Origin of the sequence: Actimicrobium sp. CCI2.3, from assembly GCF_035019065.1 — a bacterium.
Classification (GTDB): domain Bacteria; phylum Pseudomonadota; class Gammaproteobacteria; order Burkholderiales; family Burkholderiaceae_D; genus Actimicrobium.
In genome coordinates, this window is record NZ_JASJWR010000005.1 from 1 (window position 1) to 57,671 (window position 57,671).

Consider the following 57,671-nt stretch of genomic DNA (forward strand, 5'->3'; position numbering starts at 1 on the left):
GGTTACTTCTTTTTGGCGAAGCAAAAAGAAGTGACCGGCTGCCGGGCCGCCCCCGGCTAGGTCATGACGAAGCGCATACAGAATTAGCTACCGCAGTCGGTGCATTCGGTGCAATGCCCTTCGGTTATTGCACCGTACGGGCGGCACCCCACCAGGCCATCGCGCCCCGTCGACGATTTTTTGCGTAGGGTGCAATAACCGAAGGGCATTGCACCAAGGCCGCACTGCACATTACGCCAGCTGTTCCAACAAAAAAGCCTTCCGGACACCACTGTCCGGAAGGCTTTTTTACGGCATCAGCACCACAGCGACTTACACCACCGCACCATCCGTCTCATCTTTTTCCTTGATCGGCTTGATCAGGTCTTCACGTTTCACGCCAAGCCACATTGCCACCGCAGCAGCCACGAATACCGACGAATAGATACCGAAGCAAATACCAATCGTCAACGCCACCGCAAAATAATGCAGCGACGGGCCACCAAACAACAGCATGGCCAGCACCATCATCTGCGTCGAGCCGTGCGTGATGACGGTGCGCGAAATCGTGCTGGTGATCGCGCTGTCGATCACTTCGACCACCGTGGTCTTGCGCTGGATGCGGAAGTTTTCGCGGATACGGTCGAACACCACCACCGATTCATTGACCGAGTAGCCCAGCACCGCCAGCACTGCGGCCAGCACCGTCAACGAAAACTCCCACTGGAAGAATGCGAAGAAGCCCAGGATGATGATGACGTCATGCAGGTTGGCGATAATGGCCGAGACGGCGTATTTCCATTCGAAGCGGATCGCCAGGTAAATCATGATCCCGACAATCACCATCGCCAGCGCCGTCAAACCGTTTTGCGCCAGTTCCGCACCGACCTGCGGGCCGACGTATTCGACACGACGAAGTTCGACATCGGCATTGCGCAGTTTGAGCGCGTCGAGCACCTTGCCACTTTGCTGGGCGGTATTGACACCCGGTTGCGACGGCAAGCGAATCATCACGTCTTCGGCCCTGCCGAAACTCTGTACCTGGTTATCGGCATAACCGAGTCCCTCGACGGTCTTGCGCACCTGTTCGATATCGGCCGGGCTCTTGTAGCTCACTTCAATGAGCGTACCGCCCTTGAATTCGATCGAAAAATGCAGACCGTTATAGAACAGGAAGAACACGGCCAGCACGAAGGTGACTGCCGAGATCGCGTTGAAGACCAACGCATGCCGCATGAACGGTATGGTTTTTTTGATGCGAAATAATTCCATTACAGTTCCTTCTTTGCTGGTTCCGGCTTCCAGATCGTACCGATCGACAGGCTGGTGAGTTTTTTCTGACGGCCGTACCAGAGGTTGGCAAGGCCACGCGAGACAAACACGGAAGAAAAGATCGAGGTCAGGATACCGAGACAATGGACCACAGCAAATCCGCGGATCGGCCCGGAACCAAAGATCAGCAAAGCCAGACCGGCAATCATCGTCGTCACGTTCGAGTCAATAATGGTGGCCCAGGCGCGATCGAAGCCGATCGAAATCGCCGCTTGTGGAGAATTTCCGTTACGCAGTTCTTCGCGAATACGTTCATTGATCAGCACGTTGGCATCGATCGCCATACCAAGTGTCAATGCGATAGCAGCAATCCCCGGCAGGGTCAGTGTCGCTTGCAGTGTCGACAGCAGCGCCACCAGCAGCAACAGGTTGACCGACAGCGCGACCACGCTGAACACACCGAACAGCATGTAGTAGATCACCATGAACACGGCAATCGCAGCGAAACCGTATTTGGTCGAATTGAAACCTTTGGCGATATTCTCGGCACCCAGTTGCGGACCGATCGTGCGTTCTTCGACGAAGTCCATCGGCGCGGCCAGCGAGCCGGCACGCAACAGCAATGACAGATCGCCAGCCGCTTCAGGTGAGCCCATGCCGCTGATCTGGAAACGCGAGCCGAGTTCGTCACGAATCGTCGCCACGGTCAGGACTTCGCCCCGGCCTTTTTCAAACAGCACGATAGCCATCGATTTGCCGACCTTGCCACGGGTGGCGTCGCGCATCTTGCGACCGCCATCGCCATTGAGGTCGATGCCGACGGCAGGTTGCTGGTTCTGGTCAAAACTGGCGCTGGCGCTGGCGATGTAGTCGCCGGTGATGATGGGCTCCTTGTACAGCACGACCGGTACGCCTTTGCCGACCTTGAACAGTTCGGAATTAAACGGGATGGCAGCGGTTTCTTCGGTGCCGCGCGAGACGGTTTCATCGACCATGCGCACTTCGAGCGTAGCCTGACGACCGATGATGTCCTTGGCACGACTGACGTCCTGCACACCCGGCAACTGCACGACGATGCGGTCCGCACCCTGACGCTGGATGATCGGCTCAGCCACACCGAGTTCATTGACGCGCCGACCGAGGGTGGCGATGTTCTGGTTGACGGCATCATCCTGCGCGGTTTTCAGCGCCGCTTCCTTGAGCGTGATGATCAGCTTCGGATTGGCGGCGTCGGTGCCATCGGTGAGCAGGATGTCCGGCATTTGCGATGCGAGGATTTCCTTCGATGCATCACGCGATGCGGCATCACGGTACGCCACTTCGATTGCATTGCCGTTGCGGCTAATACCGGAGTGGCGGATATTTTTGTCACGTAACTCGGTCCGCACGCCGCTCTGCAATCCCTGCAGGCGCTTGGCGAGGACGGCACGGGTATCGACCTGCAACAGAAAATGCACACCGCCACGCAAGTCCAGTCCCAGGTACATCGGGAAGGCATGCAGGCTTTGCAGCCATTGCGGGGTGTTGTGCAGCAAGTTGAACGCAACCAGATAGGTCGGGTCCGTTGGATCGGCATTGAGTTCTTTTTCCAGCAGGGCCTTGGCCTTGAACTGGGTATCGGGATCGGTAAAGCGGGCCCGGACCGAGCCTTGCGTGCCAGTGACTTCGTAGTACAGGCCGGTCGATGGCAAGCCACCTTTTTCCAGGATGTCCTGTACGCGCGCGAGTGCGCCGGCTTCCAGCTTGAAGGTGGCCTTGCCACTGCTGATCTGTACGGCAGGGGATTCGCCAAAGAAGTTCGGCACGGTGTAGATGACGCCGAAGATCAGCGCGACACCGATGATCAGGTATTTCCAGAGAGGATAGCGATTCATGATTAGGCGTTCGAATGCGTTCGGTGATAAGCGGCAGGCGCCGAAACAGGTCGGTGCGATGACGATGCCATCGCAGGCATCGTCATCGAAAGACTTACAGCGACTTGATCGTGCCCTTTGGCAGCAGCGTCGAGACCGCGCCTTTTTGCACCAGTACTTCGGTGCCGTCGGCGATCTCGAGGGTCAGGTAGGCGTCGGTGACCTTGGTCACTTTGCCGAGGATCCCGCCGGAGGTGACGACTTCATCGCCCTTGGCCAGCGCATCCATCATTGATTTCTGTTCTTTCTGACGCTTCATTTGCGGACGAATCATCAGGAAATACAGCACGACGAACATCAGGATGATAGGCAAGAAACTGGTCAGGTTGCTGCTCATGTTGCTGCTCAGGCCGAGGCCATCCAGAGGGCTTTGCGCGTAAGCGTTGGTAATGAACAAGGTGGTCTCCAAAGGTTTCGTAAATTGAACGGCATTCTAGCATCGGCTTTGCCCGCTTCAACTGCCGCGTGCGCGCTCTGCGTGAAATAGCGCAACGAAAGAAGCGAACGTGCCCGCGTCGATCGCATCGCGCATGTCCTGCATCAGTTGCAGGTAATAGTGCAGGTTATGCACGGTATTCATCCGCGCACCGAGGATTTCGCCAGTCCGTTGCAGGTGATGCAGGTAAGCCCGCGAAAAATTGCGGCAGGCGTAGCAGCTGCAGGTCTCGTCGAGCGGACGGGTATCGTCCTTGTGCTTGGCGTTGCGGATCTTGATGTCGCCGAAACGCGTGAACAGCCAGCCATTGCGCGCATTGCGGGTCGGCATCACGCAATCGAACATGTCGATACCGTTGGCCACACCGGCGACCAGATCTTCCGGCGTACCGACGCCCATCAGGTAATGCGGCTTGTTGGCGGGGAGCTTCGGACCAACATGGGCCAGCACCCGCATCATGTCTTCTTTCGGCTCGCCGACCGACAGGCCACCGATGGCGATGCCGCCAAAATCGATCTCATTCAAGCCGGCCAGCGACTCGTCGCGCAGGTGCTCGAACATGCCACCCTGCACAATCCCGAACAAGGCATTCGGGTTTTCGCCCTCCACGAATTCGTTGTGCGAGCGCTTGGCCCAGCGCAATGACATCCGCATCGAGGCAGCCGCTTCGGCATCCGTGGCCGGACGGCCATCGATTTCGTAGGGCGTGCATTCATCGAACTGCATGACGATATCGGAGTTCAAGGCGCGCTGGATCTGCATCGAGATTTCCGGCGACAGGAACAGTTTGTCGCCATTGATCGGCGATGAAAACTTCACGCCCTCTTCGCTGATCTTGCGCATCGCGCCCAGCGAAAACACCTGAAAACCACCCGAATCCGTCAGGATCGGTTTGTCCCAGCCCATGAATTTATGCAGCCCGCCAAACTTGGCGATGACCTCGATGCCGGGCCGCAGCCACAAGTGGAAGGTGTTGCCGAGCACAACCTGGGCATTGATCTCCAGCAGTTCGAGCGGCGACATCGCCTTGACCGAACCATAGGTCCCGACCGGCATGAAGATCGGTGTCTCGATCACGCCATGGTTGAGGGTGATGCGGCCGCGTCGTGCATGGCCGTCGGTTTTTAAAAGTTTGAAATCAATCATGATCGATACAGGTAAGGAACATCGCGTCGCCGTAGCTGAAGAAGCGGTACTGCTGCGCAATCGCATGGGCATACGCGGCGCGAATCGCGGCGTAACCGGCGAAGGCAGAAACCAGCATCAGCAGGGTCGACTTGGGTAAATGGAAATTGGTGATCAGGCGCGTCACGGTCTTGAAGCGGTAACCGGGCGTGATGAACAGGCGGGTGTCGGCACTGCCGGCGACCAGTTCGCCCGTTTGCGAGGCCGACTCCAGTGCACGCAGACTGGTGGTGCCAACGGCGACCACGTCGCGACCGGCCGCACGGGTTGCCCGCACCGCATCGACGGTCGCCGCTGGCAGCGTGTACCACTCGCTGTGCATCGCATGTTCGGCCAGCACCTCGGTACGCACCGGCTGGAACGTGCCGGCACCGACGTGCAGCGTGACGAAGGCAAAATGGATGCCGTGTTCGGTCAGCTTGTCGAGCAGCGCCTGATCGAAATGCAGCCCGGCCGTGGGTGCCGCCACCGCACCCGGCGTGCGCGCGTAGACGGTCTGGTAGCGGGTTTCATCGAAGGCATCGGCAGCATGGTCGATGTAGGGCGGCAGCGGCAAGCGGCCGTGGGTCTCGATCAGCTCGAACACATCCGACGGAAAGGTCAGCGTGAAAAACTCGCCGGCGCGGGCACCCACGGTCACGTCAAACGCGTCCGCGAGGCGCACGATGCTGCCGGCCACCGGCGACTTCGACGAGCGGATCTGCGCGTGCACGGTGCGCGCATCGAGCACGCGCTCGACCAGCACTTCGACCTTGCCGCCGCTGTGCTTGTTGCCAAAAAAGCGGGCTTTCAGCACGCGGGTATCGTTAAATACCAGCAAGTCACCAGGAGTGAGCAACGCGACGAGTTCGGCGAACTGCCGGTCGACGAGTGCGTCGCCGTCGAGCTGCAACAAGCGCGAGGCGCTACGCTGGGCCAGCGGGTGTTGGGCAATCAATGATTGCGGCAAATCAAAATCAAAATCGGAAAGTGAATACATGCGTGGGATTGGTGGTGTACTGGTTACGAATCAGGGCGGGAACTGCTAAGGTTGCGGATTTGCATACTCGCAATCAACCCGCCATTTTACGCTGAGCCGACTCTCTTGACGCCTGAACTGCCCGCCGCGAAGCGAAAGCCCGCCAAGCCCACCACCACCGCCCAAAAAATCGAGAACAAACTGGCGCGACTGGGCCTGCACACCGACATGGATCTGGTGCTGCATTTGCCGATGCGCTACGAAGACGAAACCCGTATCGTGCTGATCCGCGAGGCGTCGTTCATGGGCGGCCAGTCGGTGCAGGTCGAGGGCTTGATCACGGCCTGTGAAGTCCAGTACAAGCCGCGCCGCCAGCTGGTCGTCACGCTGGCCGACGAGACCGGGCAAGTGACGCTGCGCTTTCTGAATTTTTACGGCAGCCAGCTCAAGCAAATGGCCGAGGGCAACCGGGTGCGCGCACGGGGCGAACTGCGCCACGGTTTTTTCGGACCGGAGATGGTCCATCCGCTCTACAAGATGGTGCTCGAAGGCGCGCCGCTGCCGGTCGCGCTGACGCCGGTCTATCCTAGTGGCGACGGCTTGCCGCAAACCTATTTGCGCAAGGCGATCACGAGTGCGATGGCGCGCATCAACTGGCGCGACACGCTCTCGCCAGCGTTGCTTGAAGCGCTCGACCTGATGCCGTTTGAAGCGGCGGTGCGCCTGCTGCACAACCCGCCGCCGGAAGTCGATGACAGCGCGCTCGAAGACCGCTCGCATCCGGCCTGGGTGCGGATGAAGTTCGACGAATTGCTGGCGCAGCAGTTGTCGCTCAAGCGTGCGCAGGTCGCGCGTCGCGCCAAAGGTGCGGCGCCGCTGCCGGTGATCGGCGCGCTGTCACTGGCGTTCCAACGCGTGCTGCCGTTTGCGCTGACCGGCGCGCAGCAACGCGTGCTCGACCAGATTCGCCACGACTTGCAGGCACCGTTTCCGATGCAGCGTCTGCTGCAAGGCGACGTCGGCAGCGGCAAGACCGTGGTCGCCGCGCTGGCTGCTGCGCAAGCGATTGACAGCGGCTTCCAGGCGGTACTGATGGCACCGACCGAAATCCTCGCCGACCAGCATTTCCGCAAGATCGCCGGCTGGCTGGAACCGCTCGGCATCGAGGTCGTCTGGCTGACCGGCAGCCTGAAAAAAAAGGCCAAGCTCGCTGCCAAAGAGCGTATCGAATCCGGCACCGCGCAACTGGTGATCGGCACCCATGCGTTGATTCAGGACGATGTCGTCTTCGCCCGGCTCGGGCTGGTGATCGTTGATGAGCAGCATCGCTTTGGCGTTGGCCAGCGCCTGACCTTGCGTAACAAGGGCCTCGGACTGAGCGACGGGCTCGATCCGACGCAGATCGTGCCGCATCAGCTGATGATGTCGGCGACCCCGATTCCGCGCACGCTGGCGATGACTTATTACGCTGACCTCGAAGTCTCGGTGATCGACGAACTGCCACCCGGCCGCACGCCAATCGTCACGCGCGTGATCGACCAGAACCGGCGCGACGAGGTGATCGAGCGCGTGCACGTGGCCGCGCTCGAAGGCCGCCAGGCGTACTGGGTCTGTCCGCTGATCGAAGAATCCGAAGCCCTGCAATTGCAGACCGCCACCGACACCCATGCCACCTTGTCAGCGGCCCTGCCCGACTTGCAGGTCGGCCTGGTCCACGGTCGTCTGAAGCCGCAGGAAAAACAGGCGGTGATGGACGCCTTCACCCGCGCCGAGATTCAGGTACTGGTAGCCACCACCGTCATCGAAGTCGGCGTCGACGTCCCGAACGCCTCGCTGATGGTGATCGAACATGCCGAGCGTTTTGGCTTGTCGCAGCTGCACCAGCTGCGCGGCCGGGTCGGACGCGGCAGCGCCGCCAGTGTGTGTTTGCTGCTGTATCAAAGCCCGCTGGGGCAAGTCGCCAAGCAGCGTCTTGGCACAATGCGCGAAACAACGGACGGCTTTGAAATCGCCCGACGCGACTTGCAGATTCGCGGACCGGGCGAATTTCTTGGTGCGCGGCAATCCGGGCAAGCGATGCTGCGTTTCGCCGATCTGGAGACCGACCAATGGCTGGTCGAACAGGCACGCACCGTGGCGATGGACCTGCTGCGTGACGATCCGGTGACGGTCGAAATGCATCTGGCGAGATGGCTGGGCGCGAAGGAAGAATTTCTGAAAGTGTAGTTGCGGGGAGATGTGAGAAACTATGGTGGATATTACTGAGCGGTAGTCGCTGGGATTGGCGTTGAAGTGGCTGTTGAGATTGACCTGTTGCGCATTGAGACAGTTGCCCGGTGCATTCGGTGCAATGCCCTGCGGTTATTGCACCCTACGGATTGCAGTTGAAGTTGAAGTTGAAGTTGAAGTTGAAGTTGACCTGGCCGTTGATCTTGACCTGTTCCGCATTGAGACAGCTGCCAAAAACGGTAGTCAGGCAAGGGATAAGAGGGGCGCATGTCTGAGCGAAGCGAGTTTGCGACCCTCCCCTTGACTGGCTAACGTTTTTGGGAACCCGAAGGGCAGCAGTCTCGCGGTCGCCTTTTTCTTGGTTACTTCTTTTTGGCGAAGCAAAAAGAAGTAACCGGCTGCCGGGCCGCCCCCGGCTAGGTCATGACGGAGACGCAGCCACGCAAGCAACCGCAGCAGGGAAATTGGATGGCAAGTGCTCCGAATCCGCAACCAGGGTCAGAGTAATTTTCGCGATAAAGCCTGCGAAAAAAAACTCTGACCCTGGTTGCTGCCAGCAGCGGCGCGCGGCCATCGCCAAACCTGCCGGAAGCAGGAACCAGAATCAGCTACCGCAGACAGTGCATTCGGTGCAATGCCCTGCGGTTATTGCACCCTACGATTGAACGGGCAACAGCAGCAAAGCAACTAAATAGTCCGAACTCCGTAACCCGCAAGCAGGGTCAGAGTAATTTTCGCGAACCCCCTGCGAAAAAAACTCTGACCCTGGTTGCTAGCTGCGGTGATCCACGATCACCGCAAAAACCGAACCGACCCATGACCCTCACCGAACTCAAATACATCGTCGCCGTCTCCCGCCAAAAACACTTCGGCCACGCCGCCGAATCCTGCTTCGTGGCCCAACCAACCTTATCGGTCGCCATCAAAAAGCTCGAAGACGAACTCGGCGTCATCATCTTTGAACGCGGCGGCAGCGAAATTTCGATGACACCACTGGGCGCACTCATCGTCGCCCAGGCCGAGCGCGTGCTCGAGCAAACCGCAGCGATCAAGGAAATCGCCAAGCAGAACAAGGACCCGCTGGCCGGTCCGTTCCGGCTAGGCATCATCTACACGATTGCACCGTACCTGCTGCCGCCGCTGGTCAAGACCATGATCACCACCGTGCCGCAAATGCCGCTGATCCTGCAAGAGCAATTTACCGTCAAGCTGCTGGAAATGGTGCGCCAGGGCGAACTCGACGCCGCCATCATTGCGCTGCCGTTCAACGACAGCGGCATGTCGGTCCAGGCGCTGTACGACGAACCGTTTGTCGTCGCACTGCCCGCCCATCATCCGTGGGCCAGTCGCGACCTCATCTCCTCGGAAGAACTGAAAACCGAAAACATGCTGCTGCTCGGAAGCGGCCACTGTTTCCGCGATCAGGTACTGGAAGTCTGTCCGGAGATGTCACGATTTGCGACCGGCAATGACGGGATTGCCCGCACCTTCGAGGGTTCGTCGCTGGAAACCATCCGCCACATGGTCGCCTCAGGGATCGGCATCACCGTCCTGCCGCGCGCCTCGGTCCCCGACATGCAAGCCGCCGATGGCCTGTTGCGCTACGTGCCGCTGGCACCGCCGGTGCCGTCACGCCGCGTCGTCATCGTCTGGCGCAAGAGCTTCACCCGACTGGCCGCGATCGACGCCATCCGCGCGGCGGTGCTGCGCTGCGAATTGCATGGCGTGTCGATGCTGCCGGACGCTTCTGCCGTCGACGGCTAAAACCATGAAGGAACTTATCATCCAGCGCCTCGCGCTTTACTTCCGGCTGGTCCGTCTCGACAAACCGATCGGTACCCTGCTGTTGCTGTGGCCGACGCTGTGTGCCCTGTGGCTGGCGTCCGATGGCCCACCGCACTGGTCGCTGCTGGGTATTTTTACGCTGGGGACACTGCTGATGCGCTCGGCAGGTTGCGCGATCAACGACTATGCCGACCGTGACATCGACCGCCATGTAAAGCGCACTGCCCAGCGTCCGCTGACCACCGGCAAGATCCGCTCCTGGGAGGCGCTGGTCGTCGCGCTGATACTGGTCCTGCTGTCCTTTGCCCTGATACTGCCGCTCAATCTACTGACCAGGCAACTGTCGATCGCCGCCGTACTGATCGCCGGCAGCTATCCGTACTTCAAGCGGTTTTTTGCGATCCCGCAGGCGTATCTCGGGATTGCCTTCGGCTTCGGGATACCGATGGCGTATGCCGCTGTGTTGAACACGGTACCGCCGGAAGCGTGGGTGCTGCTGATCGCCAATGTGTTCTGGGCCGTCGCCTACGACACCGAATACGCGATGGTCGACCGCGACGACGATCTGAAAATCGGCATCCGCACCTCGGCCATTACCTTTGGCCGCTATGACGTTGCCGCTGTCATGCTCTGCTACGCAGCGAGCCTGCTGCTATTCCTGGCCGTCGGCTGGGAGCAAGGCTTGCGCGGCTGGTTTGTCGGCGGTGTCGTGGTTGCTGCGGGTTGCGCGGTGTATCACTACAGGCTAATCCGCGAACGCCAGCGCGATGGCTGCTTCGCGGCATTCCGGCATAACAACTGGCTGGGCGCGGCGCTGTTTGCCGGCGTGGCGCTGGACTACCTGCTGGGCTGAGTCGACATCAGTCCACGCCCAACTCGTCACCGAGCGCCTTGCCGCGATCAGCGGCGGCTTTCATTGCAGTGATGATGGATTGCTTGACGCCGGCGCTTTCCATGCTGGTCAGTGCGGCGTAGGTCGTCCCGCCTTTGGACGTGACTTTTTCACGCAACACGGCGATCGGATCCGGCGATTGCGCCGCCAGTTGCGTGGCACCGGCAAAGGTGGACAGCGCCAGCGTCTTGCCCTGCTCTGCTGTCAGGCCGAGTTCCTGCGCAGCCTGCTGCATCGCTTCCAGAAAATAAAAGACATAGGCCGGGCCGCTGCCCGATACCGCTGTGACGGAATCAATCAGTGCTTCGTCATCGAGCCAGACTGTCGCACCCACCGCCTGCAAGACCGTATCAGCGATAGCGCGCTGTTCAGCCGAAACCCCGGCGCTGGCCACCATCCCGGTAATGCCCTGCGCAATCAGCGCCGGCGTATTTGGCATGCAGCGCACGATGGCTCCATGACCACCGAGCCAGCGCGATAAATCAGCCGAACGGATACCGGCTGCAATCGAGATCACCAGTTGATCCGTCAGGTGCGGTGCCAGCTGCAACGCCGCCTCTTTCATGTGCTGCGGCTTGACCGCCAGCAGGATCACCGCGCTGGCGGCCAGCGACGCATCCATCTGCGTCGACGTGCTGACACCGAATTGCTGCGCGAGCTTGCTCAGCGCGTCGGCATTCGGATCGACCACGTGTATGGTTGCCGCCGCGCCGAGACGCGCATGCAGTCCGCCGATCAGGGCATTGGCCATGTTGCCGCCGCCAATGAAACTCAGGGTTAATTCCGTGTGCTTGACGTCAGTGTGCATAGGTTCTTGCTCCAAAAATCGCGGAACCAACCCGCACGATGGTGGCACCTTCGGCAATCGCCGACGGCAAATCCGATGACATGCCCATCGATAGCGTATCCATCGGCAGGCCGGCCGCGCGGCATTGTTCAAATAGTGTGTGTAGCTGGCGAAATGCAGCACGCTGCTCGGCCACCACGGTGGTCGGCTCCGGAATGGCCATCAAGCCACGCAAACATAGTCGTGGCATCGCGGCAATCGCCTGCGCGACGACCAGCGCCTCGCTGGCTGGTACGCCGCTCTTGCTGGCTTCGCCGCTGATATTGACTTGCAGGCAAATGTTGAGCGGCGGCAGGTCGGCAGGTCGCTGGTCGGACAAGCGGCGCGCAATTTTCTCGCGCTCGACCGAATGCACCCAGTCGAATGACTCGGAGATCGGTCGGGTTTTATTGCTCTGGATCGGGCCAATGAAATGCCATTCGAGCTTCAGTTCAGGCTGCGCCAAGTGCACCGCCGCGATCTTGTCGAGCGCTTCCTGCAGATAATTTTCGCCGAAGGCACGTTGCCCTGCTGCGGCGGCATCCAGCACGACAGTGGCATCGAAGGTTTTCGAGACGGCCAGCAGCATCACCGCCTGTGGCGGACGGGACACGGCCAGGGCGGCGGCGGCGATGGCCGCATGGACAGCTTGCAAGTTATCGGAGATTACAGACATAATTGGTACTCAAAAGTGATGTCTAGCAGAAACTTAATTAACCAGCGCATGCATCAGTTTCAACGCCATCCGCAACCGTCTTCCGGACTGGCCAATCAGCAGGATCAAGGATTATAAATGGACATCTCCGAACTGCTTGCTTTCTCCGTCAAGAACAACGCCTCCGACCTGCACCTGTCCGCCGGTTTGCCGCCGATGATCCGGGTTCATGGCGATGTGCGGCGCATCAACTTGCCGCCGCTGGAGCACAAGGATGTGCACGGGATGATCTACGACATCATGAATGATGGGCAACGCAAGACCTACGAAGAAAAACTCGAAGTCGATTTTTCCTTTGCGATCCCTGGCCTGGCGCGTTTTCGCGTCAATGCCTTCAACCAGGATCGCGGTGCGGCGGCCGTGTTGCGGACTATTCCTTCCAAGATCCTCAGCCTCGACCAACTCAATGCACCACGCATTTTTGCAGAACTGTCGCTCAAACCACGCGGCCTGGTGCTCGTGACCGGCCCGACCGGTTCCGGCAAATCGACCACGCTCGCGGCGATGGTGAACCACGTCAATGAAAATGAATACGCCCACATCCTGACCATCGAAGACCCGATCGAATTCGTCCATGAATCCAAGAAGTGCCTGATCAACCAGCGCGAAGTCGGCCCGCACACACATAGCTTCAGCGCGGCGCTGCGTTCGGCGCTGCGGGAAGATCCGGACGTGGTGCTGGTCGGGGAGTTGCGCGATCTGGAAACCATCCGGCTGGCCTTGTCGGCAGCGGAAACCGGCCATCTGGTGTTCGGCACGCTGCATACCTCGTCGGCGGCCAAGACCATCGACCGTATCGTTGATGTCTTCCCCGGAGATGAAAAGGAAATGGTCCGGGCGATGCTGTCGGAATCGCTCCAGGCGGTGATTTCGCAAACCTTGCTCAAGACCAAAGATGGTGCCGGTCGCGTCGCCGCGCACGAAATCATGCTGGGCACGCCGGCCATCCGCAACCTGATTCGCGAATCGAAGATCGCGCAGATGTACTCGGCGATCCAGACCGGCATGAGCATGGGCATGCAAACGCTCGACCACAACCTGACCGACCTGGTGCGTCGCAACGTCATCTCGCCGCACGTGGCCCGCTCCGCTGCCAAGACACCGGAAAACTTCCCCGGCTGACCCATTTTAGCCGTGACACCGAAACGCCCACCGAGGAAGCGCCATGGAACGCGAACAAGCCACCAAATTCATGAACGACCTGCTGCGCCTGATGGTCAGCAAGAATGGTTCCGACCTGTTCATCACCACCGACTTTGCCCCTGCCTTCAAGATCGACGGCAAGGTGACGCCGGTATCGACCCAGTTACTCAGTGCGTCTCACACTGTCGAACTCGCCCGCGCCATCATGAGCGACCGGCAAGCTGCCGAATTTGAAGCGACCAAGGAATGCAATTTTGCGATCAGCCCCGGCGGACTCGGGCGCTTTCGCGTCTCGGCCTTCGTGCAGCAGCAAAAAGTTGGCATGGTCTTGCGCGTGATCTCCACTGACATCCCGACCATCGAGCAACTTGGTCTGCCGCCACAACTCAAGGACATCGTGATGACCAAGCGCGGCCTGGTCATCATGGTCGGTGCCACCGGCTCGGGCAAATCAACGACGCTGGCCGCGATGATCGGTTACCGCAACGAAAACAGTCACGGCCATATCATCACGATCGAAGACCCGGTCGAATACATCCACCCGCACCGCAACTGCATCGTCACGCAACGCGATGTCGGGCTGGACACCGACAGTTGGGGTACCGCGCTCAAGAATGCACTGCGCCAGGCACCGGACGTCATCCAGATCGGCGAAATCCGCGATCGCGAAACCATGGATCACGCGATTTCATTTGCCGAAACCGGCCACCTGTGTCTGGCCACGCTGCATGCCAACAGCGCAAACCAGGCCATCGACCGGATCATCAATTTCTTCCCTGAAGAACGCCGCCAGCAATTGCTGATGGACTTGTCGCTGAACCTGAAGGCAATGGTCTCGCAACGGCTGGTACCGCTGCGCGATACCAAGGGCCGCTGTGTGGCCGTCGAGATCATGCTCAATTCACCATTGATTTCAGACTTGATCTTCAAGGGCGAGATACATGAAATCAAAGAGATCATGAAGAAGTCGCGCGAACTGGGCATGGTGACGTTCGATCAGACGCTGTTCGACCTGTACGAAGCCGACAAGATCTCGTACGAAAACGCGCTGCGCAATGCCGACTCGGTCAATGATCTGCGCCTTGCCATCAAGTTGCGTGGCAAGGACGCCAGGGACCGCGATTTGTCTAAGGGCACCGAGCATCTCGGGATCGTCTGACGTAGGGTGCAATAACCGAAGGGCATTGCACCCTACAATTTTTGCAGCTGCAATTGAGGTGAATCGTCAAAAATCGTCGCGTGGGCAAGGCGGTATCTTGCCCACGCGACTGGCTCAATGCGCAGCCGTCAACGCCCCGTCAATCAACTCGATCCAGTGCTGTACCGGCGTATCGGTACCCGACTGCAAATGCGTCAGGCAACCAATGTTGGCCGAGACAATGGTTTGCGGTTTAGTTGCGTGCAATTTTTCCAGCTTGTTATCGCGTAACTTGTAAGCCAGCTCCGGCTGCGTCACCGAATAGGTACCGGCCGAACCACAGCACAAGTGGCTGTCGCCACACAGCTGCACATCCACGCCGATGGCCCGCAATACCCCTTCGACCTTGCCGCGAATTTGCTGGCCGTGTTGCAGCGTGCATGGCGGATGGTAGGCCACGCGCTGCGTGATTTTTCCGCGCAGCTTTTCCTGCAACTGCTCTTCAAAGGCCGGCATGATTTCACTGAGGTCGCGCGTCAGGGCGGAGATACGCGCGGCCTTGTCGGCATACATCGTGTCGTGACGCAACAAGTGGCCGTAATCCTTGACCATGCTGCCGCAACCCGACGCCGTCATCACGATCGCTTCGGCACCGGCCTCCACTAGCGGCCACCAGGCGTCGATATTGGCACGCATGTCATTGAGTCCGCCATCCTGATCATTGAGATGGAAGCGGATCGCACCACAGCAACCGGCCTTGGGCGCGATCACCAGCTGCACGCCGAGCGCATCGAGCACCCGTGCGGTCGCGGCGTTGATGTTCGGTGCCATCGACGGCTGTACGCAACCGTCGAGCAGCAGCATCTTGCGGGCATGTTCACGCATCGGCATCAGTCCACGTGCACGCGCCACGGGCACCTTGCTGCGCAAGGCCTTGGGCAACAGCGGACGCAGCAACTGACCGGTTTTCATGGCCGGCGTGAACAGCCACTTGCGCGGCAGCGATTCTTTCAGTGCGTTGCGTACCAGTTGCTGGGCGAACGGACGCGGTACCTGGGCATCGACCGCCTTGCGGCCAATTTCAAGCAGGCGACCATATTGCACGCCTGACGGACAGGTCGATTCGCAGTTGCGGCAGCTCAGGCAGCGATCCAGATGCATCTGGGTCTTGCTGGTCGGCTTGGTGCCTTCGAGGACTTGCTTGATCAGGTAAATGCGACCGCGCGGACCGTCGAGTTCGTCGCCCAGCAATTGATAGGTCGGACACGTTGCGGTACAAAAACCGCAGTGCACGCAGGCGCGCAGGATGGCATCGGCTTCGATGCCGTCAGGGGTGTTCTTGATGAAATCGGCAAGATTGGTTTGCATGAATCAGAGCTCCGAATACAGACGGCCCGGATTGAAAATACCGGCAGGGTCGAACGAGGTTTTCAGGCGGCGATGGATTGCCGCGACGGCGGGGGCCAACGGATGGAAGACGCCAACGGATTTATCGTCACCGCCGTACAGCGTGGCATGGCCACCGGCCTTGCTGGCGGCAGCGCGAATCGCGGCGGCCGGTGCGCTGGTTTGCAGCCAGCGCTGCGCCCCGCCCCATTCGATCAGCTGCGCACCCGGCAAGTCGACAGGCGGCGTGACCGAGGGAACCGACAGGCGCCACAGCGCATTGTGCTCGTCGGCAAAAAAGGTATTGCCCTGCTCGCGCAGGTCGCGCCACAGGCTATCGGGATCGCCGACAACGTCACCGCCAATGCGGATTTCAGCAGCAGCGACCGCCGCACGCGCACCGGACAGACGCACCATCAACTGGCCATCGCACCAGGCGCTGGCTGAAATCGGCAATGGTTGTCCGCCCCAGGCATTGAGTTGCTCGATCGCTTGCGCGTGACTCATTGCCAGCTGGCGCGTGGTTTCGGCATACGGCTTCGGCAAGACCTTGACCGACATTTCCAGCAACAGACCAAGCGTGCCGAGCGACCCCGCCAGCAAGCGCGAGACATCGTAACCAGCAACGTTCTTCATCACTTGCCCACCGAAATGCAGCACCTCGCCATGGCCATCCATCAGCACTGCGCCGAGCATGAAGTCACGCACCGCACCGGCCGCCGCACGGCGCGGACCGGACAAGCCGCTGGCCACCACGCCACCGAGCGTCGCGCCATCGCCGTAATACGGTGGCTCGAAGGCCAGCATCTGATTCTTCTGGTCGAGCGCCGCTTCGATCTCGGCCAGCGGCGTGCCGCAGCGCGCCGTGATGACCAGTTCGGTCGGATCGTAATCAATGATGCCGGTGTAGGCGCGGGTATCGAGCAGCGCCCCGCGCGGGGCCTGGCCATACCAGTCTTTGGTACCACCACCGCGCAATTGCAACGGCGTGCCCTGGACACCAGCGTCGAGCACGCGCTGGCGGAATTGTTCGAGTACCTGATTCATCATGTCTTTCAAAAGCGGGGCAGATCCGGAAACTTCAGCTGGCCGCGCTGCACGTGCATTTTTCCGTATTCGGCGCAGCGATGCAGGGACGGAATAGCCTTGTCCGGGTTGAGCAGGAAGGCGGTATCGAACGCGCGTTTGACCGCGAAGAACGCTTCGCGCTCCTGCGGCGAGTACTGCACGCACATCGAATCGATTTTTTCGATGCCTACGCCGTGTTCGCCGGTGATGGTGCCGCCAACTTCGACGCATAGCTCGAGGATCTCGGCACCGAAGGCTTCGGCCTGATGAAATTCACCGGGCTTGTTGGCATCGAACAGGATCAGCGGATGCAGGTTGCCATCACCGGCATGAAACACGTTGGCGCAGCGCAGGCCGTATTTGACTTCCATTGCCTCGATACGCAACAGAACCTCAGCCAGACGCTTGCGCGGGATGGTGCCGTCCATGCAGTAATAATCAGGCGAGATGCGACCGGCAGCCGGGAACGCATTTTTGCGACCGGACCAGAAACGCATGCGCTCTTCATCCGAACCGGATACCGAAATCTTGGTGGCACCGCTGGCGGTCAGGATCGCCGTCATGCGGGCGATTTCTTCCTGCACTTCTTCGGGCGTGCCATCGGATTCGCACAACAGGATCGCGGCAGCGTCAATGTCGTAACCGGCTTTGACGAACGGCTCGACCATCCGCGAGCTGGTGCGATCCATCATTTCCAGACCAGCCGGAATGATGCCGGCACCGATCACATCGGCCACCGCGTTGCCGCCTTTGACGACGTCATCGAACGACGCCATGATCACGCAGGCTTGTTGCGGTTTCGGAATCAGTCGCACCGTCACTTCGGTGACGATGCCGAGCATGCCTTCGGAGCCAATGAACACCGCCAGCAGATCGAGGCCGGGTGCATCGAGTGCGCCATTGCCCAGTTCGACGATATCGCCGTCGATGGTGACGATGCGCACGCGCATGACGTTGTGCACGGTCAGACCGTATTTGAGGCAATGCACGCCACCGGAATTTTCAGCCACGTTGCCGCCGATGGAGCAGGCAATCTGCGATGACGGATCCGGTGCGTAGTAAAGGTTATGGGGTGCAGCGGCTTCCGAGATCGCCAGATTGCGAACGCCCGGCTGGACGACGGCCGTGCGCGATACCGGATCGACCTTGATGATGCGATTGAGCTTGGCCGTTGACAGCACCAGCCCGTCGGCAATCGGCGTGGCCCCCCCCGACAAACCGGTACCGGCTCCACGCGGAACGATAGGCAGTTTCATGTCGCGGCACAATTGCAGAATCTGCACCAGTTGCGCTTCGGTGTCCGGCAAGGCCACCACCATCGGCATTTGCCGATAAGCCGCGAGGCCATCGCATTCGTAGGGGCGGACATCTTCGTCATTGAACAGCACGCAGCGCTCGGGCAAGAGCCGGCGCAGTGCGTCGACGACATCACGCTGGCGGGTAACGGTGTAGGGCAGATCGGCAATGGCATTCATGATCGGTTCCAGTGGGATGGCAGTCTTGTATCTTAACGGATCGCCGGGATTGGTGCGTTTCAAATGCTTGCGGGGTTGGGTGAAATGTTTTCAGGTGGGGTGAGCGCGAAATGGCGGACGGGTGCAAGGGCAATTTCATCACGATGATCAGCAACTGCAGCGCAATCTGGGCAAGCTGCAATCATGTTTTTTTCTTGAAAAAATAGTAGTGGTGACGATAAAAAGTGAGCTTATATAAAATTCAATTTTTCATCAGGAACCTTCTTGGCTAAGTCAACACCTATAGGTCATGGAGTAGCAGATTAAATCGACTCCGTAAATTACAGTGCAAGTAGAATCACCGACTTACTTTATATTTGCCATTCAGGAATCGATTCAATCAACACCGTCTTCGCAAGAAACAAATTTCTTATCAATTAACGTTAATAAATTCAAAGGAGAGATATCATGTCCAGCGCAATAGACTCAGTAAAAAAAGCTTTCGGTGCAGCTTTTGATTTTACAACAGCTGAGGGCATCGCATACGCTACCCAAATACTCAACTTGCAAATGGCAGCGGACGCTTATGACAAAGCAGTGCAAGCTGCAGCGTTAAAAAAATACGCCATGGAAGCTGCTCTGGACTCAATGGCTGAAAAGATGGCTTCAGCAACGTTTTCGAGAGCTGCAAAGGCAATGGACCAATACAATCAACTCTAAGGAGACGTTGAATTAATCGGCTACAAGAATTTCGGGGCCCGTTAAATCAACAATCTACCTCGTACTTGACCTTAAAAAATAAATTTAATTAGGGTTTAGTTGATTTTTTTAATGCTTTTTAAGTAGAAAAGATAATCAGGTTTTTCAACCATGCTAATGGAGTAATTATGGCAACCTCCGCTCTTCAGTACAGCGAACAGACAGCAGCACTCAACGAAAAAGCTTTAAAGGATTCGGTGGATTTCGCCCAACGATCGCAAGTGCTTACACATCAATCAGGCGAAGACGCGCTATTCCGGCTGGCGACAAATAATGCCGTGGCAAAGATAAAAGGGATGGCAAAGACACAGGAAGCGCTAAATCAATTAAGTTAATTGCAGCACTTCCTGAAGCAGGTTCGATATTGCCCAATTATCAGGCGACCGGCGCGCATCTGCCGTGCCCCTGCCACGACAGCTGAGGTGTGGGTCCGCACCGGGCGATTCGAGTAGTTGAGGTCAAGAGAAACGGCGGCTGCCAGGTCGATCGAAGTACACGATCAGAGGCCCCGGCAGGCACCATTAACAACAATTAACAACAATCAGCCGCAAGCGCCGATATTGCCGCACTGCGTGCAGCGCTCGCAACCGTCGCTTTTGATGACGGCATGGGCACCGCATTCCGAACATTTCTTGCCGACCGGCGTGAATGCCATCGTGCTGCGGGCTTCATGATCGACCGGTTCTTGCGCAAACAGGTCCAGTTCAGGCCGGGCACGCTGCGCCAGCACCTGCACCGGGATCTGGTTGGCGTCGGCGTCGAGAAAGCCGCGCTTGATCAGCATGCGCTGCAACGCGTAGCCAATCGCCGCGACTTCGGAGTCGTGGTGCATCGGGATGCGCGCGCCGTCTTCTTCCTTGATAAAGAAACCGCAGCGGATCGGGCCCTTGTCCCAGACCACTTCACGCAGGTCGGCCAGTGCCTTGGCAACCGATCCACCCGAACGTGCGGCCATCGACAGCAAGCGCATCGACGACGTGATCCATTGCTGGTCGGCGGTCTTCTGACCGGCCGGCATGAAAAATTCAAACGGCCGCTCGACCACCACCTCCTGGCCATTGACGACACCGGCGACGTTGATGAAGCTGACCGTCAAATAAACCGTCTTGCGTCCTTCGTACGTGAAGTACTCGACCTTCGAGGTGACCGATTGCAGGTCGCCTGTCGGACGGCTGTCGAACTGCTTGCGCAGCGGATCATTGTCCGGGCCGGCAGCAGCAACAGCAGCGACTTCGGGAGTAGCCGACTTGACCGACAGCACGCTGCCCAGAATCGCATTCGGGCGATACGTCGCCAGCCCCTTGAGGCCCGCTTTCCAGCCATCCATGTACAGATTGCGGAACTCGTCAAAATCATAGTCGGCCGGGACATTGACGGTCTTCGAGATCGAGGTGTCAATAAACGGCTGCACCGATTCCAGCATCTTCATGTGATCGGTGGCCGACATCGTCAGCGCCGACACGAATTGCGGTGGCAACTTGCTGTCGTCGGAGACATCGAAACCCATCTGGCGATACAGACGCCAGGCGTGGTCGGCGACTTCAAATTCCTGGATCGAACCATCCATCATGCGTTTCTTGCGGGTGTAGTTCCACGAAAATGCTGGCTCGATACCGTTCGAGGCATTGTCGCCAAAGACCAGCGTGATGGTGCCGGTAGGCGCGATCGACAACAGGTGCGAATTGCGGATACCGTAGGTGGCAATGCCTTCGCGGATATCGACCGGCAGGCGACTGACGAACGCACCGGCGAGATATTTGGTGGCGTCGAACAGCGGAAATGCGCCCTTTTCCTTGGCCAGATCGACCGAAGCACGGTACGCGGCATCGCGCATTTCTTCCGACACCTTGGCGGCGAAAGTGCGACCGGCATCGGTGTCATAGCGAATACCCAGCATCACCATCGCGCTACCCAGACCAAGGAAGCCGAGGCCGATGCGACGCTTGTTCATCGCTTCGAGGCGCTGTTCTTCCAGCGGCCATTGCGACGCATCGAGCACGTTGTCGAGGAAGCGGATGCCGGTCTGCACCAGCTGGCTGAACTTGGCGTAGTCAAAGCTGGCGCGCTCGCTAAACGGATCAGTGACGCACATCGTCAGGTTGACCGAACCCAGGTCGCAACAACCGTAGTCCGGCAGTGGCTGCTCGGCACACGGGTTGGTGGCTTCGATTTTTTCGCAGTAGTACAGGTTGTTTTCCTGATTCATGCGGTCGATGTACAGGATGCCCGGTTCGGCGAAGTCATAGGTCGACTGCATCATCAGACCCCAGATTTCCTGCGCGGCGATTTCGCGGTAGACCCACATGCCATCGTCACGCTGGAACGCGCCGGCCTGCATCAGTTCATTGCCCGGTACGGCCTTGTGGATCAGCTGGATCGTGCCGTTGCTGGCGACGGCTTGCATGAATGCGTCGGTCACGCCGACCGACAGGTTGAAGTTCGACAGGCTGCCATCACGCTTGGCGGTGATAAAGCTGAGCACATCCGGATGATCGCAATTGAGCACACCCATCTGGGCACCGCGACGGGCACCGGCCGACTCGACTGTCGAGCACGAACTGTCAAACACGCGCATGTACGAAATCGGGCCGGAGGCACGCGAGTTGGTACCCTTGACCAGCGCGCCTTCAGGACGAATTTCGGAGAAGTTGTAACCAACACCGCCACCGCGACGCATGGTTTCGGCGGCCTGGGCGATGGCCGTGTAAATGCCTGGCTTGCCGTCGCTAAAACCGGTGACCGAATCACCGACCGGCTGCACGAAGCAGTTCATCAGCGTGGCCTTGAGCGGCAAACCGGCGGCGGAATTGATCCGGCCAGCCGGCACCCAACCATTTTGCTGGGCCCACAGGAATTTAGCGGTCCATGCCTTGCGGTTCTTGGCATTGGTTTCCGGCTCGGCGATACCCTTGGCGACACGCAGGCGCAGGTCGTCGAGCGTGCGCTCGTCGCCTTTGGCGTATTTTTCGAGCATGGTATCGGTCGAAATTTCTTGCGGTGCCATCGTGGCAGCAAAGGCGGATGAATTGACGGGAGCGTTCATGTTTGTTTCCTTGGTATAGAACAAGTGTCCGTTCCGCTCGGGAACAGGCCAATCAGGATAAAGAATAGGGTAAAAGCCAGGGACTTTTTAGTGCGGTATTCGGCCAGCGTCAGGATGCTTGCGCCGAAATCAGAGACGAAGCATAAACTGTTTCCGGCCTCTTGGCTGAGGAGAGATAGCAAGTATATTCTGCTACCTGCGAGCACTTTTTACACACCAACTTTACACAAAGGCCGTCAGCAGCCAGTCGACGAACAGCGCCACCTCCGGTCGCTCGATGACCGACTTTTCGTACACACAATAATAGGCATGAGGCGGCGTGCGCAACTCGATATCGAACAGCCGCACCACCTCGCCCGTAGCGATCATCTCGGCGGCAAAATGCTGGCGCGTCAGGCCGATGCCGTGGCCATGCTTGATCGATTCGAGCAGCAGACCGAGATCATCGACGCGCAAGCCGGTGCTCGGCTCCGGCCAATCCAGTCCGGCCGCCTCGAACCACGGCTGCCATGGTTCCAGCGCCGAGCGCAGCAGGTTGGCTTTTTTGAGGTCAGCCGGCGTGGCGATGCCGCCGAGGCTGGCCAGATACGCCGGACTGGCCACCGCAAACGCCGGTTCCTCGAACAGCTTGCGGGTCACGATGTTGGTGTACTTGCCGGCGCCGAAGCGGATCTCGACATCACTTTCGGACAGACTGAGGTCGTACAGTGGCACCGACAGAAACAGCTCGACGGCGATGTGCGGATGGAGGCGGGTGAATTGCGCCAGTTGCGGCACCAGCAGGTAGCGTGCGAAGGTCGGCGGCACCGTAATTTTCAGGCGCGGCTGGGCCGGCACACCGCGATGCGGCATCGGAAAATCATTGAGCGCTTGCAAGGCCGAGCGCACCACATCGAGATAACGCCGGCCGAAGTCGGACAACGCCACACTGCGGCTATCGCGAATGAACAGGCGTTCGCCGACAAACTCCTCGAGCAGCCGGATCCGGTGTGACAACGCCGAGGGCGTGATGCAGAGTTCCTCGGCAGCCAGTGCAAAAGAGAGAAAACGGGCGGCGGCTTCAAACGCCGACAACGCATGAACCGGGGGAAGTCGTGAGGCCATTACTTTTCTTGAGAGCTTTTCTTGAGAAGGAAGGTGGTGCCAGTGCCCGGGGTGGACATTACCAGCGGATGATCTTGCCGGGATTCATGATGTTCTTCGGATCGAGCGCGTGCTTGATCGCGCGCATGGTGTCGATGGCATCGGCACCATGCTCCTCGACCAGAAAGTCCATCTTGTGCAAGCCGACGCCATGCTCGCCGGTACAGGTACCGTCCATCGCCAGCGCCCGCGTGACCATGCGCGCATTGATCGCTTCGGCGCGGGCGATATCGGCATCATCCTGCGGGTCGACCATCATCAGCACATGAAAATTGCCATCACCGACATGGCCGATGATCGAGTACACCATCCGGTGCTGCTCGCAATCGGCCTTGGTATCGAGGATGCATTCGGCCAGCCGCGAAATCGGCACGCAGCAATCGGTCGAAATCGCCGTGCAGCCCGGCCGCAACTGCAGCAACGCAAAATAGGCATTATGTCGCGCCGCCCACAACCGGCTGCGCTCTTCGGGGCGCGTCGCCCAATCAAAACCTGTCGCATGGTGCGTGGCGACAATGTCACGTACCTGTGCGGCCTGTTCGGCCACCGAGGCCGTACTGCCGTGGAATTCAAACAGCAGCAGCGGCTGTTCCGGCAAGCCGAGATGGTCATGCGCGTTAATCGCACGCACGCCGTTTTCGTCGAGGAATTCAACCCGCGCCACCGGCACGCCACACTGGATCAGTTCGATCACGGCATTGACGGCATCGCCGGCGCTGGCAAACGAACAGACCGCCGCCGAGATCGCTTCCGGTTGCGGATACAACCGCACCGTGACTTCGGTGATGATGCCGAGCGTGCCTTCGCTACCGACATATAAACGGGTGAGATCGTAGCCGGCCGATGACTTGCGCGCACGAGTGCCGGTGTGAATGACGCGACCATCGGCGGTGACCACGGTCAGCGCCAGCGTGTTCTCGCGCATCGTGCCGTAGCGCACGGCGTTGGTGCCGGAGGCGCGGGTGGCGGCCATGCCGCCTAGCGATGCATCGGCACCGGGATCAATCGGAAAGAACAGGCCGGAGTCCTTGAGCGCGACATTGAGCTGCTTGCGCGTGACACCAGCCTGCACGGTGGCGGTCAGGTCTTCGGCATGGATTGCGATGACGCGATTGAATTGCGAAAGATCAATCGAGATGCCACCCTGCAGCGCCAGGATATGGCCTTCGAGCGAGGTGCCGGAACCGAACGGAATCACTGGCACGCCATGCATGTTGCAGGCCCTGACAATGGCGGCGACTTCGTCGGTCGAGTGGGCAAACGCAACCGCGTCCGGCAGCATGGGCGCATACGATGACTCGTCGCGGCCATGATGTTCGCGCATCGCCTGCGTGGTCGACAAGCGCTCGCCGAGCAGTGTCTGCAACTGTTCGAGCAAGGCAGACGGCAGCGGCTTCCTGAGCGCGACGAGGTGGACGAGGTGGTTCATGGATGGACTCCTTCAAGACACGGATTTTACCCTGCACGCGTGGCAGGCCCGGAGGATTTGACGTATCCTCACGACCTCTTTGACACTCTCTGGCGATCACTCTCATGGGCAACCGACTCTCAAAAATAGCAACCCGCACCGGCGACAAGGGCACCACCGGACTGGGTGACGGCAGCCGTATCGACAAGGACGCGTTGCGGGTCCATGCGATGGGCGATGTCGATGAACTCAATTCGCACATCGGCATGCTGCTGTGCGAAGACCTGCCACCGGCACTGCGCGAAGAACTGGTCTCGATCCAGCACGACCTGTTCGACATGGGCGGCGAGCTGTGCATCCCCGGCTATACGATGATCACCGATGCGCAAGTGCTGCGTCTCGATACGCTGCTGGAAAAATACAATGCCGACCTGCCCGCACTGAAGGACTTCATCCTGCCGGCCGGTTCACGCGGTGCAGCCATTGCGCATGTCTGCCGCACGGTCTGCCGGCGCGCCGAACGCCAGATCGTCAGCCTCGGCAAAGTCGAAACGATCAACGATGCGCCGCGTCAGTACATGAACCGGCTATCCGATTTGCTGTTCGTGCTGTCGCGCGTCCTGAACCGGTTCGGCGGCGGCAGCGATGTGCTGTGGCAAAAAGAACGCCAGCGCGACGTCTCGCCTGAACCCGGTAACCCGTAACTTGTAGTGCGGAAGCTGCGGGTCGTTATTTTGCCCGCAGAGACTTGCCTCTCACCCGAATCGTTGGCGCACCGAACCAACGATACCGTCGGCATCAAGGCCAACCCCGGCCAGCAGTTGCGCCACGTCACCATGATCGATGAACTCGTCGGGCAAACCCAGATGCAAAATGGGCCGCACCATGCCGGCGGCAGCCAGCTCCTCGGCCACCGCTGAACCGGCTCCGCCCATCAGTGCGCCCTCTTCGACCGTCACGATGGCGTCATGCGTCAGTGCCAGTTCCTTGACCAGTTCAATATCGAGCGGCTTGACGAAGCGCATGTTGACCACGGTCGCATTGAGGCTTTCACCGGCCTGCAAGCTCGGCGCGACCATCGTGCCAAACGCCAGGATCGCAATCCGCTCGCCCTGCCGGCGCACTTGAGCCTTGCCCATCGGCAGCGCTGTCAGCGACGCGACAGTGGCCACGCCGGGGCCCGCGCCGCGCGGATAACGCACCGCTGCCGGACCCGGATGCAGATAGGCGGTAGTGAGCATCTGGCGGCATTCGTTCTCGTCGGAAGCGGCCATCACCACCATATTCGGAATGCAGCGCAGGAACGCCATGTCGTAATTGCCGGCATGGGTCGCGCCATCAGCGCCGACCAGACCCGCGCGATCCAGCGCAAACGTCACATCGAGGTTTTGCAACGCGACGTCATGAATCAGCTGGTCGTAGCCGCGCTGCAGGAACGTCGAGTAAATCGCCAGTACCGGCTTGAGCCCCTCGGTGGCGATCCCTGCCGCGAACGTCACCGCATGCTGCTCGGCGATGCCGACATCAAAATAGCGCTCCGGATAGAGCTGCTCGAAACGCACCATGCCCGAGCCTTCGCGCATCGCCGGCGTGATGCCGATCAAGCGCTTGTCCTGCTCTGCCATATCGCACAGCCAGTCACCGAAAACCTGCGTGTAGGTCTTCTTGCCCGGTACGGTTGCCGGCTTGATGCCGACTTCAGGATTGAATTTGCCGGGACCGTGATACAGCACCGGATCGGCTTCGGCCAGCTTGTAGCCCTGGCCTTTCTTGGTGACCACATGCAGGAATTGCGGCCCCTTCAGGTGCTTGAGGTTTTGCAGCGTCGGGATCAGCGAGTCGAGGTCATGACCATCGATCGGGCCGATGTAATTGAAACCGAATTCCTCGAACATCGTGGCCGGAACGATCATGCCTTTGGCGTGTTCCTCGATACGCTTGGCCAGTTCCCGCATCGGTGCGGGCAGCACCGACTTGCCGACATTCTTGGCGGCAGCGTAGAACTTGCCCGACATCAGCCGCGCCAGGTACTGGTTCAGTGCGCCAACCGGTGGCGAAATCGACATGTCATTGTCATTAAGGATGACCAGCAAATTGATGTCGTCGTAGACCCCGGCATTGTTCATCGCCTCGAACACCATGCCGGCGGTCATCGCGCCATCACCGATGATGGCCACCGCATGGCGACTCTCGCCCTTGGCGCGTGCCGCCAGCGCCATCCCGAGCGCGGCCGAAATCGAGGTCGACGAATGGGCCGTACCGAATGTGTCGTATTCGCTTTCGGCGCGACGCGGAAAACCCGAAATGCCGTCACGCTGACGCAGCGTATGCATCTGGTCACGCCGACCAGTGAGAATCTTGTGCGGATAGGTCTGATGGCCGACGTCCCAGACCAGCCGGTCTTCCGGCGTGTTGAAGACGTAATGCAGCGCAATGGTCAATTCGACCGTGCCGAGGTTGGACGACAGGTGACCACCGGTTTTCGAGACCGAATCGATGACGAACGCGCGCAATTCATCGGCCACCTTGCGCAGCTGGTTGCGTGGCAAGCGGCGCAGGTCCGCAGGCTGGTTGATTGTTTTGAGGTATTCCATTGCTAGGCTTTCCGCTGCACGATCAGGTCCGCGAGGTCGCGCAAATGTCGTGCTTTGTCTCCGAATGGCAGGACGGCACCATGCGCGTCGCACCGTAATTTTTCTGCCAGCGCACGCGAGGGCTCCAGGCCCAGAATCGATACATAGGTGGGCTTGTGGTCGGCCGCGTCCTTGCCGGCCGTCTTGCCCAGTGTGGCCGAATCGGCAGTCGCGTCCAGCACGTCGTCGATCACCTGAAACGCGAGGCCGATCGCTGCTGCATAGGCTTCGAGCGCAGCCGTGGCAGCCGCATCCGGGGTCGTGCCGCACCATGCTCCGAGCAGGACCGAGGCGCGCAGCAACGCGCCGGTTTTCAGGCGATGCATCTGCTCCAGTTCGGCCAGCGTCAGGTCGATACCGACACTGGCAAGGTCGATCGCCTGACCGCCGCACATGCCGGCCGAACCGGCCGCGTCGGCCAGCAAACGCAGCATCGCCACCGCGCGTGCCGGGTCGATTTCCATCCCGGCCAGTACCAAAAAGGCCTGCGCTTGCAATGCATCGCCCACCAGCAGCGCCGTCGCTTCATCGTAGGCAACATGCACGGTGGGCTTGCCACGGCGCAGCGCATCATCATCCATGCACGGCATATCGTCATGGACCAGGGAATAAGCATGGATCATTTCGACAGCCGACGCGGCACGTGCAACATTGGCCGGGGCCGCATCGAACAGTTCGGCGGCGGCCTGCACCAGCAGTGGCCGCACGCGCTTGCCCCCACCGAGCACCGCGTAGCGCATCGCGGCATGCAGCTTCAGCGGCAACTGGCCGGCATCCGGCAGATAGCGATCCAGCGCGCTTTCGGCGTCGGCCTGGGTGGTTCGCATCCAGCCTTCAAAATCGGTCATTCGCCCGCCTCGCCAGCAACGCCATCAAGCGGTTTGAGCATCTCGCCTTCGAGCACCTTGACCTGGCTATCGACCTTGTCGAGCTGGACCGCGCAGAACTTGACCAGTTCGGAGCCGCGCTTGTAGGCAGCGACCGACGCTTCCAGCGGCAACTCGCCGCCTTCCATTTGTGCCACCAGCCGGGCGAGTTCCGCCATCGCGTCTTCAAAGGAGGCGGGAGTGTCTGCAGCAGGAAGTTTTTTTGTCATGGCGGGCACGCGTGATGAGAAGGTCGTCATTTTAGAGCAATCCCCACAATGAGGCCGAAAAGATCCCGGCAACACGGACGCAAGGCCGTTTGACTCCACAAAAAACCCGCCCACGTCTTCGCGGCCCGGTCAGGTATAATCGCCGGTTCTGTCCAAGAATTCCCTTTTTCATATTATTTGAACACAGGTTTTTGCGGGTTCTTTCTCTCTTAGGTTGGTGAAAATTAATTTGGGGGTGGGGATGTCCGATCTGGCTACCAATGCCAAACTGGTGCGCTCCAGCGCACAGCTTCCGGTCAACGTCTACTTCGACGCAAAGTTATACCAGCAGGAAATCCAGCAATTGTTCCGTCAGGGACCACGTTATGTCGGCCATCAATTAATGGTGCCCGAGATCGGCGACTTTTCCACGCTGCCGTGGGAAAACGAAGGTCGCATGCTGGTGCGCAATGCGCACGGGATTGAACTGTTATCGAACGTCTGCCGGCATCGCCAGGCCAAGATGTTGAACGGTCGCGGCCATGCCACCAACATCGTCTGTCCGCTGCATCGCTGGACGTATGACTTGCGGGGCGAACTGCTGGGCGCGCCGCACTTCGCCGAAACACCATGCCTGAACCTGTCGAAGACCGCACTGCAAAACTGGAACGGCTTGCTGTTCGAGCAGAACGGTTTCGATGTCGGTGCCACGCTCGGCCAGCTTGACGTCATGCCGGCACTCGATTTCGACGGCTATCTGCTGGACCATGTCGAGGTCCACGAATGCAACTACAACTGGAAAACCTTCATTGAAGTCTATCTGGAGGATTACCACGTCGAACCGTTCCATCCGGGCCTGGGCAGTTTCGTCAGTTGCGATGACCTGAAATGGCAATTCGGCAAACACTTCAGCGTGCAAACCGTCGGCGTGAAGCAGGGACTGGCCAAGGCCGGTACACCGAAGTATCGCAAGTGGCAGGAACAAGTTCTCAAGTTTCGCAATGGCGCGGTGCCCGACTATGGCGCGATCTGGCTCACGCTGTATCCGAACGTGATGGTCGAGTGGTATCCGCATGTGCTGGTGGTGTCGACGCTGTGGCCGACCGGTCCGCAAACCACGACCAACGTGGTCGAGTTTTATTATCCGGAAGAGATCGTGCTGTTCGAGCGCGAGTTCATCGAAGCCGAACGGGCGGCCTACATGGAGACCTGTCTCGAGGACGATGAAATCGCACTGCGCATGGATGCCGGCCGCAAGATCCTGCTTGACCGTGGCGTCAGCGAAGTCGGTCCGTACCAGTCGCCGATGGAAGACGGCATGCAGCATTTTCACGAGTGGTACCGGGCGCACATTGCATTCTGATCGCTCGATGCAATCTCTCTGGATGCTGCTGGCGACCTTTCTGTTCGCCATCATGGGCGTGTGCGTCAAGCTCGCTTCGGACTATTACAGCATCGCGGAAATCGTCATGACACGCGGCACCATCGGTGTCATCGTCATCGGTGCCCTGGTGTTCCTGCGCGGCGACACGCTGCGTACCCGCTTTGCCGGCCATCATCTGTGGCGCTGCACCGTTGGCGTCATCGCCTTCTGGATGTGGTTTTATGCGATCGCCCAATTGCCGCTGTCGATGGCGATGACCCTCAATTACATGGCCCCGATCTGGATCGCTGCGATCCTGTTCATCGGCGGCTGGTGGCGCGGTGTGCGCAGTTTCGAGCCCGGCATGATAGGGGCGATTACAGCCAGCTTTGTCGGCGTGACGCTGTTGCTGCAACCAGCGATGCATGCGTCGCAATGGGTGGGCGCGCTGGTGGCGCTGGCTTCCGGCATGCTGGCAGCGCTGGCGTATCTGCAGGTGCGCGAACTCGGAAAAATGGGCGAACCGGAATCCCGCGTGGTGTTTTATTTCTCCTTGACCAGCATGCTGGCGGGACTGGGCGGCATCATGCTGGCACCAGGCCCGATGAGCCAGGCCGCGCTGTGGCATGTGCCGTCAAGCAAAGGACTGCTGTTGTTGCTGGCTATCGGCGGCTGCGCCACGGTCGCGCAAATGGCAATGACGCGCGCGTATCGCCTTGGCAAAGTCCTCGTCACCGCTAACCTGCAATACACCGGCATTGTCTTTTCCAGCTTCTGGGGTGTGCTGTTGTGGCAGGATGTACTGGGCTGGCTGGGCTGGAGCGGCATCGCGGTGATCCTCTCGAGCGGCCTCATTGCCACCTATTACAACACGCGCAACCTCAGCCACACCACGGTCCCGGTGACCACCTCGGATCCGATTTCAGCCGAAACAATGTGACCAATGGTTCCGTTGACGGAAAACGCAACGGCGGGCATGTTGACGCACAGTGGCGTGGTCAAGACGGCGATCTTGATCTTGATCTTTAGTTCGCTCAACTTTTCCTGAAAGTCTTTCCATGCTGATGCAATTGCTGCTGTTCATCGCGGGTCTCGTTGCCCTGGTCGTGGGTGCCAGTTCACTGGTGCGCGGCGCCTCCAAGCTGGCGCTCTCGTTTGGCATCTCGCCGCTGGTGGTCGGACTCACCATTGTCGCCTTCGGGACCAGTGCGCCGGAAATGGCAGTCTCCACCGGCGCGGTGCTCAACGGCCAGACCGACATCGCCATCGGCAATGTCGTGGGCAGCAATATTTTCAACGTGCTGTTTATTTTGGGAATCAGTGCGCTGGTCGCGCCGCTGATCGTGCATGTGCAGCTCATTCGCCAGGAAGTCCCCATCATGATCGGCTCGGCCTTGCTGCTGGTCGCGCTAGGTCTCGATGGCACGCTGAGCTGGTGGGAAGGCATCCTGCTGCTGGTCCTGATGGTGGTCTACACCGTGTTCCTGATCCTGCAATCACGCCGCGAGTCGTCGGCCAACACTGCCGGATTCACTGCCGGATTCACTGCCGAATTGCCGCCCGTTGCACCGCAAGCCTGGGACGGCAAGTGGCCAGCGCAGGCGGCCCTGATCGTTGTCGGACTGATCTTGCTAGTGCTGGGTTCGGATTGGCTGGTCTCGGCTTCGGTGGTATTTGCCAAGGCGCTAGGCGTGAGTGACCTCGTCATCGGCCTGACCATCGTCGCGGCGGGCACGTCCATGCCCGAAGTGGCGACTTCCCTGACGGCGGCATTCAAAGGCGAACGTGACATCGCGGTCGGCAATGTGGTGGGAAGCTGCACGTTCAACATCCTCGGCTGCCTGGGTCTGAGCGCTCTGGCCTCGGGCACGCTCGGCTTGCCACTGGCACCGTCGATATTGACATTCGACATCTGGGTCATGCTGGCTGCGCTGCTAGCCTGCCTGCCTGTCTTCCTCAGCGGCCGCGAAATCGCACGCTGGGAAGGTGGCGTATTCCTGGCTTACTACGTCGCGTATGTGGCCTACCTGATCCTGGCGTCGCAGCAACATGACGCGTTACCTGGCCTTTCGTCAGTCATGCTTGGTTTTGTCGTACCCTTAACCATCATCACATTCGTCGTCGCCCTGTTGCGCGAGAAACCGTCTGGCGCGACTTCGTGAATGGATGTGGACGTTGCTCATTGGACGGGGTGACTTAGTTACCGCAGTCAGCGCATCCGGTGCAATGCCCTGCGGTTATTGCACCCTACGATTTGATGTTGATGTTGATGTTGATGTTGATGTTGATGTTGATGTTGATGTTGATGTTGATGTTGACTTTGCAGTTGCAGTTGCAGTTGCAGTTGCAGTTGCAGTTGCAGTTGCAGTTGCAGTTGCAGTTGCAGTTGACTTTGACCTGTCCCGCATTGAAGCAGCTGCCAAAAACGGTAGTCAGGCAAGGGATAAGAGGGGCGCATGTCTGAGCGAAGCGAGTTTGCGACCCTCCCCTTGACTGACTACCGTTTTTGGGAACCCGAAGGGCAGCCGCTTCGCGGTCGCCTTTTTCTTGGTTACTTCTTTTTGGCGAAGCAAAAAGAAGTGACCGGCTGCCGGGCCGCCCCCGGCTTGGTCATGACGGAGAGACAGCCGCTCAATCAACCGCAGCATCGAAACTGGATGGCAAGCGCTCCGCAATCCGCAAGCAGGGTCAGAGTAATTTTCGCGATACCCCTGCGAAAAAAACTCTGACCCTGGTTGCTGCGTGGCGGAGCGCATGCAGAATCAACTCCCGCAGACAGTGCATCCGGTGCAATGCCCTGCGGTTATTGCACCCTACGATTTGTTGCAGTTAACCCTCTAACAGGAGTCAAGCAATGCCCACCACCACCCTGATCCCCGCCACCGCAATCAACCCCGACACCCACCTCCTGATCGACTGTCGCCACGACCTGACCAATCCGGAAGCCGGGCGTATCGCCTACACTGAAGGCCACATCCCGGGCGCGCGTTTCGTCCAGCTCGATGACGACCTCTCCGGTCCGACAACCAGCGCCGACGGCAGCTTCGCCGGCCGCCATCCGTTACCGAAGATGGCTGATTTCATCGAGACATTGCGCCGCCTCGGCGTCAATGACGACAGCCAGGTCGTCGTCTACGATGCCCACGGCGGGATGTTTGCAGCACGGCTGTGGTGGATGTTGCGCTGGGCCGGCCATGCGCAAGTCGCGGTCCTCGATGGCGGCTTGCCGGCGTGGATCGCGGCCGGTGGTGTCACGACGACTGCCATGGCGCTGGTTACGCACGGCCACATCACGGCGCAGCCCGCACTGACCCGCACAGTCGATGTCGATCAAGTCCTGGCCAGCCTCGGCTCGACCACGCTGACCATCGTCGATGCCCGCGCCGCAGACCGTTTTCGCGGAGAGAATGAAACGCTCGACCGCGTCGGCGGCCACATCCCCGGCGCGAAAAATCGCTGCTTCAAGGACAATCTGCAAGCCGACGGCCGCTTCAAGCCAGCCGATCAGTTACGCGCAGAATTTGCCAGCGTCCTCGCCAACCCGGCGACTGGCGTGATGCAGTGTGGCTCCGGCGTCACCGCCTGCCACAACTTGCTGGCACTGGAGATCGCCGGTCTGCCAGGTGCGGCGCTGTATCCGGGATCATGGAGCCAGTGGAGTGCCGACACCACGCGGCCGGTCGCTACCGGCGCTTAATCAACACCCGAGCCGAACGGCGTTTGAGGGACATCGCACCGAGCAGTGCCAGTCCACCCAGCAGCAGCGAAAGATTACCCGGCTCGGGCACCGCAGAAGCCAGCGCCGCCAGCATCATCGGGCTGGCCGGCACCAGCGGATCGCCAAAATACAGGATGCTTTCGGCGGTAACAGGGTTCACGAGCCGCTGCGCAAACGGGCCTTTGACACCGTCGTAGGCGGACTGGAAAAAGAATGCCACGCCATAGTCATGGGCGGTCGCATCAGGCCATTTGTCGTAAAAGTGCAGGACACCGCCACCGAGTCCGAACAGGTTGTTTTTTTCCTCGATCACGTAATCCCAGCTAGCGCCGGAATCGATGTGCAGGATGCCCATATCGGAAAAATAGGGCAGGTAGAAATCCGTCATGTTGTGACGGGTGTAATAGTCGAACATCCCGCCGGAGGCATAAACCGCATAGTCGAATGATCCGGCCTCGTTGACCGAAGCAAACGTCATCGCCTCAGGTGCCCCGGAGGACTGTGTCGACACCGCCAGCGCCGGCACAGAAGCCGATACCATTAGCGCGATTGCTGCCCACTTTACCGCCCGGCCGGATGCAATTTTCATGGTGGTTTTCTCTCGAGCAACGATTTACACAAGGATTTGTGATCCTTATGATAATCATTATTCCCATTGCAACAGCGCTCTAATGATGCCGTGTCATTAACACCACAATGGCAATGCCCAATGTGATCAACAGCACTTGCGGAATGGTTTCGCGCAGTGTGGCGCGGCGCTGCATTTGCGGCATCAGGTCACTGACGGCAATGTAGATGAATCCCGACGACGCAAACACCAGCACGTACGGAATCCATTGCATGCCTTGCTCCAGCGTGAAGTAGCCAAGCAAGCCGCCCAGCACCGCCATCAAACTGCTCAGCAAGTTGTAAAGATACGCCCGCTTGCGCGAGAACCCGGCATTGAGCAACACGATGAAGTCGCCGATTTCCTGCGGGATTTCATGCGCGATGATGGCCAGACCGGTGACGACGCCGAGTGTCGGGTCGGCCAGGAACGCGGCGGCGATCAGGATGCCGTCGGTAAAATTGTGCATGCCGTCGCCCACCAGAATCATCCATCCCGCCTTGCCGGCCGCGTGCGCGTCGTGGCCATGGTGGTGGGCGTGACCATCGCCTTCGTGATGATGCGAGTGGCGCAGGATCGCGGTTTTTTCGAGCAGGAAAAAAAGCAGCAAGCCGCCCAGCAGCACGGCGAACAGCGTGTGGGTGTCGGCACCGGACTCGAAGGCTTCCGGCAACGAGTGCAGGAACGAGGTCGACAGCATGATGCCAACCGACAGGCTGACCATGCGGTCGACCATTTTTGACAACAGTCCGAATGAAAAAATCGCGGCAGCCGAAATGCTGAAAACGCCCGATATGGTGGTGACGAACAGGATGCTAACGAGGATGGTATTGATGGCAGTCCCGAATGGTCAGGCAGAAAAGTCCCAAATTATAGAACACCCGGTCAGGCTGACTACTAAGCACATTCAAGAGCGAACCGATAGTGCGATCGACCAGCGACAATACCCGTCATCTGCCAACGCATATGGCAATGCACCGATCAACTGCTAACCTAGCGCGATACGATCACCAAGGCCCTGTCCCCATGTCCGAGTCCATCCGTTTCCATTTCCGTGGCGCGATCCAGGAGGTCGATGCCGCCGCACCATTGCGCACCGTGCTGCAGCACCTGCGCGAAGAACTGCATTGCACCGGCACCAAGGAAGGTTGCGCCGAAGGCGATTGCGGTGCCTGCACGGTGCTGGTCGGCCAGTTGCGCGATGGCGCACTGCAGCTTGAACCGGTCAATGCCTGTATCCGCTTGCTGCCAACACTCGACGGCAAGGCACTCTTCACGGTCGAAGACTTGCAGCAAGCCGATGGCACGCTGCACCCGGTCCAGCAAGCGATGGTCGACTGCCATGGTTCGCAATGCGGCTTTTGCACGCCCGGCTTCGTGATGTCCCTCTGGAATCTGTACCTGCAGCGCGAAGGCCAGTCAACACCTCCATCGCGCCAGCAAGTCAACGATGCGCTCTCGGGCAATCTGTGCCGCTGCACCGGCTACCGGCCCATCATTGCAGCAGCCACGCGGATGGGACAACTGCCGCCGGTCACCTTCGATCGTGCCGCCGTCACCGCCGCCCTGCTACCGCTGCACAGCACGACGCTGCGCCAGCACGCGCTGGCTGACGGTCATACGTTCTTCGCGCCACGCACTCTGTCGCAAGCAATTCAATTGCGTACAAGCCATCCGGCTGCGACCTTGCTGGCCGGATCGACCGATGTCGGCCTGTGGTTCACCAAGCAGTTGCGTGTGCTCGGCGATATTGTTTATCTGGGTGAAGTGGCCGGGCTCGCGGCGATTGAGCGCAGCGCGTCGCATCTGCATATCGGCGCGACCGCTTCGCTGGAAGCGTCCTATCAGGCCATCTGCCAGCACTACCCGAACGAACTGACCGAACTATGGCAGCGCTTTGCCTCGCTGCCGGTGCGCAATGCCGGCACGCTGGGCGGCAATGTCGCCAACGGTTCACCGATCGGCGACTCGATGCCGTGGCTCATTGCCCTCGGTGCCGAAGTGGTCCTGCAAGGCAGCACCGGAACGCGCACGCTGGCGCTGGAAGATTTTTATCTCGGCTATCAGAAAAAAGATTTGCAGCCCGACGAACTGGTCACGGCGATCCGCATCCCGCTACCGCAAGCCGGTCGGCAATGGCGCACTTACAAACTGGCCAAGCGCTTTGATCAGGATATTTCAGCGGTCTGTGCAGCCTTCTCGATCCGGCTTGATGGCGAGTTGATCACCGACATTCGCATCGCCTTCGGCGGCATGGCCGCCACGCCAAAACGCGCCAGTCATGCCGAACAGGCCCTGCTCGGCCAGCCGTGGAACGACGCCAGCCTGACCCGTGCGATGGCGGCCCTGGCCAGCGATTACACGCCGCTGAGCGACATGCGCGCCTCCGGCACATATCGGATGAAGGCCGCACAAAATCTGTTGCGCCGCTTCTGGTTCGAAACCCGTACCGATGCGCCGCTGACCGCCGGGCAGGTCAATGCCTTTGCCCATGAAGGTATCCAATGAACTCGCGCACCGAACTGCCCGGCGTCTGGGCCGAAGTCGGCCGCTCGCATCCGCACGAATCGGCCATGCTGCATGTGCTGGGAAGCGCCACCTATGTCGACGATGTCGCGGAGCTCCACGGCACGCTGCATGCAGCACTCGGCCTGTCGCAACAGGCGCATGCCACGTTCACAGCGATCGACCTCGCTGCCGTGAAGGCCTCGGCCGGGGTCGTCGCCGTGCTGGTCGCTGCGGACATTCCCGGCTTCAATGACTGCGGTCCGATCATTCATGACGATCCGATTTTTGCCGACGGACTGGTGCAGTATGTCGGCCAGCCGCTGTTCGTCGTGGTCGCTGATACGCACGACAATGCACGCCGTGCAGCCCGGCTTGCGCAGGTCGATTACACCGCACTGCCCGCCCACCTGACACCCGAGGCAGCGCACGCCGCGCAATCGTATGTCTTGCCGCCGATGCGCTTGCAGCGCGGCGACGCGGCGGCGCGACTGGCGCAGGCACCGCGTCGCGCCAGCGGCACGCTGTCGGTCGGCGGTCAGGAACAGTTCTATCTGGAAGGTCAGGTGGCCTACGCGATTCCGCAAGAAGAGCGCGCAATGCGGGTGCTGTGTTCGACCCAGCATCCGTCCGAAATGCAGCATGTGGTGGCGCATGCACTGGGCGTGCTGGCGCACCGCGTGAACGTCGAATGCCGGCGCATGGGTGGCGGCTTCGGCGGCAAGGAATCGCAGTCGGCCCTGTGGGCGGCAGCAGCGGCGATCGCGGCCGACAAGCTCCAGCGTCCGGTCAAGCTGCGCGCCGATCGGGACGATGACATGCTCGTCACCGGCAAGCGCCACTGCTTTCGATACACCTACGAGGTCGGCTACGACGACACCGGTCGCATCCTCGCCGTGAAGCTGGAGATGGTGCTGCGGGCCGGTTATTCGGCCGACCTGTCCGGCCCGGTCGCGACCCGCGCAATCTGCCATGTCGACAATGCGTACTACCTGTCGGATGTCGACCTGCGGGCGTTTTGCGGCAAGACCAACACGCAATCGAACACCGCCTTCCGCGGCTTCGGCGGACCGCAAGGTGCGCTCGCCATCGAATACGCGATCGACGATATCGCGCGCACGCTGGGCATGGATGCACTCGACATCCGGCAGCGTAATTTTTATGCGGAGGCCGGGCGCGACGTCACGCCGTACGGCCAGCAACTCGACGACAACGTCATCGCCCCGCTGGTCGCCGAACTGGAAGCCAGCAGCGAGTACCGCCAGCGCCGCCATGCCGCACACGCCTTCAACGCGACCAGCCCGATCCTGAAAAAAGGACTGGCGATGACGCCGGTCAAATTCGGCATTGCCTTCAACGTCAATCACCTCAATCAGGCCGGTGCGCTTGTACATGTGTATGTCGATGGCTCCGTACTGGTCAATCATGGCGGCACCGAAATGGGCCAGGGCATCCACACCAAGGTCATGCAGGTTGTCGCCCATGAACTTGGCATACCGCTGGCGCAAGTGCGCATCAGCGCCACCGACACCGCCAAGGTCGCCAACACCTCGGCCACCGCCGCCTCGACCGGGGCCGATCTCAATGGCAAGGCGGCGCAAGCGGCGGCGCGGCAGATCCGCGACCGGCTGGCCGCATTCATCGCCAGCCAGCACGGCGTGAGCGCCGATAGCGTGGACTTCGCCGATGGCAAGCTGCTAGTCGCAGGAGTGGCCTTCCCATTTGCCGAAGTGGTCGCCAAGGCCTATCTGGCACGGGTGCAATTATGGTCCGATGGGTTCTACGCGACGCCCGGCCTGCACTGGGATTCGGCCAGCATGACCGGCCATCCGTTTTCGTATTTCGCGTACGGTGCGGCCGTGGCCGAAGTCCTCATCGACACCCTCACCGGCGAATGGAAATTGTTGCGCGCCGATGTGCTGTACGACGCCGGGCAGTCGCTCAATCCGGCCATCGACATCGGCCAGGTCGAGGGCGCTTTCATCCAGGGCATGGGCTGGCTGACTACCGAAGAACTGTGCTGGAACAAGGACGGCAAGCTGACCACGCATGCGCCGTCGACCTACAAGATTCCAACCGTCTCGGATTGCCCGGACGACTTCCGCGTCGCGCTGTTCGACAACCGCAATGTCACGGACAGCATCCATCGCTCGAAAGCCGTCGGCGAGCCGCCGCTGCTGTTGCCGTTCTCGGTCTTTTTTGCGCTGCGCGATGCGGTCGCCAGCGTCGGCGACTACCGCATCAATCCGCCACTCAATGCGCCGGCAATCAGCGAAGAAATCCTGAAGTCGATCGAGGCCGTACAACTGGCGAGTGCGCCGTGAACGCGGTGCTTGTCACCGTCGCCAGCGTCGAGGGGTCGGCACCGCGCGAAGCCGGCGCGACGATGCTGGTCACGCAGGACGGCCAGCGCGACACCATCGGTGGCGGTCATCTGGAATTGCGCGCGGCCGAGATTGCCCGCGCGATGTTGGTGTTCCCAGAATCGCGCCGGCTCGAACGCTTTGCGCTCGGTCCCAGTCTCGGCCAATGCTGCGGTGGGGTCGTGCAACTGGTGTTCGAATGCGTCACTGACGAGCACCTTGCGCCGCGCGACACGCACCGCACCAGCTGGCGCGTGGTCTCGCTCGATACCGATGCGCCGCCGTTGCTGATCACGGACGAAGCGGCATTGGCCTTTGATCCGGCGCTGCCGACCCGCCTCGTCGTCGATGCCAGCGGTGGCCACTGGCTGATCGATCCGCGTCGCGCCTGGACGCCGCACTTGCTGCTGTTCGGTGCGGGTCATGTCGGCGCGGCCATCGTGCGGGCGCTGGCCGACTTGCCGTGCCATGTCACATGGATTGATGAACGGGCCGACGCCTTCCCTTCCACCGTCCCGGCCAATGCCACCATCGACGTCACCGATGCGCCCGAAGCCCTTGTCGCGCACGCCACCGCCGGCAGCAGTTTTCTGGTCATGACGCACAGTCATGCCCTCGATCAGCAACTGTGCGAAGTCATCCTCGAACGCAATGATGCCGGCTGGTTCGGCCTGATCGGTTCGCACACCAAGCGCCAGCAATTCGAACACCGTTTGCTGGCACGCGGCATCCCCGCCGAACGACTGGCCGGTATGACCTGTCCGGTCGGCATCACCGGCATCAGCGGCAAGGCACCCGGCGTCATCGCCGCCGCTGTCGCCGCACAATTACTTCAAGTCTGGGAATCCGTTTGAACACTTTGATCAACACCGCATCGACCTTGCACGCCTACCGCGCCAGCCTCCTCCACTTCACCGCCGACCCGGCCTTCGGCGACAACGCCCACGCCTTCCATGAAGACGGTTTGCTCATCGTTGATGGCGCACACATCCGCGCCGCCGGCGAGTACGCGACGCTCAAGGACACGCTCTCCGCAGACGTCGTCGTGACCGACTATCGCGGCAAGCTGATCGTGCCCGGCTTCATCGACACGCACATCCACTATCCGCAAACCGACATGATTGCCTCGCCCGCACCGGGCTTGTTGCCGTGGCTGGAGACGTACACGTTTCCGACCGAGCGGCAGTTTTCCGATCCGGTGCATGCGCGTGAAGTCGCGGAATTTTTTCTGGATGAACTGCTGCGCTGTGGCACCACGACCGCGATGGTGTATTGCACCGTGCATCCGGAATCGGTCGAGGCGTTTTTCAGCGCCAGCGAGGCACGCAACCTGCGCATGGTGGCCGGCAAGGTGATGATGGATCGCCACTGTCCGGAATTTTTGCAGGACACGGCCGAATCCGGCGCACGCGACTCCGAAGCGCTGATCCGGCGCTGGCACAAGCGCGGTCGGCAGTTGGTTGCAATCACGCCGCGCTTCGCACCGACCTCGTCGAACGCGCAATTGCAACTGGCCGGCGAACTCGCGCAAGCCTGGCCCGACACCTACGTGCAAACCCATGTCGCTGAAAACACCGATGAAGTCGCGTGGGTAGCGGCGCTGTTTCCGCAAGCGCGCAGCTATCTGGATGTCTACGAACAGGTCGGCCTGCTGCGCGAACGGACCATGCTGGCGCACTGCATCTGGCTCGATGACGATGACCGCGCACGCATGGCCGCGACCGGCGCAGCGGCGGCGATCTGTGCGACATCGAACCTGTTTCTGGGCAGCGGATTATTCGATTTTGCGGCGGCCGATGCTGTGCAGTTGCGCCTGTCGCTAGCTACCGATGTGGGTGGTGGCACATCGTTTTCGATGCTGCAGACGATGAATGAAACTTACAAGGTGGCGCGCATGGGCAACACATATCTGCCAGCGCTGCGGATGTTTTATCTGGCCACGCTGGGCGCGGCGCGCAGCATGCAGCTCGAAGGAACGATCGGTAATTTTGTTGCGGGGGCGGAAGCGGATTTTATCGTGCTTGATCCGCAGGCAACACCGCTGCTGGCGCGGCGTACTGCGCGCACCGATAGTCTTGAAGAATGGTTGTTTGCGTTTGCCATGCTGGGCGATGACCGGGCAGTGATGGCGACGTATGCAGCCGGTCGCAAGGTACATGTGCGCGCCTGATCAGGCGTTTGCGTCGGATGCCGTATTACGGCAACCGCATCTTTGGTTTGCGTAGGGTAGCCGCCTTGCGTGTTAACTTCATTTAAAGTCGGTCATTCGCGCGTCAAACCGGAACTCCCGCACGACGTTCAGCGTGACACGTGCATACGCGGGATGCGCAGGATTGATGACCGCATTCAACGCTTCCGGAATGACCGCAGAGGGCACCAGCATCATGAAAGCTTCCGGCGATGCCAGCCATCGTCGGCCGATTTCCTGGGTACTGGCCGGTGCCGGCAACGCGGCCCAGTCGTCGGGCAAGTCGGATAATGCGGGCTGGAATACGGGTGACGCATGATCCGGTACATCAATCGCCACTAGCACCATGGGTGGCACGACCGTGCCGGACAGATGAACAAATTTCTCGAGTGCACACAGCTCGATGGTCGTGCCGGCATACATTACCGGAAACCCGATCGGGTTCCAGCGACCACCGTACAACCGTGTGCCATCGCAGCGCCGGTCGAGTGCCCATTGGGCTGCCGCGATGCGCCATAACTTCAAGCAGCACCGCCGGTGGCGATGGCATTGAGGACTTGCCGGACCGACACGGCACCCGGTTCGGTATCCATCAGATCCAGTGGAGCCACCTCACCCAGTGCACGATTGGGGCGGCGCATCCAGTCGATGGCGACGAACTTGTCGCCAAAGACCTCGACTGCCAACCGCGTCACTGCGCCCATCCGGAACAACCGTTCCGTCGCACCGGAATCAATTCGGGCATTGGTCTTTTCCAGGCGACTGGCAGTCGAGGCCGGCACGTGGGTAATGCCCTGAATGCGGGAATCTGCCACACCAAAAAAATTGCTGGCGGCCTTGATCATGCCGATCGAATAGCCCTCGCGAATTGCCTGTACTGCCGCAAAGCCGGACAGCGGCGCATCGGAAACCAGATGGGTAAATGGGGTGTCATCAAGCCGACGGGTGGCTGACTTGAAACGCAACGAAGCCCCATTGCGGGGCTTGGCGGGTAGTTCGGGTGGAAGGTGCTTGGTGGCCATCTTAACCTCTCATTCGGGCTTTTAGCATAACCCAAACGAGATCATTGACCAATCGTTTCAAACCGGCGATGTGGCTTAACAGCCAGCAGCACCGACCGACATCACCCCCTGAACGCGCGCAAGATCCCGACCCGGAACAAATCCCGATCATTCTTTTCCCGGAAGGTATTGACCCGGCTGAAACTGGCAAAGGCTTTCCAGTCCTTGCCCAGGTCGCGGTCGACTTGCATCGTGATCAGCGCCATCAGCCGCGTCTGGTCCGAGGCGTCGCGCTTGTTGCTGCTGACGTAAGGTCCGAAGCCGGCACTCGCGCTCCATTTGTCCGCCAGCGGTTGGACGTACCAAGCTTGTGCTGCCAGACCGCGCCGGTCGACCCGACTGTCGTCGTCCCCCTCGGCAATCGCCGATCCGGAAAACGCCCACGGGCCATCGTATTTCTTGATTTCTGCCGAACCACCAAAGCTGCGCTCGGTATCGCCATGATTGGTCTGCCCGTTGATCGCGGCAACACCTAGCCAGATCCGGTCATCGACCAGCCCCGGAATACTGCGGGCCACCGGCGCATCAAAATACTTACCGACACCGATCAGCACCGCATTCGACGAATGCGCGCCCGCGCCCGGCATGTTGACGTGATTGAATCCGAGGCGGATGTGCGCACCGCTACCGAGTTGATCGACGTCGATCATCGCTGTCGGCATGACCACGTCTGTTTGCTACAATGAGCTTCACTATTCGTCAGGCGTCGACCATCATGCGCACTTCCAAATTCTTGCCCTGTTTTATTCTGTGTGTCGCGGCTAGCGCGGCACCTCTTCTGGCGCAAGCCCAAACCAGTAACCAGGCGCCGCCACAACTGGAACGACTGGAAGAAGGCAGCGGCCCCGACATCACGATCAAACCGCGGGAACGCAGCACGACAACACAAACGCGCGAGCAAGGCGTTGTGACCGAAGTGCAGGTGCAGAGCGGCGGTAGCAATTACCGCGTCAAGCAAGGTGCTGGTCCGGGCAATGCCATGCCGGGCGATGCCCAAAGCAATGCGGTGCGGGCACCGCAATGGCTGGTCAAGGAATTCGACTGGGGCAGCAAGAAAGAACCCAAGTCTGTTGAACCATTGCCGATGCAGGAAGCACCACCGCCGCCGTTACCAACGGCCAAATAATTCTCACGGGCGCAGCGATGCGCCCGCTTTCTGACCAGTGCTGCGATGCGTCGCATGCCTTTACCTGTACCCGCCATGGCAGTCTTTACTCCCGTTACCCACACCGAACTTGACGCATGGATCACCCAGTTTCCGCTTGGTGCCGTCCATGCGCTGCGCGGCATTGCCTCCGGCATTGAAAACAGCAATTTTTTCATCGACACCGAGCGCGGTGAATTCGTGCTGACTATCTTCGAAAAACTCAGCTTCGCGCAATTGCCGTTTTACCTGGAATTGATGCGTCATCTGGCCGAGCGTGGCGTCGCCGTGCCGGCACCGATCGCCAACAACAGCGGTGCGCTGATCACGCCATTGCAAGGCAAGCCGGCGGCGATTGTCAGCAAGCTCGAAGGAACGTGGGAGATGAATCCGGCACCGGTGCATTGCGCCGCCGTCGGTGCGATGCTGGCGCGCATGCATCTGGCAGCCGCCGATTTCCCGATCCGCCAGCCCAATTTGCGTGGCCTTGAGTGGTGGCGCAGCACGGTGCCGACGGTGCTGTCCTACCTGGCACCGGACGCGATGATCATGCTGCTCGACGAGATGGAGTTTCAGGAAGGTTTTGCTGATTCCGAAGCGTACCTGGCACTACCGAACGGTCCTATCCATGCCGACCTGTTCCGCAATAACGTCATGTTCGATGGCGAACGCCTGACCGGCTTTTTTGATTTCTATTTTGCCGGCTGTGATACCTGGCTGTTCGACGTCGCGGTCACTGTCAACGACTGGTGCATTGACCTCGACAGCGGCGTCCTCGACCACCACCGGGTGCGTGCGCTGCTCGACGCCTACCATGCAGTACGACCATTCAATGCCAGCGAACAAGTCGCCTGGCAACCGATGTTGCGCGCTGCGGCGCTGCGATTCTGGCTCTCGCGGCTATACGATTTCCATCTGCCGCGCACGGCCGAAATGCTGACACCGCACGACCCCGACCACTTCAAGCGCATCCTGCAACAACGCATTTCCACTGCTGCACCCACTCTTTATTGATATGACCCATCTTCCTGCAATGACAGGCTGGCTGTGGCTCAAAGAAGGCTTCGTCCTCTTTCGCAAACAGCCGGTCGAACTCTCGACTCTTTTCATCAGCTACATGTTCATCATGATCGGCATCGGCATCGTTCCGGTGATCGGCCAGATCGCGCCGCTGATTCTGGTACCGGTTTTTTCGCTGGCGTTCCTGTCGGCCAGCGCGCAAGTACGCAATGGCGAACGGGTCTATCCGAAACTGCTGTTTGCCGCGTTCCGCTCACCGGCGATCAAATCGCTACTGACGCTGGGCGTGCTGCAACTCGTGGTCGGCATGCTGGCACTCGGGGTCTCGGTCCTGGTCGATGGCGGCGTGTTCTGGAAAGTCCTCAGTGGCGAAACCGGCATGGACCCGGCCGTCGTCGGCGAATCGAACATGGGCCTTGCCATCCTCGCCGCGGCGCTGGTGTATTTGCCTGCCGGGATGGCATTCTGGTATGCCGCGCCCCTGGTCGCCTGGCAAAAAATGAGCGTGAGCAAAGCGGTGTTTTACAGCTTCTTTGCCGTACGGCAGCAGTATCGGGCCTTCTTGGTGTACGGCCTGGCGTGGGTTGCAGTCGGCGTCGTGATTCCGACCATGGTCAGTCTGGTGCTGGCACTGATGTTCAACAGCGCCAGTCTGATCGTGATGGTGATGATGCCGCTATCGATGCTGTTGACGGTGGTGTTGTACAGCTCGTTCTACATCACCTATACCGACGTATTCCCGGCACCCGAGCAGCCGGTGGCGGCGGTGATTGATGTGGATGCCTGAGACGGAGTCAGGCGGTGCAATGCCCTGCGGTTATTGCACCGCCGCCCAGCACCGCCCTCAAGCCACCTTATCCAGCTTCGCAATACTCAAATCCAGCAACTTCATCCCGTGCCGGCCAAAATTAATATGCGCACGCGCATTCATGCCACCGCCTTCGATATTGATGATCACCCCTTCACCGAACTTGGCATGAACCACCGACTCGCCGATCCGCCAGCCCAGCTCTTTCTGGTTCGCGCCTAACGCCGGCACCTGTCCTGATGGAGCATCAACCCACGCGGCCTTCGGACTGTCGTAGCGATAAAACGGCTGCACTTTCGGCGACAGCCACTTCAGCGATTCTTCCGGCAGTTCGGCAAAAAACCGCGACTTGAGGTTGTAACGGGTCTGCCCGTGCAGCATCCGCGTCTGCGAAAAACTCATGTACAAGCGCTTGCGCGCCCGCGTGATCGCGACATACATCAAACGTCGTTCTTCCTCGACACCCGCTTCTTCCTTCTGCGCATTTTCGTGCGGGAACAAGCCTTCTTCCAGACCGGTAATGAACACCGTATCGAACTCCAGTCCCTTGGCCGAATGCACCGTCATCAGTTGCATCGCATCCTGCCCGGCGCTGGCCTGATTGTCACCGGCTTCGAGCGAGGCGTGCGACAGGAAGGCCGACAGCGGCGACATCACCGCCGGCAACGGCGCATCCGCATCGAGCACTTCAAAGCCGTCTTCGAGCACGATGGCCGCGCCGCTCACCGGCGCACTTTGCGGTCCGAGGAAGGCCGGTGCATCGTGACCAAACCCTTCTTCGTTGACGAAAACGGTGGCCGCATTGACCAGTTGCTCCAGATTCTCGACACGGTCGGCGCCTTCCTTCTCGTTGCGGTAATGCGCAATCAGGCCACTGGCCGCCAGCACCACATTGACCATCTCCGGCAAGGCCAGCTGAGCGGTTTCAAAACGCGTACTTTCAATGAGCCGGATAAACCCGGCGAGCGACGAACCGGCCTTGCCGGCCACATGCGGCACTGCTGCGTACAGCGACAGATTGTGTGCGCGGGCCGCATCCTGCAATTGCTCCAGCGAGCGCGCACCGATGCCGCGGGTCGGAAAATTGACGACGCGTAAAAAAGCAGAGTCGTTGTGCAAGTTATCCATCAGCTGCAAATAGGCGATCGCGCTTTTGACTTCGGCACGCTCGAAATAGCGCTGGCCGCCGTACACCTTGTACGGAATCCCGGCCGAGAACAGCGCATGTTCGATCACGCGCGATTGCGCGTTCGAGCGGTACAGCACCGCGATCTCGCTGCGCAGCGATCCTTCATTGATGAGGCTCTTGGCTTCTTCGATGATCCATTGCGCTTCGAGCAAATCACTGGTCGACTCAAAAATCCGCACCGGCTCGCCATGACCGGCGTCGGTGCGCAGGTTCTTGCCGAGGCGCTTGGTGTTGTTGGCAATGAGCAGGTTGGCGGTATCGAGGATGTGGCCGTGCGAGCGATAGTTCTGCTCGAGCTTGATCAGGTTCTGCACATCGAATTCGCGCTCGAACGCCGACATGTTGCCGACATTGGCACCGCGAAAAGCATAGATGCTCTGGTCATCATCGCCCACCGCAAACACGGCACCGCGCTTGCCGGCCATCAGCTTGAGCCAGTTGTATTGCAGATTATTGGTGTCCTGGAATTCATCGACGAGGATGTGCTTGAAGCGTGCCTGATAATGCTCGCGCAGCGGCTGGTTGCGGCTCATCAGCTCGTAGGTGCGCAACAGCAGTTCGGCAAAATCCACCACGCCTTCGCGCTGACACTGGTTGTCGTAGTAGTCGTACAGCTCGACCAGGCGGCGATTGTAATCATCGCTGGCATCGACATCCTTGGCACGCAGGCCCTGATCCTTGGCACCGTTAATGAAATACATCAGATTGCGCGGCGGGAATTTCTCATCGTCGACATTGAGCGCCTTGAGCATGCGCTTGATCATCGACAGTTGATCCGAAGAATCGAGAATCTGAAAAGTCTGCGGCAAACCGGCATCGCGATGATGCGCGCGCAAGAGCCGGTTGCACAAGCCGTGGAATGTACCGATCCACATCCCGCGCGTGCTGATCGGCATCATCGTCGACAGGCGCAGCGTCATTTCCTTGGCGGCCTTGTTGGTGAACGTCACCGCCAGCACGCCGTTCGGCGCGACCTGCCCGGTCTGGATCAGCCAGGCGATGCGGGTCGTCAGCACACGGGTTTTGCCGGAACCGGCACCAGCGAGGATCAGTGCATGCTGGGCGGGCAAGGTGACAGCGGCGAGTTGTTCGGTATTGAGGTTGTGAAGGAGATTTTGCATCGGTTGATTATAGCCGCCATGCCCAGCTGCGGATGCGGTTGCCTGCTCCGGAGTTTCCAAGCACGGCCGGCCCCGGAAAATTCGGCGCGATGCCGTTTCCAGTGCGTACGCGAACACTCAGCGACGTCATCGTCAACCAGTAAGTCCGCCGTCCAGTAGTTCTTTGCCTGGATCGACAAGCAGTTCTGACGACAGGGCTTTTTACCCGGCAGCCTCTTCACCGGTGCGCTCGCATCGCAACGTGAACGGCGTGCTGGCCTCGAAGTTTTCCTCTTGATCACCCGGACGTACCCGATCGATACCAGTCATCTGGCGCGCGCCCTGCGCGTCATCCCGATGGAACAGAAAAACTGGCTGTTCAATTGAACCGGGCCGGGAGCTAAACACATCGACATCATGCAAAGCCTGATTGAGGCTTGCTGTCTGCACGACGTCGATCCGCATGACTGCCCTATGTGTTGCAGCGCATGACGCATGAACACCCTCCCCGCCTCTGCAAAATTCACTTCGCCAGCAATCCGTTGTGCTCTGTTTTATACGACATCACCCAACGGCGCAATTACACCGCTGGGTGATCGTTTACGTTCAACTAAGAGACGTACTTATAGCTTCTTTTATTGTTGCTTGATTGGATCTTCATCAGGTGGCTCCTCTTAACCGAAGAGTTCAACTACTAAAGTACATCACCATACAAAACCACCTTTTGATTCCGGAGATTTTAATTCCGGAGATCCAGTTGACGTGCCCGCAAATTTATTGGCATCGTCTTGAGCAATCATACCGTCCATCTGACCTGGTTTATTAGCCATATCCAGGTTATTGAATTCAAGTTTATTATTTATGAAATATTCTAACGCTCCTCTCAAATCCGCATTTGTTTTTGGATCGTTTGCTTTATCTAACATCTTTTGATAAGTCCAAGGTGAACTCCAATCAAGCTGCTCACTTAAAATTTTAGCAGCGGCCGGACCTGTCATTTGGGTGGCTGGCAGCTTGGTGTCTAAAGAAGCCTTCGAATCAAGTTCTAAATCATGCTTGGAAATGGTACCATCCGCTGCCGTCTGGATACCATCTATCTTATTGAATAAGCCTGGAGTATTTACAATAGTCGATATCGCTGATTTTAAAGTAGAAGAAGTAGTAGCCGCATTTTCTAAGTCTATTAATTCTTGCTCACTGTAGTTATGGCTCCAATCAAGGTCATTAGCCAAAGTCCAAGTAGCATCGTGTTCTGACATTTCTGGTGGCGTGGCTGTGAGCGTTTGCGTTGGCGCGGATGGAGGCGTTGGCGCGGATGGAGGAACAGCCGGAGCTAACTGGTTCGCATATGCGAGGAAGGCTAGTTTATTAACTTTATTGTCTATGACGCCGGTACCCATTGCATCCACACTTGCGAATTCATTGTCATTATCTATATAGAAATCTAACGCTACTCTTTCACTCTCACTAATATTCGAGTTATTTCTTAATTTTATCAAATCATCCCTTGTGAAGGAGGTGTCGACCGGAAGAACCTCAGCTAATAGTCTGGCAGCGGCTTCCGCACCCATTGGGTAGGTCCCGAGAGCAGAATTTTTAACAATTGGCGCGGACGGATCAGACTCGTTTGTAGTAGTTGACTTAACTGGATCTTCCAAATATGTCTTGAAATTACTAGGAAGAGCTACATCAAGATGACTCCCCCCATTATCCAGGCATATTTTTTTAAATTCCTGTGGATTATCTATAACTTTTTGACACGCTGCTCTAAGTTCAGTACTAGCTTTTGGATCATTTGCCGTATTCCTTAAACGCTCTGGATTCCAGGCGCCGCCCGTACGCTGTAACCAGCGAACAGCTTGTCTGAAGCTCATATTGGCCGCTAGCGTTTTATCTTGTTCAACCTTTTTTGATTTGTGGTCCTCTTTTTTATCTGGTGATTTGGGTTCCTCTTTTTTATCTGTTGATTTGGCCTCCCCTTTTGCATCTGTTGGTTCGCGTTTCACTTTTTTATCTGATGGTTCGCTTTTTTCTTGCTCGGCCGAACTTTTTTTAGATTTCCCCTCTGTTTTTACATCAACTTTTTCATCGTGCGCAGATGTGCTCGACATGCCAAACATAACGGAAACCTTTGCGAGCAGATCGTCAAATAATGTCGGCGAACCAGCATCCGGTTTTTTATGCTTTTGGTCATAAGATGATTTGTTGTCAATATCGAGCTTAGCAGCTAAAGTTTTCTCGTCCCCAATGAAGGAAGACGAAGACTGTTCCCCATTAACGTCCTTCTCCACAGTGAGGGTTATCAACTTGCTATCACTACTCTTTGAGGCAGAAAAGAAAACATAATCCGTTTCACTACCGTCATCACTGCTGCCTTTCTTCACTGCCGGTGCACCTTTGGATATCGCGTTATTCTTCATGATTTTTACCCCAAAAATAGAAACAAGTTATCAGTATTAAATATGGTCACATATTTTGTGACCTCATGAAATGACTCATTCCACTCAGAACATCCAGATGACGTGGAAAGCGCACTTATAAAGTAAGTGACCCCTGGTTTTATCAAGTTCCAAAAAAGTGAAACCTTCAGAAAAAAAGGCGTCAGACGGGACGGGAGAGTAGCCTGTCGAGTTCTGACTGATTCCATTTTAGGGGCTGCACCAGACAATTCGGCGTAACGCACAACTGAATACAGCGTACGAATTAATTAACAACCGGATTTTTCATGAAAAAAATGCCACTCAGAGGCTAACTGAATGGCATTAATATGGAAGAAACGTTCTTTATTCTATTTTGATACAAACTTTTATTATTTATTTTTATTTTAAAATAGCATTTACTCGTTGCTGAGCCTATTTTTTATTTGTGAATCGATTTTATTTTGTCCATGTACCATTGTAGGCAAGTTCATTTACATAACTAGCAATTTCTGGCTTTTCAAGTAGCAATCTAAACGCAGCTTTGTCTTTTTCATTCTTAACTTGCCCGCTATTCAATAGCCAGAGCACATCTCCCCGAGTCCATAGCGAAGAATTATATACAGTATTCTGCTTATTCCAATGACTAAAATCCATCTTATTAAGATAGTCGATCAACGCTGTATCATTCTGAAGGCCGTAGTTAAATTCATTCTTTGAACTATATTCACCTTGAATTTTTGGATCTTTAATATAAGTTTTTACATTTCCCACAGAAAGTTTATCGTCTCTACCACCCGTATTATTTGTATCCATTTTAGCAAATTCTTCAGGATGGTCTATTACAAGGCATTTTATTGCTCCTCTCAACTTCGAATCAGTATTTGGATCATTTGCCTTTTCTAATAACTGGCTTTTAGTCCAAAAATGATGGTTATCCCAATCGAGCCCGCTAAGTAACTCTTCTGCAGCTTCTTTGGGCTCCATTTTATCGGCTGGTAACGCAGCGTTTATCGTAGTAGGCGCGGCGGGCGCAGGCGCGGCGGGCGCAGGCGCGGCGGGTGCAGGTGCGGGTGCAGGTGCGGGTGCAGGTGCGGGTGCGGGTGCGGGTGCAGGTGCAGGTGCGGGTGCAGGTGCAGGTGCGGGCGCAGGTGCAGGTGCGGGCGCAGGTGCGGGTGCAGGTGCGGGCGCAGGTGCGGGTGCAGGTGCGGGCGCAGGTGCAGGTGCGGGCGCAGGTGCAGGTGCGGGCGCAGGCGTAGGTACAGGCGCAGGCGTAGGCGCGGCAGCATCAACTGGTGATTGGGTTATCGTGATGCTTGAACTTTGACCTGGTGATTCGGTTACCGTGATGGTTGTTGTGCTGCTGCTAGAACTGCCTGAGTTAAAAAAACTGCTTAACGCGTCCAAAATTCTTTGCGCCAATGATTTCGACGTCGAATCATTTGCCTGGCTGTCGGTAGAGTCACTTGGTGAAGAATTGTCACCCTTATTAGCTTGAGATTGTTTGCCGGAATCAATATCCCCTGAGGAAGTAGTAGTTGTGCTGCTCGCTGGAGTGGATGACTGAGAACTGCTACTAACGCTGGCTTCGTTCGATACAGGTGAGGGTGAAGGTGAAGGTGAAGGTGTAGATGAAATTGATGTGGTGGATGCCATGATTTTTATCCCAAAAAAATAACCCAGTTATTAATGTTAAATGTGATCGCATATCTCGCAATCTCTTGAGATGACGCATTCCATACATAATTTCCAAGTGACTTGGAGAGCGCTCTTATGAAATAAGTAGCAAATATATTTGTCAAGTTCCAGAGAAGTGAGAACTTCAAGAAAAAAGAGCCGGAAGGCGGAACGAAAAAGTGGACCTGTCGCGGCCTGACCGATTCCATTCGCGGTGTATCAGTAAATTTTCTCGAATCAGATCGAATTGATAGTCCGACGATCGCGTTTTAACGTAACGGCATGTTCATCGAAGTCACTTCCCCGGCAAACGGCGCTGCGTCCAGTCGGTTGAGGCCTGTCGTGATGTCCGGTTGAACGTGTAATTGTTCTGGCCGATCGTCGTTTGCTATCGACCGATAAAATGGCCGGCAGTCATTGACTGTTGCGGCGGGCACTGTTTTTTTATCCTGGTGATGCCGGTCAATTGCCTGTCAGGTAAACAAATCGCACAACGCTCTCGCAGAATGACGGGGATCGATCGCGCCATACACACTACTAATTGCTGCCACCATCTGCGCGCCCTGTGCCACGAGCGGTCGAGCATTGTCGACCGTCATCCCGCCAATGACCACCACCGGCAGATCCATCACTGCACGCGCTTGCGCAATGATCTCCGGCGCGGTCGTGACAGGGTATTGCTTGACCCGTGATGGATAGAAACCACCGAAGGCGACATAGCTGGCACCACTGCGTTGCGCGTGGTACGCCAGTTGCAAGTCGCCGTAACAGGACGCGCCGACGATCTTGTCCGGCCCAAGCAGGTCACGCAGTTGCGCGACGCTGGCATCGGTGCCACCCACATGCACACCGTCAGCATCGAGCGCGAGGCACAGGTCGGCGTGATCGTTGATGATCAGCGGGCACGCAAAGCATCGGCATAGCGCCAGCAAGGCGCGGGCTTGCGTCAGGCGTTGTGCCGCATCGGCCGTCTTGTGACGATATTGCACGAGTGCGGCGCCACCCATCAGCGCCTGTTCGGTGACTTGCAACAGCCGCTCGGTATCGTCCCAGTCGGGCGTGACGAGGTAGAGTCCGTTCATGAATGGTCCTTGGCGTTATTCTGGTTCCATGCGATATGGCGGTTCGGGATGCGTTGGCCGGTGGCGATGGCAAACGACTGCTCCAGTGTGCGATGACAAAATCCCTGAGCGACATCGAGCGCGGCTTCCATCGGCAAGCCGCAGGCCAGTGCACCGGCAATCGCCCCGGCGAGCGTGCAGCCGCTGCCATGGAATTCGCCCGGCAAACGCGGCCAGCTCCAGCTGCGGCTGGCACCGTCGGTGTACCAGCGATTGACCACCTGCGCATCCGTACCGTGACCACCTTTGAGCAGCACATGGCGGCAACCCAGTTGTAGCAAGGTATCCACCTGTTGCTCGGCACGCCGGTCGCCGGCGCAGAGGATGGCGGCTTCAGGCAAATTGGGGGTAAGTAGCGTTGCCAGCGGAATCAGTTCTGCCAGCATCAGGGCCGCATTGTCGGTCGTCAGGGGATCGCCGTGACCGCTGGACAGGACCGGGTCAAGTACCACGGGCAAATCCGGATTGCGCGCACGCAGCGATCGAATCACCTCGACGATGACCGCGGCATTGGCAAGGTTGCCGATCACGCCGATCTTGACGGCGGCAATATCGATCTTGTCGATCAGCGCCTGCGCCTGTTGCTGCAGCCAGCGCGCCGGCACCGGATAGACTGCGTGCACGCGGTCGTTGTCCTGCACTGTCAGCGCGGTAATCAGCGCCAGCGCATGCGCTCCTATCGCGCCGACGCTGCCGATGTCGGCCTGGATACCGGCACCCCCGCTGGGATCCGAACCGGCAAAGACCAGCACGCAAGGTCGTGTCATGCGGGTCGGCCTTGCATGGGCGACGACGGCGAAGCGACAAAGCGTTTCGGCATGCGGCCTGCCAGATACGCGTGACGGCCAGCCTGAATTGCCAGTCGCATCGCGTGCGCCATGCGCACCGGGTCGCGCGCACCGGCAATCGCCGAATTCATCAGTACGCCATCGCAACCGAGCTCCATCGCAATCGCGGCGTCCGAAGCAGTTCCGACGCCGGCATCGACAAGCACTGGCACCGTGGCCTGCTCGATGATCAGCGACAAATTCCAGGGATTGAGAATGCCCATGCCGGAGCCAATCAGCGACGCCAGCGGCATCACTGCAACACAACCAATCTGTTCCAGCAATTTGGCCTGGATCGGATCATCGCTGCAATAGACCATCACGTCGAAACCGTCGCGCACCAGCGTCTCGGCCGCTTTCAGGGTTTCGGGCATGTTGGGGAACAGCGTCTTGTCGTCGCCTAATACTTCAAGTTTGACCAGCGTGCGTCCATTCAGCAATTCCCGCGCGAGCTGCAATGTGTAGACCGCATCGGCGGCGTTGTAGCATCCGGCGGTGTTGGGCAGGATCGTGTAGTGCGATGGCGGCAGCACATCCAGCAGATTGGGTGCATTCGGATCCTGGCCGATATTGACGCGACGGATCGCTACGGTAATGATTTCTGCGCCACTGGCTTCGGTGGCATCGCGGGTCTGGTCTAGATCGCGGTATTTTCCGCTACCGACCAGAAGGCGAGACCGGTACGTGGTGCCGGCGATAAGGAGGGGCGTGTCGTGATAGGCGTCAGCAGTCATGGAATGGATTCAAAAACAGTTCGGTTAAGGCAAAACGGGTACGGCGTCATCGTACCCTTCTGCGCGTTTCAATACGGCTTTTCTCGCAGCCATTTGTTGGCAATAATTTTGGTCCCTTTTACAACGGGCAACCCGGCGTGCAAGGTTTTTTGTTCGGGCGAGCCGTCCGGCGTCGTGTTGCAAAAAAACAGGGCACCTCCTTTTTGCGGAAAGACATCCAGTCCGATGGACGGGAACGAGGTCGCACCGCCCTCCTCCACATCGGTCAGATACAGAATGATGGTACCGAGCCGCTGTCCACTTTTTTCCAGATGTTTAGCCGCCCCCGGAAGGGCAGGATCGAACCAGTCGAAATGCGGACGGTATTCATTGCCCGCCTGGTACTTTTGCAATTGCAACGGCTCGCCATGATCAACCGGCCAGCCCGACAACGCCGCCAGCCTTGCATCGATGCGCGACATCAGCGCGGTCTCATCGCGCTGAATCGATGCGGATTCACTGGTACGACTTACATCGAACCGAGGGACGCCCGAACCATTATCTATCGTGGTCGAGCGCGCAAAACGTGTCCGGGTCATGGCGGCGATCGCATCGCACTCCTTGTCGCTAAGCACATTGCCCAACACGACAACGCGCGGAATAAATAACGACACCAGCACATCAACCACCCGATCTGGCAAAACAATCTTGTTTGTCGCCGTATCAATCCCGGGAAGCCTGGTCACAGCGACCAGGCCGGGGTGACGCTGCCGATGCGCATCGGCCAGCGCGTATTGCGCCAGCGTCCGATCAAACGGACCATCGCGCTCCATGATCGTCACCATCGCCGTCGAGTCGCAGCCATTGGCCAGATTCTCGACGACCCATTTTTGCCAGCTCACAGGCAGACTTTGCAACGCATTTTTTTGCATCATGATCCTTTCTTGCGCAGGATTGGACAGCAACACAGGCACCACCAGGACACCTGCAAAGAGGCCACAAACGCAGCGGCCTCACTGTCTATGAGGAAAACACAAGAAAAGTTCACCCGTCAAATTAATCGTAGAAAATCAATTGGGGTCAGAGTCAATTTGATAATTCTCAAATAGGGTCAGAGTCAATTTAAAAATAAATTGGGGTCAGAGTTAATTTGATTTTTATCAAATAGGGTCAGAGTCCATTTAAAAAGTGCTTCATTGACGCGTCCTCATCCCCCGCCAATCGCTCGCACCACGTCGACCTTATCCTGCGACATCAACGGTCGCAGCGACCACAAATCGCGCGGGACGATTTCGCGATTGACTGCCACGGCCAGCGACTGATTTGCCAGCGCCAGCGCATCCATCAAATCCTGCAGATGCTGGCCCGGCGCGATCCGGTGCGGCGCGCCGTTCAATTGGATCTCGATCATGGTGCCCGCCATCACTGCTTGCGATAGAGCTCTGCACCGCTTTTGACGAACTCGATCGCCTTGACTTCCATGCCCTGCTTCAAGGCAGCGATGTCGCTGATGCCTTGCTTCGCGGCGTAATCACGCACCTCCTGCGTGATCTTCATCGAGCAAAAATGCGGTCCGCACATCGAGCAGAAATGCGCGACCTTGGCCGAATCCTTGGGCAAGGTTTCATCATGGAATTCGCGCGCCTTGTCGGGATCGAGCCCGATATTGAACTGGTCATCCCAGCGAAACTCGAAGCGCGCTTTGGAAAGGGCGTTGTCGCGGATCTGCGCACTCGGATGCCCTTTGGCGAGGTCGGCGGCGTGAGCGGCGATCTTGTAGGTGATGATGCCGTCCTTGACATCCTGCTTGTTCGGCAAACCGAGATGTTCTTTCGGCGTCACGTAGCACAGCATCGCCGTGCCGTACCAGCCGATCTGCGCGGCACCGATACCGGACGTGATGTGATCGTAGCCCGGTGCGATGTCAGTGGTCAGCGGTCCGAGCGTGTAGAACGGCGCTTCATGGCACTGCTCCAATTGCAGGTCCATGTTCTCCTTGATCAAGTGCATCGGCACGTGACCCGGACCTTCGATCATCACTTGCACGTCATGCTGCCAGGCGATTTGGGTGAGTTCGCCAAGGGTCTTGAGTTCGGCCAGCTGCGCTTCATCGTTGGCATCGAAAATCGAGCCGGGACGCAAGCCATCACCCAGGCTGAACGACACGTCGTAGGCTTTCATGATCTCGCAGATGTCGTTGAAGTGCGTGTACAAAAACGATTCTTCGTGATGCGCCAGACACCATTTGGCCATGATCGAGCCACCGCGCGAAACGATGCCAGTCAGCCGCTTGGCCGTCATCGGCACGTAGCGCAGCAACACACCCGCATGGATCGTGAAGTAGTCGACACCCTGCTCGGCCTGCTCGATCAGCGTATCGCGGAAGATTTCCCAGGTCAGGTCTTCGGCCTTGCCGTTGACCTTTTCGAGTGCCTGGTATAGCGGCACGGTACCGATCGGCACCGGTGAATTGCGCACAATCCATTCGCGGGTTTCGTGGATGTGCTTGCCGGTCGAGAGGTCCATCACGTTATCGCCACCCCAGCGGATCGCCCAGGTCATTTTTTCGACCTCTTCGCCGATCGATGACGTCACCGCGGAGTTGCCGATATTGGCGTTGATCTTCACCAGGAAATTACGGCCGATGATCATCGGTTCGATTTCAGGATGGTTGATGTTGGCGGGAATGATGGCGCGGCCACGGGCGATTTCGGAGCGGACAAATTCGGGCGTGATCTCGGCGGGGATCGAGGCACCGAACGATTGGCCCGGATGCTGGCGACCCATCAGTTCGGCCAACCGGTTGCCCATCGGACCGGACTCTTTGAGCTCGTCGAGGTACTCGCGCCTGCGCATGTTTTCGCGGATGGAAACATATTCCATTTCGGGCGTGATGATGCCCTGACGCGCGTAGTGCATCTGGCTGACGTTTTTGCCAGCCAGTGCGCGGCGCGGCGTGCGCTTGAGGTTGAAGCGCAGCTCGGCCAGCGTCGGGTCATTGAGCCTTTCGATGCCATAGGCTGACGACGGACCGGCGAGTTCTTCGGTGTCATTGCGCTCGAGAATCCATGGCAAACGAAGTGTCGAGAGACCGCTGCGAATATCGATGACGGCGTCCGGATCGGTGTACGGTCCGGACGTATCGTAGACATAGATCGCCGGATTTTTCTCTGCGCCGAACGATGCGGCGGTATCGGACTGGACGATCTTGCGCATCGGCACGCGCAAGTCGGGACGCGAACCTTGCACGTAAAACTTGCTGGAATTGGGTAGTGGCTGGACGGCGGCTTCGTCGACGATGGCCGTGCTGGCGTCGAACTTGGCATTGACGCTGGTTTTGATGAAGGGAGCTTTGTCGTTCATGGTGTTCCTTTGCTTGAGCGAAAAAGCGAAGGAATGGCGGAACGTGG

52 protein-coding genes and 1 riboswitch (1 of these 53 running past the window's edge) are annotated in these 57,671 nt (G+C 58.7%); of the genes, 21 read left to right on the forward strand and 31 right to left on the reverse strand.

Annotation, left to right across the window (positions count from 1 at the left end):
* Positions 1-312: 312 nt before the first annotated feature.
* The 5 genes from secF to queA all read right to left on the reverse strand — a co-directional run bounded on the left by secF (position 313) and on the right by queA (position 5,764).
* On the reverse strand, positions 313-1,251 hold the full coding sequence (secF, locus tag QN370_RS04215; protein ID WP_322126462.1) for a protein translocase subunit SecF: 939 nt from the start codon (positions 1,249-1,251) through the stop codon (positions 313-315).
* The gene (gene secD / locus QN370_RS04220) at positions 1,251-3,125 is read right to left on the reverse strand and encodes a protein translocase subunit SecD (RefSeq protein WP_322126461.1); all 1,875 of its coding nucleotides are present in this window, start codon (positions 3,123-3,125) and stop codon (positions 1,251-1,253) included. Before secD ends, secF begins: the two co-directional genes overlap by 1 nt.
* 94 nt (positions 3,126-3,219) lie before the next feature.
* Positions 3,220-3,501, reverse strand: a complete 282-nt coding sequence (yajC, locus tag QN370_RS04225) for a preprotein translocase subunit YajC (protein WP_322127213.1) — start codon at positions 3,499-3,501, stop codon at positions 3,220-3,222.
* A 117-nt stretch (positions 3,502-3,618) separates the two neighbouring features.
* Entirely contained in the window at positions 3,619-4,746 is a 1,128-nt protein-coding gene (gene tgt, locus QN370_RS04230) for a tRNA guanosine(34) transglycosylase Tgt (protein WP_322126460.1), read from the reverse strand.
* Complete coding sequence (gene queA / locus QN370_RS04235) at positions 4,739-5,764, reverse strand: tRNA preQ1(34) S-adenosylmethionine ribosyltransferase-isomerase QueA (RefSeq protein ID WP_322126459.1); 1,026 nt, start codon at positions 5,762-5,764, stop codon at positions 4,739-4,741. The genes tgt and queA overlap by 8 nt, the downstream gene beginning before the upstream one ends.
* Before the next feature lie 105 nt (positions 5,765-5,869).
* Between queA and recG the strand changes: the two genes are divergently transcribed.
* From recG to ubiA, 3 genes are all read left to right on the forward strand, one after another.
* Positions 5,870-7,969 carry an ATP-dependent DNA helicase RecG gene (gene recG, locus QN370_RS04240; RefSeq protein ID WP_416172114.1) on the forward strand — a complete coding sequence of 700 codons (2,100 nt, stop codon included), beginning with the start codon at positions 5,870-5,872 and terminating at the stop codon, positions 7,967-7,969.
* 819 nt (positions 7,970-8,788) lie between these two features.
* Positions 8,789-9,736 carry a LysR substrate-binding domain-containing protein gene (locus QN370_RS04245; protein WP_322126458.1) on the forward strand — a complete coding sequence of 316 codons (948 nt, stop codon included), beginning with the start codon at positions 8,789-8,791 and terminating at the stop codon, positions 9,734-9,736.
* 19 nt (positions 9,737-9,755) lie between these two features.
* On the forward strand, positions 9,756-10,610 hold the full coding sequence (ubiA, locus tag QN370_RS04250; RefSeq protein WP_322127211.1) for a 4-hydroxybenzoate octaprenyltransferase: 855 nt from the start codon (positions 9,756-9,758) through the stop codon (positions 10,608-10,610).
* 7 nt (positions 10,611-10,617) lie between these two features.
* On the opposite strand, the gene proC is transcribed toward ubiA, so the two are convergent.
* Both proC and QN370_RS04260 read right to left on the reverse strand, forming a co-directional pair.
* Positions 10,618-11,457 (reverse strand): pyrroline-5-carboxylate reductase, encoded by an 840-nt coding sequence (gene proC, locus QN370_RS04255; protein ID WP_322126457.1) that lies wholly within the window; start codon positions 11,455-11,457, stop codon positions 10,618-10,620.
* On the reverse strand, positions 11,447-12,151 hold the full coding sequence (locus tag QN370_RS04260) for a YggS family pyridoxal phosphate-dependent enzyme (RefSeq protein WP_322126456.1): 705 nt from the start codon (positions 12,149-12,151) through the stop codon (positions 11,447-11,449). Before QN370_RS04260 ends, proC begins: the two co-directional genes overlap by 11 nt.
* A 117-nt stretch (positions 12,152-12,268) precedes the next feature.
* Between QN370_RS04260 and QN370_RS04265 the strand changes: the two genes are divergently transcribed.
* Both QN370_RS04265 and QN370_RS04270 read left to right on the forward strand, forming a co-directional pair.
* Complete coding sequence (locus QN370_RS04265) at positions 12,269-13,312, forward strand: type IV pilus twitching motility protein PilT (protein WP_322126455.1); 1,044 nt, start codon at positions 12,269-12,271, stop codon at positions 13,310-13,312.
* A 43-nt stretch (positions 13,313-13,355) separates the two neighbouring features.
* Positions 13,356-14,492 (forward strand): PilT/PilU family type 4a pilus ATPase, encoded by a 1,137-nt coding sequence (locus tag QN370_RS04270; protein ID WP_322126454.1) that lies wholly within the window; start codon positions 13,356-13,358, stop codon positions 14,490-14,492.
* Positions 14,493-14,606: 114 nt separating this feature from the next.
* Here the strand turns inward: QN370_RS04270 and glcF are convergent, their stop codons facing one another.
* The 3 genes from glcF to QN370_RS04285 are packed head-to-tail and all read right to left on the reverse strand — an operon-like array spanning position 14,607 to position 18,400.
* Positions 14,607-15,839: a glycolate oxidase subunit GlcF gene (gene glcF / locus QN370_RS04275; protein ID WP_322126453.1), complete on the reverse strand. Its 1,233-nt coding sequence runs from the start codon at positions 15,837-15,839 to the stop codon at positions 14,607-14,609.
* A 3-nt stretch (positions 15,840-15,842) separates the two neighbouring features.
* Complete coding sequence (gene glcE / locus QN370_RS04280; RefSeq protein WP_322127210.1) at positions 15,843-16,904, reverse strand: glycolate oxidase subunit GlcE; 1,062 nt, start codon at positions 16,902-16,904, stop codon at positions 15,843-15,845.
* A gap of 8 nt (positions 16,905-16,912) precedes the next feature.
* Entirely contained in the window at positions 16,913-18,400 is a 1,488-nt protein-coding gene (locus QN370_RS04285) for an FAD-linked oxidase C-terminal domain-containing protein (RefSeq protein WP_323581678.1), read from the reverse strand.
* A 447-nt stretch (positions 18,401-18,847) separates the two neighbouring features.
* On the opposite strand from QN370_RS04285, the gene QN370_RS04290 reads away from it, so the two are divergent.
* Positions 18,848-19,099 carry a hypothetical protein gene (locus QN370_RS04290; RefSeq protein ID WP_322126452.1) on the forward strand — a complete coding sequence of 84 codons (252 nt, stop codon included), beginning with the start codon at positions 18,848-18,850 and terminating at the stop codon, positions 19,097-19,099.
* Between the two features lie 167 nt (positions 19,100-19,266).
* The gene (locus QN370_RS04295) at positions 19,267-19,473 is read left to right on the forward strand and encodes a hypothetical protein (protein ID WP_322126451.1); all 207 of its coding nucleotides are present in this window, start codon (positions 19,267-19,269) and stop codon (positions 19,471-19,473) included.
* Positions 19,474-19,679: 206 nt separating this feature from the next.
* Here the strand turns inward: QN370_RS04295 and QN370_RS04300 are convergent, their stop codons facing one another.
* From QN370_RS04300 to QN370_RS04310, 3 genes are all read right to left on the reverse strand, one after another.
* Positions 19,680-22,181 (reverse strand): adenosylcobalamin-dependent ribonucleoside-diphosphate reductase, encoded by a 2,502-nt coding sequence (locus tag QN370_RS04300; RefSeq protein ID WP_322126450.1) that lies wholly within the window; start codon positions 22,179-22,181, stop codon positions 19,680-19,682.
* Between the two features lie 222 nt (positions 22,182-22,403).
* Positions 22,404-23,285: a LysR substrate-binding domain-containing protein gene (locus tag QN370_RS04305; RefSeq protein ID WP_322126449.1), complete on the reverse strand. Its 882-nt coding sequence runs from the start codon at positions 23,283-23,285 to the stop codon at positions 22,404-22,406.
* A gap of 58 nt (positions 23,286-23,343) precedes the next feature.
* Positions 23,344-24,753, reverse strand: a complete 1,410-nt coding sequence (locus QN370_RS04310; protein ID WP_322126448.1) for an FAD-binding oxidoreductase — start codon at positions 24,751-24,753, stop codon at positions 23,344-23,346.
* Between the two features lie 104 nt (positions 24,754-24,857).
* On the opposite strand from QN370_RS04310, the gene QN370_RS04315 reads away from it, so the two are divergent.
* Positions 24,858-25,436 (forward strand): cob(I)yrinic acid a,c-diamide adenosyltransferase, encoded by a 579-nt coding sequence (locus QN370_RS04315; RefSeq protein ID WP_322126447.1) that lies wholly within the window; start codon positions 24,858-24,860, stop codon positions 25,434-25,436.
* 51 nt (positions 25,437-25,487) lie between these two features.
* Here the strand turns inward: QN370_RS04315 and dxs are convergent, their stop codons facing one another.
* The 3 genes from dxs to QN370_RS04330 are packed head-to-tail and all read right to left on the reverse strand — an operon-like array spanning position 25,488 to position 28,461.
* Positions 25,488-27,326, reverse strand: a complete 1,839-nt coding sequence (dxs, locus tag QN370_RS04320) for a 1-deoxy-D-xylulose-5-phosphate synthase (protein WP_322126446.1) — start codon at positions 27,324-27,326, stop codon at positions 25,488-25,490.
* Between the two features lie 2 nt (positions 27,327-27,328).
* Positions 27,329-28,213 carry a farnesyl diphosphate synthase gene (locus QN370_RS04325; RefSeq protein WP_322126445.1) on the reverse strand — a complete coding sequence of 295 codons (885 nt, stop codon included), beginning with the start codon at positions 28,211-28,213 and terminating at the stop codon, positions 27,329-27,331.
* The gene (locus QN370_RS04330) at positions 28,210-28,461 is read right to left on the reverse strand and encodes an exodeoxyribonuclease VII small subunit (RefSeq protein WP_322126444.1); all 252 of its coding nucleotides are present in this window, start codon (positions 28,459-28,461) and stop codon (positions 28,210-28,212) included. Before QN370_RS04330 ends, QN370_RS04325 begins: the two co-directional genes overlap by 4 nt.
* Positions 28,462-28,702: 241 nt before the next feature.
* Between QN370_RS04330 and QN370_RS04335 the strand changes: the two genes are divergently transcribed.
* The 5 genes from QN370_RS04335 (at position 28,703) to QN370_RS04355 (ending at position 33,500) form a co-directional block, all read left to right on the forward strand.
* Positions 28,703-29,803 carry an aromatic ring-hydroxylating dioxygenase subunit alpha gene (locus QN370_RS04335; RefSeq protein WP_322126443.1) on the forward strand — a complete coding sequence of 367 codons (1,101 nt, stop codon included), beginning with the start codon at positions 28,703-28,705 and terminating at the stop codon, positions 29,801-29,803.
* 7 nt (positions 29,804-29,810) lie between these two features.
* The gene (locus QN370_RS04340; RefSeq protein WP_322126442.1) at positions 29,811-30,743 is read left to right on the forward strand and encodes a DMT family transporter; all 933 of its coding nucleotides are present in this window, start codon (positions 29,811-29,813) and stop codon (positions 30,741-30,743) included.
* Between the two features lie 124 nt (positions 30,744-30,867).
* Positions 30,868-31,965, forward strand: a complete 1,098-nt coding sequence (locus QN370_RS04345; protein WP_416172131.1) for a calcium/sodium antiporter — start codon at positions 30,868-30,870, stop codon at positions 31,963-31,965.
* A 4-nt stretch (positions 31,966-31,969) separates the two neighbouring features.
* On the forward strand, positions 31,970-32,296 hold the full coding sequence (locus QN370_RS04350; RefSeq protein ID WP_322126440.1) for a hypothetical protein: 327 nt from the start codon (positions 31,970-31,972) through the stop codon (positions 32,294-32,296).
* Between the two features lie 361 nt (positions 32,297-32,657).
* On the forward strand, positions 32,658-33,500 hold the full coding sequence (locus QN370_RS04355) for a sulfurtransferase (protein ID WP_322126439.1): 843 nt from the start codon (positions 32,658-32,660) through the stop codon (positions 33,498-33,500).
* Here QN370_RS04355 and QN370_RS04360 read toward each other — a convergent pair.
* Both QN370_RS04360 and QN370_RS04365 read right to left on the reverse strand, forming a co-directional pair.
* Positions 33,487-34,110, reverse strand: a complete 624-nt coding sequence (locus tag QN370_RS04360) for a PEP-CTERM sorting domain-containing protein (protein WP_323581679.1) — start codon at positions 34,108-34,110, stop codon at positions 33,487-33,489. The genes QN370_RS04355 and QN370_RS04360 overlap by 14 nt on opposite strands.
* Positions 34,111-34,189: 79 nt before the next feature.
* On the reverse strand, positions 34,190-34,864 hold the full coding sequence (locus QN370_RS04365; protein WP_322126436.1) for a ZIP family metal transporter: 675 nt from the start codon (positions 34,862-34,864) through the stop codon (positions 34,190-34,192).
* 290 nt (positions 34,865-35,154) lie between these two features.
* Here QN370_RS04365 and xdhA point away from each other — a divergent pair, with 290 nt between their 5' ends.
* The 4 genes from xdhA to guaD are packed head-to-tail and all read left to right on the forward strand — an operon-like array spanning position 35,155 to position 41,166.
* On the forward strand, positions 35,155-36,636 hold the full coding sequence (gene xdhA, locus QN370_RS04370) for a xanthine dehydrogenase small subunit (RefSeq protein WP_322126435.1): 1,482 nt from the start codon (positions 35,155-35,157) through the stop codon (positions 36,634-36,636).
* A complete protein-coding gene (gene xdhB, locus QN370_RS04375) occupies positions 36,633-38,957 on the forward strand; it encodes a xanthine dehydrogenase molybdopterin binding subunit (protein WP_322126434.1) in 2,325 nt (774 codons plus the stop codon). Before xdhA ends, xdhB begins: the two co-directional genes overlap by 4 nt.
* On the forward strand, positions 38,954-39,850 hold the full coding sequence (xdhC, locus tag QN370_RS04380) for a xanthine dehydrogenase accessory protein XdhC (protein WP_322126433.1): 897 nt from the start codon (positions 38,954-38,956) through the stop codon (positions 39,848-39,850). The genes xdhB and xdhC overlap by 4 nt, the downstream gene beginning before the upstream one ends.
* Positions 39,851-39,855: 5 nt before the next feature.
* Positions 39,856-41,166, forward strand: a complete 1,311-nt coding sequence (gene guaD, locus QN370_RS04385) for a guanine deaminase (protein WP_322127209.1) — start codon at positions 39,856-39,858, stop codon at positions 41,164-41,166.
* A 78-nt stretch (positions 41,167-41,244) separates the two neighbouring features.
* Here guaD and QN370_RS04390 read toward each other — a convergent pair whose 3' ends face one another.
* The 3 genes from QN370_RS04390 to QN370_RS04400 form a co-directional block, all read right to left on the reverse strand.
* Positions 41,245-41,709 (reverse strand): RES family NAD+ phosphorylase, encoded by a 465-nt coding sequence (locus QN370_RS04390; protein ID WP_322126432.1) that lies wholly within the window; start codon positions 41,707-41,709, stop codon positions 41,245-41,247.
* Positions 41,706-42,206 carry an antitoxin Xre/MbcA/ParS toxin-binding domain-containing protein gene (locus QN370_RS04395; protein WP_322126431.1) on the reverse strand — a complete coding sequence of 167 codons (501 nt, stop codon included), beginning with the start codon at positions 42,204-42,206 and terminating at the stop codon, positions 41,706-41,708. Before QN370_RS04395 ends, QN370_RS04390 begins: the two co-directional genes overlap by 4 nt.
* A gap of 101 nt (positions 42,207-42,307) precedes the next feature.
* The gene (locus QN370_RS04400) at positions 42,308-42,907 is read right to left on the reverse strand and encodes a hypothetical protein (RefSeq protein WP_322126430.1); all 600 of its coding nucleotides are present in this window, start codon (positions 42,905-42,907) and stop codon (positions 42,308-42,310) included.
* A 53-nt stretch (positions 42,908-42,960) separates the two neighbouring features.
* Between QN370_RS04400 and QN370_RS04405 the strand changes: the two genes are divergently transcribed.
* The 3 genes from QN370_RS04405 (at position 42,961) to QN370_RS04415 (ending at position 45,196) form a co-directional block, all read left to right on the forward strand.
* Positions 42,961-43,371 carry a hypothetical protein gene (locus QN370_RS04405; RefSeq protein ID WP_322126429.1) on the forward strand — a complete coding sequence of 137 codons (411 nt, stop codon included), beginning with the start codon at positions 42,961-42,963 and terminating at the stop codon, positions 43,369-43,371.
* A gap of 75 nt (positions 43,372-43,446) precedes the next feature.
* Positions 43,447-44,403 carry a homoserine kinase gene (locus QN370_RS04410; RefSeq protein ID WP_322126428.1) on the forward strand — a complete coding sequence of 319 codons (957 nt, stop codon included), beginning with the start codon at positions 43,447-43,449 and terminating at the stop codon, positions 44,401-44,403.
* Between the two features lies 1 nt (position 44,404).
* On the forward strand, positions 44,405-45,196 hold the full coding sequence (locus QN370_RS04415; RefSeq protein ID WP_322126427.1) for a BPSS1780 family membrane protein: 792 nt from the start codon (positions 44,405-44,407) through the stop codon (positions 45,194-45,196).
* A gap of 57 nt (positions 45,197-45,253) precedes the next feature.
* Here QN370_RS04415 and QN370_RS04420 read toward each other — a convergent pair whose 3' ends face one another.
* The 4 genes from QN370_RS04420 to QN370_RS04435 form a co-directional block, all read right to left on the reverse strand.
* Positions 45,254-47,527, reverse strand: coding sequence for a UvrD-helicase domain-containing protein (locus QN370_RS04420; RefSeq protein ID WP_322126426.1), 2,274 nt, complete (start codon positions 47,525-47,527; stop codon positions 45,254-45,256).
* 201 nt (positions 47,528-47,728) lie between these two features.
* Positions 47,729-47,971 (reverse strand): hypothetical protein, encoded by a 243-nt coding sequence (locus QN370_RS04425; RefSeq protein ID WP_322126425.1) that lies wholly within the window; start codon positions 47,969-47,971, stop codon positions 47,729-47,731.
* 239 nt (positions 47,972-48,210) lie between these two features.
* The gene (locus QN370_RS04430) at positions 48,211-49,926 is read right to left on the reverse strand and encodes a hypothetical protein (RefSeq protein ID WP_322126424.1); all 1,716 of its coding nucleotides are present in this window, start codon (positions 49,924-49,926) and stop codon (positions 48,211-48,213) included.
* Between the two features lie 456 nt (positions 49,927-50,382).
* Positions 50,383-50,910 (reverse strand): hypothetical protein, encoded by a 528-nt coding sequence (locus QN370_RS04435; RefSeq protein WP_322126423.1) that lies wholly within the window; start codon positions 50,908-50,910, stop codon positions 50,383-50,385.
* A gap of 74 nt (positions 50,911-50,984) precedes the next feature.
* On the opposite strand from QN370_RS04435, the gene QN370_RS04440 reads away from it, so the two are divergent.
* A complete protein-coding gene (locus QN370_RS04440; RefSeq protein WP_322126422.1) occupies positions 50,985-51,182 on the forward strand; it encodes a hypothetical protein in 198 nt (65 codons plus the stop codon).
* Positions 51,183-52,073: 891 nt separating this feature from the next.
* Here the strand turns inward: QN370_RS04440 and thiE are convergent.
* The 6 genes from thiE to thiC form a co-directional block, all read right to left on the reverse strand.
* On the reverse strand, positions 52,074-52,682 hold the full coding sequence (gene thiE, locus QN370_RS04445; RefSeq protein WP_322126421.1) for a thiamine phosphate synthase: 609 nt from the start codon (positions 52,680-52,682) through the stop codon (positions 52,074-52,076).
* Positions 52,679-53,488, reverse strand: coding sequence for a hydroxymethylpyrimidine/phosphomethylpyrimidine kinase (locus QN370_RS04450; RefSeq protein ID WP_322126420.1), 810 nt, complete (start codon positions 53,486-53,488; stop codon positions 52,679-52,681). The genes thiE and QN370_RS04450 overlap by 4 nt, the downstream gene beginning before the upstream one ends.
* Positions 53,485-54,282 (reverse strand): thiazole synthase, encoded by a 798-nt coding sequence (locus tag QN370_RS04455; RefSeq protein WP_322126419.1) that lies wholly within the window; start codon positions 54,280-54,282, stop codon positions 53,485-53,487. Before QN370_RS04455 ends, QN370_RS04450 begins: the two co-directional genes overlap by 4 nt.
* 68 nt (positions 54,283-54,350) lie before the next feature.
* Complete coding sequence (locus QN370_RS04460) at positions 54,351-55,196, reverse strand: 2OG-Fe(II) oxygenase (RefSeq protein WP_322126418.1); 846 nt, start codon at positions 55,194-55,196, stop codon at positions 54,351-54,353.
* 272 nt (positions 55,197-55,468) lie between these two features.
* Positions 55,469-55,672, reverse strand: coding sequence for a sulfur carrier protein ThiS (thiS, locus tag QN370_RS04465; RefSeq protein WP_322126417.1), 204 nt, complete (start codon positions 55,670-55,672; stop codon positions 55,469-55,471).
* A gap of 11 nt (positions 55,673-55,683) precedes the next feature.
* On the reverse strand, positions 55,684-57,624 hold the full coding sequence (gene thiC / locus QN370_RS04470; RefSeq protein WP_322126416.1) for a phosphomethylpyrimidine synthase ThiC: 1,941 nt from the start codon (positions 57,622-57,624) through the stop codon (positions 55,684-55,686).
* A gap of 46 nt (positions 57,625-57,670) precedes the next feature.
* Position 57,671: riboswitch (TPP riboswitch) on the reverse strand; it runs 104 nt beyond the window's last position.

Bases quoted from the DNA above. Each gene is read 5' to 3' on its own strand.
- tgt (WP_322126460.1), bottom strand. From the start codon at position 4,746: ATGATTGATTTCAAACTTTTAAAAACCGACGGCCATGCACGACGCGGC.
- QN370_RS04455 (WP_322126419.1), bottom strand. From the start codon at position 54,282: ATGACTGCTGACGCCTATCACGACACGCCCCTCCTTATCGCCGGCACC.
- QN370_RS04310 (WP_322126448.1), bottom strand. From the start codon at position 24,753: ATGAACCACCTCGTCCACCTCGTCGCGCTCAGGAAGCCGCTGCCGTCT.
- QN370_RS04425 (WP_322126425.1), bottom strand. From the start codon at position 47,971: ATGCGGATCGACGTCGTGCAGACAGCAAGCCTCAATCAGGCTTTGCAT.
- QN370_RS04460 (WP_322126418.1), bottom strand. From the start codon at position 55,196: ATGATGCAAAAAAATGCGTTGCAAAGTCTGCCTGTGAGCTGGCAAAAA.
- QN370_RS04415 (WP_322126427.1), top strand. From the start codon at position 44,405: ATGACCCATCTTCCTGCAATGACAGGCTGGCTGTGGCTCAAAGAAGGC.
- QN370_RS04435 (WP_322126423.1), bottom strand. From the start codon at position 50,910: ATGGAGCCCAAAGAAGCTGCAGAAGAGTTACTTAGCGGGCTCGATTGG.
- thiE (WP_322126421.1), bottom strand. From the start codon at position 52,682: ATGAACGGACTCTACCTCGTCACGCCCGACTGGGACGATACCGAGCGG.
- QN370_RS04395 (WP_322126431.1), bottom strand. From the start codon at position 42,206: ATGGCCACCAAGCACCTTCCACCCGAACTACCCGCCAAGCCCCGCAAT.
- queA (WP_322126459.1), bottom strand. From the start codon at position 5,764: ATGTATTCACTTTCCGATTTTGATTTTGATTTGCCGCAATCATTGATT.
- yajC (WP_322127213.1), bottom strand. From the start codon at position 3,501: ATGAGCAGCAACCTGACCAGTTTCTTGCCTATCATCCTGATGTTCGTC.
- QN370_RS04295 (WP_322126451.1), top strand. From the start codon at position 19,267: ATGGCAACCTCCGCTCTTCAGTACAGCGAACAGACAGCAGCACTCAAC.
- thiC (WP_322126416.1), bottom strand. From the start codon at position 57,624: ATGAACGACAAAGCTCCCTTCATCAAAACCAGCGTCAATGCCAAGTTC.
- QN370_RS04430 (WP_322126424.1), bottom strand. From the start codon at position 49,926: ATGAAGAATAACGCGATATCCAAAGGTGCACCGGCAGTGAAGAAAGGC.
- QN370_RS04325 (WP_322126445.1), bottom strand. From the start codon at position 28,213: ATGACCGATTTTGAAGGCTGGATGCGAACCACCCAGGCCGACGCCGAA.
- xdhB (WP_322126434.1), top strand. From the start codon at position 36,633: ATGAACTCGCGCACCGAACTGCCCGGCGTCTGGGCCGAAGTCGGCCGC.
- xdhA (WP_322126435.1), top strand. From the start codon at position 35,155: ATGTCCGAGTCCATCCGTTTCCATTTCCGTGGCGCGATCCAGGAGGTC.
- QN370_RS04335 (WP_322126443.1), top strand. From the start codon at position 28,703: ATGTCCGATCTGGCTACCAATGCCAAACTGGTGCGCTCCAGCGCACAG.
- QN370_RS04340 (WP_322126442.1), top strand. From the start codon at position 29,811: ATGCAATCTCTCTGGATGCTGCTGGCGACCTTTCTGTTCGCCATCATG.
- QN370_RS04245 (WP_322126458.1), top strand. From the start codon at position 8,789: ATGACCCTCACCGAACTCAAATACATCGTCGCCGTCTCCCGCCAAAAA.
- QN370_RS04355 (WP_322126439.1), top strand. From the start codon at position 32,658: ATGCCCACCACCACCCTGATCCCCGCCACCGCAATCAACCCCGACACC.
- QN370_RS04400 (WP_322126430.1), bottom strand. From the start codon at position 42,907: ATGCCGACAGCGATGATCGACGTCGATCAACTCGGTAGCGGTGCGCAC.
- QN370_RS04345 (WP_416172131.1), top strand. From the start codon at position 30,868: ATGCAATTGCTGCTGTTCATCGCGGGTCTCGTTGCCCTGGTCGTGGGT.
- glcF (WP_322126453.1), bottom strand. From the start codon at position 15,839: ATGCAAACCAATCTTGCCGATTTCATCAAGAACACCCCTGACGGCATC.
- QN370_RS04300 (WP_322126450.1), bottom strand. From the start codon at position 22,181: ATGAACGCTCCCGTCAATTCATCCGCCTTTGCTGCCACGATGGCACCG.
- QN370_RS04365 (WP_322126436.1), bottom strand. From the start codon at position 34,864: ATGGTCGACCGCATGGTCAGCCTGTCGGTTGGCATCATGCTGTCGACC.
- dxs (WP_322126446.1), bottom strand. From the start codon at position 27,326: ATGGAATACCTCAAAACAATCAACCAGCCTGCGGACCTGCGCCGCTTG.
- QN370_RS04410 (WP_322126428.1), top strand. From the start codon at position 43,447: ATGGCAGTCTTTACTCCCGTTACCCACACCGAACTTGACGCATGGATC.
- QN370_RS04350 (WP_322126440.1), top strand. From the start codon at position 31,970: ATGTGGACGTTGCTCATTGGACGGGGTGACTTAGTTACCGCAGTCAGC.
- QN370_RS04260 (WP_322126456.1), bottom strand. From the start codon at position 12,151: ATGTCTGTAATCTCCGATAACTTGCAAGCTGTCCATGCGGCCATCGCC.
- glcE (WP_322127210.1), bottom strand. From the start codon at position 16,904: ATGAATCAGGTACTCGAACAATTCCGCCAGCGCGTGCTCGACGCTGGT.
- secD (WP_322126461.1), bottom strand. From the start codon at position 3,125: ATGAATCGCTATCCTCTCTGGAAATACCTGATCATCGGTGTCGCGCTG.
- QN370_RS04315 (WP_322126447.1), top strand. From the start codon at position 24,858: ATGGGCAACCGACTCTCAAAAATAGCAACCCGCACCGGCGACAAGGGC.
- QN370_RS04270 (WP_322126454.1), top strand. From the start codon at position 13,356: ATGGAACGCGAACAAGCCACCAAATTCATGAACGACCTGCTGCGCCTG.
- QN370_RS04305 (WP_322126449.1), bottom strand. From the start codon at position 23,285: ATGGCCTCACGACTTCCCCCGGTTCATGCGTTGTCGGCGTTTGAAGCC.
- QN370_RS04360 (WP_323581679.1), bottom strand. From the start codon at position 34,110: ATGAAAATTGCATCCGGCCGGGCGGTAAAGTGGGCAGCAATCGCGCTA.
- QN370_RS04420 (WP_322126426.1), bottom strand. From the start codon at position 47,527: ATGCAAAATCTCCTTCACAACCTCAATACCGAACAACTCGCCGCTGTC.
- QN370_RS04450 (WP_322126420.1), bottom strand. From the start codon at position 53,488: ATGACACGACCTTGCGTGCTGGTCTTTGCCGGTTCGGATCCCAGCGGG.
- secF (WP_322126462.1), bottom strand. From the start codon at position 1,251: ATGGAATTATTTCGCATCAAAAAAACCATACCGTTCATGCGGCATGCG.
- QN370_RS04285 (WP_323581678.1), bottom strand. From the start codon at position 18,400: ATGAATGCCATTGCCGATCTGCCCTACACCGTTACCCGCCAGCGTGAT.
- QN370_RS04405 (WP_322126429.1), top strand. From the start codon at position 42,961: ATGCGCACTTCCAAATTCTTGCCCTGTTTTATTCTGTGTGTCGCGGCT.
- proC (WP_322126457.1), bottom strand. From the start codon at position 11,457: ATGCACACTGACGTCAAGCACACGGAATTAACCCTGAGTTTCATTGGC.
- QN370_RS04330 (WP_322126444.1), bottom strand. From the start codon at position 28,461: ATGACAAAAAAACTTCCTGCTGCAGACACTCCCGCCTCCTTTGAAGAC.
- thiS (WP_322126417.1), bottom strand. From the start codon at position 55,672: ATGATCGAGATCCAATTGAACGGCGCGCCGCACCGGATCGCGCCGGGC.
- QN370_RS04290 (WP_322126452.1), top strand. From the start codon at position 18,848: ATGTCCAGCGCAATAGACTCAGTAAAAAAAGCTTTCGGTGCAGCTTTT.
- QN370_RS04265 (WP_322126455.1), top strand. From the start codon at position 12,269: ATGGACATCTCCGAACTGCTTGCTTTCTCCGTCAAGAACAACGCCTCC.